Source organism: Dyella sp. CR10 (genome assembly GCF_055814425.1).
In genome coordinates, this window is record NZ_CP185986.1 from 901567 (window position 1) to 959237 (window position 57671).

The 57671-nt window shown below is 66.9% G+C and carries 45 protein-coding genes (2 of these 45 only partly in view); 21 read left to right on the forward strand and 24 right to left on the reverse strand.

What is annotated here, in order from left to right; all coding sequences use genetic code 11:
- The 6 genes from ACNR9O_RS04220 to ACNR9O_RS04245 all read left to right on the forward strand — a co-directional run.
- A protein-coding gene (locus ACNR9O_RS04220; protein WP_473682558.1) for a nitrilase-related carbon-nitrogen hydrolase crosses the window boundary here: on the forward strand, positions 1–762 show its 3' portion. Its footprint begins 639 nt before the window's first position; 762 of the gene's 1401 nt are visible here — the last part of the coding sequence; its start codon lies beyond the left edge, outside the window; it ends in the stop codon at positions 760–762.
- Between the two features lie 156 nt (positions 763–918).
- Entirely contained in the window at positions 919–1287 is a 369-nt protein-coding gene (locus ACNR9O_RS04225; protein WP_473682556.1) for a PadR family transcriptional regulator, read from the forward strand.
- Positions 1284–2186 carry a sensor domain-containing protein gene (locus ACNR9O_RS04230; RefSeq protein ID WP_473682554.1) on the forward strand — a complete coding sequence of 301 codons (903 nt, stop codon included), beginning with the start codon at positions 1284–1286 and terminating at the stop codon, positions 2184–2186. The genes ACNR9O_RS04225 and ACNR9O_RS04230 overlap by 4 nt, the downstream gene beginning before the upstream one ends.
- Positions 2187–2222: 36 nt before the next feature.
- A complete protein-coding gene (locus ACNR9O_RS04235) occupies positions 2223–3560 on the forward strand; it encodes a hypothetical protein (protein WP_473682552.1) in 1338 nt (445 codons plus the stop codon).
- 24 nt (positions 3561–3584) lie between these two features.
- A complete protein-coding gene (locus tag ACNR9O_RS04240; RefSeq protein ID WP_473682550.1) occupies positions 3585–4025 on the forward strand; it encodes a DUF1579 family protein in 441 nt (146 codons plus the stop codon).
- 77 nt (positions 4026–4102) lie between these two features.
- Complete coding sequence (locus ACNR9O_RS04245) at positions 4103–4870, forward strand: hypothetical protein (RefSeq protein WP_473682548.1); 768 nt, start codon at positions 4103–4105, stop codon at positions 4868–4870.
- 43 nt (positions 4871–4913) lie between these two features.
- Here ACNR9O_RS04245 and ACNR9O_RS04250 read toward each other — a convergent pair whose 3' ends face one another.
- The 3 genes from ACNR9O_RS04250 to ACNR9O_RS04260 form a co-directional block, all read right to left on the reverse strand.
- Positions 4914–6116: a DUF1501 domain-containing protein gene (locus ACNR9O_RS04250; protein ID WP_473682546.1), complete on the reverse strand. Its 1203-nt coding sequence runs from the start codon at positions 6114–6116 to the stop codon at positions 4914–4916.
- Between the two features lie 9 nt (positions 6117–6125).
- Positions 6126–7670 carry a DUF1800 domain-containing protein gene (locus ACNR9O_RS04255; protein ID WP_473682544.1) on the reverse strand — a complete coding sequence of 515 codons (1545 nt, stop codon included), beginning with the start codon at positions 7668–7670 and terminating at the stop codon, positions 6126–6128.
- A gap of 158 nt (positions 7671–7828) precedes the next feature.
- Positions 7829–8116 (reverse strand): hypothetical protein, encoded by a 288-nt coding sequence (locus tag ACNR9O_RS04260; protein ID WP_473682542.1) that lies wholly within the window; start codon positions 8114–8116, stop codon positions 7829–7831.
- Between the two features lie 157 nt (positions 8117–8273).
- On the opposite strand from ACNR9O_RS04260, the gene ACNR9O_RS04265 reads away from it, so the two are divergent.
- Positions 8274–8879 carry a class I SAM-dependent DNA methyltransferase gene (locus tag ACNR9O_RS04265; protein ID WP_473682540.1) on the forward strand — a complete coding sequence of 202 codons (606 nt, stop codon included), beginning with the start codon at positions 8274–8276 and terminating at the stop codon, positions 8877–8879.
- Positions 8880–9005: 126 nt separating this feature from the next.
- Positions 9006–9803 carry a hypothetical protein gene (locus tag ACNR9O_RS04270; RefSeq protein WP_473682538.1) on the forward strand — a complete coding sequence of 266 codons (798 nt, stop codon included), beginning with the start codon at positions 9006–9008 and terminating at the stop codon, positions 9801–9803.
- Between the two features lie 269 nt (positions 9804–10072).
- Here the strand turns inward: ACNR9O_RS04270 and ACNR9O_RS04275 are convergent, their stop codons facing one another.
- The 5 genes from ACNR9O_RS04275 to ACNR9O_RS04295 form a co-directional block, all read right to left on the reverse strand.
- Positions 10073–11365 carry a DUF3472 domain-containing protein gene (locus tag ACNR9O_RS04275; RefSeq protein ID WP_473682536.1) on the reverse strand — a complete coding sequence of 431 codons (1293 nt, stop codon included), beginning with the start codon at positions 11363–11365 and terminating at the stop codon, positions 10073–10075.
- A gap of 76 nt (positions 11366–11441) precedes the next feature.
- The gene (locus ACNR9O_RS04280) at positions 11442–12701 is read right to left on the reverse strand and encodes a DUF3472 domain-containing protein (protein WP_473682534.1); all 1260 of its coding nucleotides are present in this window, start codon (positions 12699–12701) and stop codon (positions 11442–11444) included.
- A 476-nt stretch (positions 12702–13177) separates the two neighbouring features.
- The gene (agaR, locus tag ACNR9O_RS04285) at positions 13178–13984 is read right to left on the reverse strand and encodes a transcriptional repressor AgaR (RefSeq protein WP_473682532.1); all 807 of its coding nucleotides are present in this window, start codon (positions 13982–13984) and stop codon (positions 13178–13180) included.
- On the reverse strand, positions 13981–15183 hold the full coding sequence (locus tag ACNR9O_RS04290; protein ID WP_473682530.1) for an amidohydrolase family protein: 1203 nt from the start codon (positions 15181–15183) through the stop codon (positions 13981–13983). The genes agaR and ACNR9O_RS04290 overlap by 4 nt, the downstream gene beginning before the upstream one ends.
- A 205-nt stretch (positions 15184–15388) precedes the next feature.
- Positions 15389–16255 (reverse strand): class I fructose-bisphosphate aldolase, encoded by an 867-nt coding sequence (locus ACNR9O_RS04295; protein WP_473682528.1) that lies wholly within the window; start codon positions 16253–16255, stop codon positions 15389–15391.
- A 108-nt stretch (positions 16256–16363) separates the two neighbouring features.
- Here ACNR9O_RS04295 and ACNR9O_RS04300 point away from each other — a divergent pair, with 108 nt between their 5' ends.
- The 9 genes from ACNR9O_RS04300 (at position 16364) to ACNR9O_RS04340 (ending at position 31635) form a co-directional block, all read left to right on the forward strand.
- Positions 16364–17566, forward strand: coding sequence for an SIS domain-containing protein (locus ACNR9O_RS04300; protein ID WP_473682526.1), 1203 nt, complete (start codon positions 16364–16366; stop codon positions 17564–17566).
- A 2-nt stretch (positions 17567–17568) separates the two neighbouring features.
- Positions 17569–18501, forward strand: coding sequence for a carbohydrate kinase family protein (locus tag ACNR9O_RS04305; protein ID WP_473688409.1), 933 nt, complete (start codon positions 17569–17571; stop codon positions 18499–18501).
- On the forward strand, positions 18498–19430 hold the full coding sequence (locus ACNR9O_RS04310) for a 1-phosphofructokinase family hexose kinase (protein WP_473682524.1): 933 nt from the start codon (positions 18498–18500) through the stop codon (positions 19428–19430). The genes ACNR9O_RS04305 and ACNR9O_RS04310 overlap by 4 nt, the downstream gene beginning before the upstream one ends.
- A gap of 110 nt (positions 19431–19540) precedes the next feature.
- Positions 19541–21553, forward strand: a complete 2013-nt coding sequence (locus ACNR9O_RS04315) for an alpha-galactosidase (protein ID WP_473682522.1) — start codon at positions 19541–19543, stop codon at positions 21551–21553.
- 64 nt (positions 21554–21617) lie between these two features.
- Complete coding sequence (locus ACNR9O_RS04320) at positions 21618–23102, forward strand: glycosyl hydrolase family 79 C-terminal domain-containing protein (protein ID WP_473682520.1); 1485 nt, start codon at positions 21618–21620, stop codon at positions 23100–23102.
- 94 nt (positions 23103–23196) lie between these two features.
- On the forward strand, positions 23197–26205 hold the full coding sequence (locus tag ACNR9O_RS04325; RefSeq protein ID WP_473682518.1) for a TonB-dependent receptor: 3009 nt from the start codon (positions 23197–23199) through the stop codon (positions 26203–26205).
- A gap of 61 nt (positions 26206–26266) precedes the next feature.
- The gene (locus ACNR9O_RS04330) at positions 26267–27475 is read left to right on the forward strand and encodes a purple acid phosphatase family protein (RefSeq protein ID WP_473682516.1); all 1209 of its coding nucleotides are present in this window, start codon (positions 26267–26269) and stop codon (positions 27473–27475) included.
- A 47-nt stretch (positions 27476–27522) separates the two neighbouring features.
- Positions 27523–29733: an alpha-N-acetylglucosaminidase gene (locus ACNR9O_RS04335; protein ID WP_473682514.1), complete on the forward strand. Its 2211-nt coding sequence runs from the start codon at positions 27523–27525 to the stop codon at positions 29731–29733.
- A 36-nt stretch (positions 29734–29769) separates the two neighbouring features.
- On the forward strand, positions 29770–31635 hold the full coding sequence (locus ACNR9O_RS04340) for a beta-galactosidase (RefSeq protein WP_473682512.1): 1866 nt from the start codon (positions 29770–29772) through the stop codon (positions 31633–31635).
- Between the two features lie 51 nt (positions 31636–31686).
- Here the strand turns inward: ACNR9O_RS04340 and ACNR9O_RS04345 are convergent, their stop codons facing one another.
- The 10 genes from ACNR9O_RS04345 to ACNR9O_RS04390 all read right to left on the reverse strand — a co-directional run bounded on the left by ACNR9O_RS04345 (position 31687) and on the right by ACNR9O_RS04390 (position 44267).
- Entirely contained in the window at positions 31687–32097 is a 411-nt protein-coding gene (locus tag ACNR9O_RS04345; RefSeq protein ID WP_473682510.1) for an Imm70 family immunity protein, read from the reverse strand.
- A gap of 141 nt (positions 32098–32238) precedes the next feature.
- Positions 32239–33564, reverse strand: coding sequence for a carbohydrate porin (locus ACNR9O_RS04350; protein ID WP_473682508.1), 1326 nt, complete (start codon positions 33562–33564; stop codon positions 32239–32241).
- Between the two features lie 266 nt (positions 33565–33830).
- Complete coding sequence (gene typA / locus ACNR9O_RS04355) at positions 33831–35663, reverse strand: translational GTPase TypA (RefSeq protein ID WP_473682506.1); 1833 nt, start codon at positions 35661–35663, stop codon at positions 33831–33833.
- A gap of 220 nt (positions 35664–35883) precedes the next feature.
- Positions 35884–38082, reverse strand: a complete 2199-nt coding sequence (locus ACNR9O_RS04360; RefSeq protein WP_473682504.1) for a pilin — start codon at positions 38080–38082, stop codon at positions 35884–35886.
- A 122-nt stretch (positions 38083–38204) separates the two neighbouring features.
- The gene (locus tag ACNR9O_RS04365; RefSeq protein ID WP_473682502.1) at positions 38205–39104 is read right to left on the reverse strand and encodes a hydroxymethylglutaryl-CoA lyase; all 900 of its coding nucleotides are present in this window, start codon (positions 39102–39104) and stop codon (positions 38205–38207) included.
- A gap of 87 nt (positions 39105–39191) precedes the next feature.
- Positions 39192–40160: an OmpA family protein gene (locus tag ACNR9O_RS04370; protein ID WP_473682500.1), complete on the reverse strand. Its 969-nt coding sequence runs from the start codon at positions 40158–40160 to the stop codon at positions 39192–39194.
- An 80-nt stretch (positions 40161–40240) separates the two neighbouring features.
- Complete coding sequence (locus ACNR9O_RS04375) at positions 40241–42238, reverse strand: acetyl/propionyl/methylcrotonyl-CoA carboxylase subunit alpha (RefSeq protein WP_473682498.1); 1998 nt, start codon at positions 42236–42238, stop codon at positions 40241–40243.
- A gap of 251 nt (positions 42239–42489) precedes the next feature.
- Positions 42490–43008, reverse strand: coding sequence for a cupin domain-containing protein (locus tag ACNR9O_RS04380; protein ID WP_473682496.1), 519 nt, complete (start codon positions 43006–43008; stop codon positions 42490–42492).
- A gap of 21 nt (positions 43009–43029) precedes the next feature.
- The gene (locus ACNR9O_RS04385) at positions 43030–43416 is read right to left on the reverse strand and encodes a VOC family protein (protein WP_473682494.1); all 387 of its coding nucleotides are present in this window, start codon (positions 43414–43416) and stop codon (positions 43030–43032) included.
- A 56-nt stretch (positions 43417–43472) separates the two neighbouring features.
- Positions 43473–44267, reverse strand: a complete 795-nt coding sequence (locus tag ACNR9O_RS04390; protein ID WP_473682492.1) for an enoyl-CoA hydratase-related protein — start codon at positions 44265–44267, stop codon at positions 43473–43475.
- Between the two features lie 168 nt (positions 44268–44435).
- Here ACNR9O_RS04390 and ACNR9O_RS04395 point away from each other — a divergent pair, with 168 nt between their 5' ends.
- From ACNR9O_RS04395 to ACNR9O_RS04405, 3 genes are read left to right on the forward strand one after another with little or no spacing between them, the layout of a single operon-like run.
- The gene (locus ACNR9O_RS04395; protein WP_473682490.1) at positions 44436–44696 is read left to right on the forward strand and encodes a FeoA family protein; all 261 of its coding nucleotides are present in this window, start codon (positions 44436–44438) and stop codon (positions 44694–44696) included.
- On the forward strand, positions 44693–46543 hold the full coding sequence (gene feoB / locus ACNR9O_RS04400) for a ferrous iron transporter B (RefSeq protein ID WP_473682488.1): 1851 nt from the start codon (positions 44693–44695) through the stop codon (positions 46541–46543). The genes ACNR9O_RS04395 and feoB overlap by 4 nt, the downstream gene beginning before the upstream one ends.
- Positions 46540–46842 (forward strand): DUF6587 family protein, encoded by a 303-nt coding sequence (locus ACNR9O_RS04405; RefSeq protein ID WP_473682486.1) that lies wholly within the window; start codon positions 46540–46542, stop codon positions 46840–46842. Before feoB ends, ACNR9O_RS04405 begins: the two co-directional genes overlap by 4 nt.
- A gap of 8 nt (positions 46843–46850) precedes the next feature.
- Here the strand turns inward: ACNR9O_RS04405 and ACNR9O_RS04410 are convergent, their stop codons facing one another.
- The 6 genes from ACNR9O_RS04410 to ACNR9O_RS04435 form a co-directional block, all read right to left on the reverse strand.
- Positions 46851–48608 (reverse strand): hypothetical protein, encoded by a 1758-nt coding sequence (locus ACNR9O_RS04410; protein WP_473682484.1) that lies wholly within the window; start codon positions 48606–48608, stop codon positions 46851–46853.
- Positions 48605–50296 (reverse strand): Hsp70 family protein, encoded by a 1692-nt coding sequence (locus ACNR9O_RS04415; protein ID WP_473682482.1) that lies wholly within the window; start codon positions 50294–50296, stop codon positions 48605–48607. Before ACNR9O_RS04415 ends, ACNR9O_RS04410 begins: the two co-directional genes overlap by 4 nt.
- 26 nt (positions 50297–50322) lie before the next feature.
- A complete protein-coding gene (locus ACNR9O_RS04420; RefSeq protein WP_473682480.1) occupies positions 50323–52080 on the reverse strand; it encodes a J domain-containing protein in 1758 nt (585 codons plus the stop codon).
- Positions 52081–52209: 129 nt separating this feature from the next.
- Complete coding sequence (locus ACNR9O_RS04425; protein ID WP_473682479.1) at positions 52210–53817, reverse strand: carboxyl transferase domain-containing protein; 1608 nt, start codon at positions 53815–53817, stop codon at positions 52210–52212.
- 163 nt (positions 53818–53980) lie between these two features.
- Complete coding sequence (locus ACNR9O_RS04430; protein WP_473682478.1) at positions 53981–54364, reverse strand: hypothetical protein; 384 nt, start codon at positions 54362–54364, stop codon at positions 53981–53983.
- A 167-nt stretch (positions 54365–54531) separates the two neighbouring features.
- Complete coding sequence (locus ACNR9O_RS04435) at positions 54532–55716, reverse strand: acetyl-CoA C-acyltransferase (protein ID WP_473682477.1); 1185 nt, start codon at positions 55714–55716, stop codon at positions 54532–54534.
- Positions 55717–55982: 266 nt separating this feature from the next.
- Here ACNR9O_RS04435 and ACNR9O_RS04440 point away from each other — a divergent pair, with 266 nt between their 5' ends.
- Positions 55983–57671: the 5' portion of a S8 family serine peptidase gene (locus tag ACNR9O_RS04440; RefSeq protein ID WP_473682476.1), read on the forward strand. The gene runs 1113 nt beyond the window's last position; 1689 of the gene's 2802 nt are visible here — the first part of the coding sequence; its start codon is at positions 55983–55985; its stop codon lies beyond the right edge, outside the window.

Sequence of the window (57671 nt, forward strand, 5' to 3'; positions counted from 1 at the left end):
ACCGCCGTAGGGGATTCCTGGCGGGCGAAGACCGTGCCCGCTGCTGTCGCGGTCACCGAAACCTATGCGCGCGAGATCCGTGCAGCCGCCCGCGACGGCGCCAGATTCGTGGTGACGCCGGAAGGCGGCATGACATCGATCGCTGTCGGACAGGAAGCGATCGTTGCGCCACTGGTTGCCGCCGCCAGGGAGGCGGGTGTGCAGATCATTGCCGGCTTCCATGCCGAGACGCCGGCCGCCGACTTCGCGCTTGCGATCGCGCCCGATGGCAGGATGCAGCGCTACGACAAGCGCCATCCGGTGCCCGGTCTCGAGAACAACCTGACGCCAGGGCGTGTCTCGGGCCGGTTGAGTGATGGCCGTGCCATGGCGATCTGCAAGGACATGGATTTTCCCGACACCATTCGCGCCGACGCCGCCAAGGGCGTCCGTCTGATGGGCGTGCCCGCGGGCGACATGGGCATCGATGGCTGGCAGCACGGCATCATGTCGGTGATGCGTGGCGTCGAAGGCGGATTTTCGATCGTGCGGGCAGCCCATCGGGGGTTGGTGTTCGCCAGCGATGCGCAGGGGCGTCTGCTCGCTCTCGGAAAGGATGCACCGACGGGCCCGACGATGATCGTCGCCGACCTGCCGCTGGGCCCCGGGCCAACGCTCTATACGCGTATCGGCAACGTCTTCCCGTGGCTCTGCGGGATCTTCGCGCTCGTGGTTGGCACGTGGCTGTCGGTGAGGCGGCGACCGCGACGCATTGCGCTGTAGCCGAGCGTGTCGCATCGAGCTAACCCATCGCGCGCCCCGGGGTCCTGAGGTTCCACCCACAAGTCATGCCCACCCGCCATGACTTCCAGCGCATGGACTATTCATAACTTCGACCTATGCTTCACTCAAGGCTAAGTAGCCCCAAGGGTGAGCCAGATGGACGACGACATCGCCGGGCTGTTGAAGAAATTCCAGAAAGAGCTGTCGGCGGGCACCGTGTCGCTGGTGCTGCTGGCGGTGCTGGGGCAATCGCGGCAGCCGCTGTACGGCTACCAGATCGCCAAGCGGCTGGAAGAAGTGGGCGAGGGCGTGCTGGCGGGGAAGCAGAGCGCGCTCTATCCGGTACTGCGCAACCTGGAGGCCTATGGCCTGCTGGGCAGCGAAGTCGAGCCGTCTGTCAGCGGACCACCGCGCCGCTATTACCGCATTACCAAGCTGGGGCGCGAAGTATTGCGCGAGTGGGTCGCCGCCTGGAGCGCGACTCGCGATTCGGTCGATCACGTGCTGCAAGGAGGGGTGACATGAACACGCCGCGCACCATCGCGGAATACCTGGAGCAGCTGCGCGCCGCTCTGCGCGGTGCGGATCCCGCACTGATCCAGGATGCGCTTTATGACGCCGAGGAACACCTGCGCGCCGAGCTGCAGGAACATCCCGGCATGTCGCAGGAAGAGATGCTTGCGAAGGTCGTGGGCAGCTACGGCTCGCCGGAGGAAGTGGCGGAGATCTACCGCGACCAGGAGATCAAGATCCAGCGCGCGCTGCGTCCGCCGATACCGCCGAAGCGCCGCACGCTCATCGGCCGCTTCTTCGGCGTGGCGGCCGATCCGCGCACCTGGGGCGCACTGTTCTACATGCTGCTCGCGCTGGCGACGGGCATCTTCTACTTCACTTGGGTGGTGACCGGCGTCTCGCTGTCGGCGGGCCTGTCGGTGCTGATCATCGGCATTCCCTTCATCGTGCTGTTCTTCGGCACGGTAAGAGCCTTGTCGCTGGTAGAGGGGCGCCTGGTCGAGACCATGCTCGGCGTGCGCATGCCACGCCGCCCGCCATATGCCCCGGCTGGCCGTTCGCTGATGAGCCGCATCGGCGCGATGTTCTCTGACGCCCGCACCTGGACGACCATGCTGTACATGGTGCTGATGCTGCCGCTGGGCGTTACCTATTTCGCCGTGACGGTGGCCTTGCTGGCGACCTCGATCGGCTTGGCCGGTGCGCCGCTGGCGTGGACCTTTGGTGACTTCAACCACGACACGGTCACCGTCAACTGGGGTTTTGGCGAACACGTGCCCACCCTTGGCGATGCGTTGGCGATGTTCGTCATCGGCGTGCTGCTACTGTTCGCCACGCTGCACCTGGTGCGGGCGCTGGGCCGTATGCACGGCATGATCGCCAAGCATCTGCTGGTTTCGCGCGATTCCTGATTGATCCCGATCCCGCTTTTTCCCGCCGGAGGCCTTATGCGTCGTACACGCTCGTGTCTGGTGCTTGCGCTGTCCTTGTCGGTTGCCGCCGCCGCGCATGCGGCGGAGCCCGTTCCTTTCGAGCCCCGTCAGGCCAAGGCCTGGTTCGATGAGGCGCATCGCCAGTGCGAAGCCGACGGCGGCAAGCTGTGGGGCAAGAGCTTGTGCGGGCCGTCGATGTTCGTCGACCCGGCCACCCGCCGGGTGATCGCCAATCAGGCGGACACGCAGGGCTTGCTCAAGGCCGAGCAGGGTGTGTTCGTCGGGCGCCTGCCCGACAACATTTCTTTCGCCAATACCGCCCTGGACTGGGCTGGCGTGCGCTGGTCCCAGCTGGTCTGGCCGATGCCGGAGGATGCCGGCCAGCGCCGTGTGGTGATGGCGCACGAAGCGTTCCACCGCGTCCAGGCGCAAGTGGGGCTGGCACCGGCGCCCGACGCGCCGGTCGACGCGCTCGACACTTTGCAGGGTCGTTATCTCGTGCAACTGGAATGGCGTGCGCTGGCCAAGGCTGTGGCGGCCGCTGACGACCAGGAGCGCCGCCGCCGCGTTGACGACGCGCTGCTGTTCCGCGCCGCGCGCTACCGCCAGTTCCCCGAGGCCGCCGCCGCCGAACGCGCGCTGGAGCGCAACGAAGGCGTGGCCGAGTACACCGGTGTGGCCGTCGGCGCAGTATCGCCCGAGGAACGCAAGGCGCTGACCGAGGCGGATCTCACTTCGCATGTGTCCGCGCCGAGCTACATTCGGTCGTTCGAGTATGCGACCGGCCCCGCGTATGGCTGGCTGCTCGACCACTACGCGCCGTCGTGGCGGCAGCGGATTCGGGAGCAGCCCGACGCCACGCTCTCCGATCTGCTGGCCGCCGCGTTGCATACCAAGCCCGGCGACGCCACGGAGGCCGGGGTCGAACGTCGTGCCGCCGACTACGACGGCGCGACGCTGCTTGCCGCGGAGAATGCGCGCGAACAGCGGCGCCAGCAGGAGATCGCACACTACCGTGCGCAGCTGGTGGATGGGGCGCGTCTCGTGTTGCCGCTGCGCAAGCCGCAGATCATGTTCAATCCCAGCACGCTGGTATCGCTGGGGGATGTCGGCACGGTCTATCCGACCATGAAGGTCATCGCAGAGTGGGGCTCGATCGAGGTGACCGAAGGCGCCTTGCTCGCGCCGGATTGGAAGAACTTGTATGTCGCCGTTCCTGGCAAGGACGCGGCGCGGACGGGGACGGTCGCCGGCCCCGGCTGGACGCTGAAGCTCGCCGATGGCTGGCGCTTGAAGGACGGCGAGCGGCAGGGCGACCTGCGCTTGAACCACGACAACCCGGGCACACCCTGACGCCCGACACGCGAGGTGCTTTCGATGCGGGATACGCTGAAATTTCTGATCGGCCGTTGGACGGGCGAGGAGCAGATCGCCACCACGCGCTGGGGGCAGGGTGGGCCGGCCACGGCCGACGTGGAGGCGCGCCTCGACCTGGGCGGCAAGGCCGTGGTGATCGATTATCGCGAACAGCGCGATGGCCAGCCGGCGTTGCTGGCGCATGCGGTGATCGCGCCAGGGCCGGAGCACGACCAGTTCCAGCTGTTCTGGTTCGACAGCTACGGCTTCGTGCCTTCCGCGCCGGCGCCGGGGCATTGGGATGGCCAGCGGCTGACCTTCCTGCGCAGTTCGCCGCGCGGACAGACGCGGCACGTCTACACGCCCGGCGACGATGGCACGTATGGGTTGGCGTTGGAAAGTTCGTTCGATGGCGGCGTGACCTGGGAGCCGGTAATGCAGGGACGCTATCGCCGACGTTAACGGCCTGTGCCGGGACCGTTGCCCTGGACGCCGCGCTTTGCTGAGATGCGCGCCTTTCTCCCCACTGAAGAAGTCGCATGGAACGCCAGACACTATCCGCCTCGCTCCGCCGCCTGTCCCTGCTCGCCCTTTTCGCGCTGCCGCTATCCGCGCATGCGGGCCTGTGCGAAGCCCCATGGATGCACGATGGCGGTGAGGTGCGTTTGGCCATGTCGGGCAAGGCAGGCGTGCAGGCCAGCCTGCGCCTGGACGGAGTGAAGAAGGAGACCGCCGGCCGCTGCCAGGCCAATGTCACCGTCGACGCCAGCGCCACCGCCATCGGTGTGCCGAACCAGACGCAGACCACCTATCGCGTGGTGGTGAAGGACGATCACGCCGGTGTCGCGCTGGACGACAAGGCAAAGATGGCAGGGCACGGCGGCGGCACCGCCTTTCAGGGCACGCTCGGCGTGAAAGGGCTGGAGTCGCTGGCTTACGCCGGCGTGGTGACTCACGATGGCCAGCGCCTGCCGGGCGACAGCTACGACATGGACATGCATATGCAGGTGCGCGGCGTACCGCAGGCCATGATGAACGTGCCTTCGGTGAAGGTGACTTCTACCGAGAAAGTCGTAGGCGCACTTACCCAGCTGGACACGCGCCTGGGCCGCCTTTCCTGCTGGCCTGTGCGCTACACGCGAACCACGCGCATGGGGGCCGTCACGGCCGGCGGACGCACCATGACGCCGCCGGCGATGGTGGCGCAGGTGACGGACTGGTACTGCCCCGACTACGCGCTGGTGATGAAGCAGGAGACCGTGCAGAGCGGGCAGACGGGCATCGTCGAGGTCGTCTCGGCCAAGTAATGCATGGGCCGCGGGCGCGCCGAAGACGCGCCCGCGGCTTGGATTACACCAGTTGCAAGTCTCGCGGCTTCGCGCCGGGGAACACGGACTGCAGCTGGCTCGGTGACAGCCCCCAGGTCCGCGCGAACAATCCGCCCAGCATGTCGCGATAGTTGTTGAGCACCGGATAGTCGCGATTCTGCAGCAGGCTCTGCGCATTCACCGCCACCTGCTCGCCGGCGATGCGACCGCCGCGCACGCGACCGCCCAGCACCCAGTAGACCGTGCCGTGGCCGTGGTCGGTGCCCTTGTTGCCGTTCTCGCGGAAGGTGCGGCCAAACTCCGACACCACCACCACCACGGTGTTGTTCCACTCGTCGCCCAGCGCATCGGCATAGGCGGCCAGGCCCTGGCCGAGATTGGTGAGATTGTTGGCAAGCGCACCGGAGGCGCCACCCTGGTTGACGTGCGTGTCCCAGCCACCGACGTCGACGAATCCCACGCGGTACTGGTCGCGCATCATGGTGGCGATGCGTTGTGTTTCCGCGGCGAAGTTCTTGGCGGTGGACGCGCCGCGGTTGGCTTTCATCATTTCGTCTTCCAGGTCCTTGGAGACCTTCTGGCGCAGCTCCAGGCCGTCGGCCGCGGCGGCGGCCAGCGAGGTGCCCTTGTACATCTCGGCGAGGATGGCGGATTGGCGCTCGTCGAACGCCGGCTTGGCCACGCCGCGCAGCGAGATGTTGGGAATGTCCTTGCCGCCGCCCTGGAAGCTCAACGGCAACGCATCGGTGAAGGCGATGGAGGGCACGTTGGCGAGCGAGCCGGACAGTCGCGCGAGGAAGCCCGAGCGATAGTCCGTGCGCTGGCCGGTAGGCTCGCCGGATTCGATGTTGTCCTGCGTTTCGAAGTGGCTGCGCGACATGTCGTCGGTGCCGGCGAACGGTACGAAGGCGAGCTGCTTGCGCTGCCATAACGGATAGAGCGTGTCGCGCAGCACGGGGTTGAGGCCCCATTGGCTGTCGAGCGCGATGGCGCTGTTGGCATCGGCCGCATTGGGCCGCGCGATGGCGATGGTCGGGCGCGATTCGTAATAGAAGTCGCTGCCGCACGGCACCAGCAAATTGTTGCAGTCGTAGCCGCCGCGCAGGAACACCAGCAGGAAACGCGGCGCGGAGGCCGGCGCCGCGAACAGGCGGCCGGAGTAGGAGAACATCGGCGCGGCGGCTGCGGCGGTCGCGGCGGCGAGCAGGAACTGGCGGCGGTTCATGGCGCTACCTCAGCGGTAATTGAAGTCGGGGGACGACAGCAGGAAGGTGTTCCACTCCTGCTGCGACGCGGCCTTGGCCAGCGCATCGCGCGTGGCGGCCGAGAGATACGGATCGATCGCGTCGTAATACAGCCGCGTGGTCAGCATCGGGAAGCCCGGCGCCACGCCGTTGCTGCCCTCGGGCACGAACAGGCGGTTGTTGCCGGTGCCGATGGCGCGTGCGATCTCGAAGCGCTTGGCCATCTGGCCGGAGCTGGCCCAGCCGGCGGCGTCGAGCGGCCAGCCGTCCGGGGTGAGGCGGCCGTAGATCGGCTCGCCCAACTGGTTGAGCCAGTTCAGCAGCGGCCGTGCATTCACCACCGGGCGCCCGGCGTAGGCCAGGCGCACCGAGGACACCACGAACTGCATCGGGTCCTTGAATTTCTTGCCGCTGTCGGCGGTGAAGTCCTTGGATTCCAGCATGGTGCGCAACACCTTGGCGATATCGCCATCGCTGCGCTGGAAGGTGCGCGCCATCTTCTCCACCAATGCCGGCGGCGGCTCGTCGGCGACGAAATAGCGCGCCAGCTTGGTAGCGACGAACTTCGCGCAGGCCGGCTGGCGCGTGATCAGGTCCACCGCCTGTTCCACTTCGTCGAAGCCGCTGCCCTTGATGTGCTGGCCCAGTAGCACCTTGTCGCCGAAGTCGTGGCGCATCGGGTTGAACTCGAACATGCCGTCGCGCACGTAGAGCGAGGCCATCTTCGGATTAGTGCGCTGCTTGTCGGCGGGCGGCGCGATGCCGACGCCGGTGAGCACCAGTGCCAGCTGCTGCACGTCCTGCTGGGTGTAGCCCGAACCCACGCCCAGCGTGTGCAATTCCATCAGCTCGCGCGCGTAGTTCTCGTTGACGTGGCCCTTGGCGTTCTGCGCGTTGTCCAGGTATTCGAGCATGGCCGGGCTCTTCAGCGTGGCCATCACCAGGTCCTTGAACTTGCCCAGCGCGTGCGGGCGAATGCTTTCGTCGGCGAAGCGCGCGGCGACCCAGCGTACGCGGCCCTTGGCCCCGTACACGCTGAAGTGGTTGAGCCAGAACCACACCATCTGTTCCTTCAGCTGGTTGGAACCGTAGGCCGCGCGCAGCAGCGCGGCCTGCTGGGCTTCCTGCAGCAGGTCGTTGCCGTGCTGCTGCAACGCCTTGCGCGCATCCACCTTGGCGTCGCCCTCGGGCATGTCCTTGATGCGCTCCTGCTCCGCCTGGTACGCGGCGATCAGCTGATCGGGCGGCGTGTTCACCACCTCGTAGCCGTGGATCAGCTGGGCGATAGCCGGCGGCAGGTCATCGCCGCCGCGGTCGTCCAGCTGTTCGTCCAGATAGCGGCCGCGGCCGAGTTCGCGGTAGCGGGCCACGCTGGCGTCGTCCAGGCCGAAGCCGTCACGGCGCAGCCAGGCGACGTCGTCGGCGCTGAGCGTGTCGCGCGTGCGTGCCTCGACGGGCGGTGCGCCCAGCGCGCAGACGGTGGCGAGGGCGAAAAGAAGCGTGGTGATGGGGCGGAGCGGAGTCGGGCGGCGCATGCGTCGGGGCTTCCTGGCGGTTGACGTCGGCGAGGGTTGCGTGGACTGACAACGCGTCACCTTGCCATGCGTCGACACGCCGCGTCAGTACAGGCGGCCGCATTCGTCGGGCATTCATGCGGCAGCGTCGTCGCATGAAATTGCGGTGGAAAAAGCATTCAGAACTCGTCGACGAATTCCACCGCGATATCCAGCTCGCGCGTGCCAAGCGCGGCGACGTTATGCACCAGATCCACTTTTTTCTGCGGCGCCTCGATTTCGACGCGCACGACGTCGCCCTGATTGTCGTCGATCAGGTCGCTGGAACTGGAGTCGTCGCGCATCTCGTCCATCGACTCTTCATCCACGTCCTCTACGTGCTCGATGCCTTCGATGCCGCGGATGGCGCTGATCAATGTGTCGATATGGTCGCGGGCGCCGGAGATGCGCATTCGGATCATGGCCATGGCGGGCGCTCCAGGTAGTGCGGGTTCGCGTACATGCTGGCGCGGGTCGCGTATGCGGCGGGTGATGCGCCGGATAAGGATCAGTGGTGGCCCGCTGTAGTGAGGGAGCGAGCTTTCATGCTGCAATAGCCGGACTGCCCGTTGCCGTCCCCTCGCCATGCCCAAGACCTACGACCGCGCCTATTTCGACAAGTGGTACCGCGACCCGCGCCATTCGGTGGCATCGGCCGGTGAGCTGCGCCGCAAGGTGGCGATGGCGGTGGCGCAGGCGGAGTACTACCTGGGCCGGCCGATCCGCAACGTGCTGGACGTGGGCTGCGGCGAAGCGCCCTGGCGTGCGCCGTTGCGTGCGTTGCGGCCGGGCATCGCCTACCGCGGACTGGACGCCAGCGAGTACGTGGTGGCGCGCTACGGGCGCAGCCGCAACATCGGGCTGGCGCGCTTCGGCCAGCTGGCCGAGCTGCGCTTCGACGAGCGCTTCGACTTGATCGTGTGCACCGACGTGCTGCATTACCTGAAGCCGGCGGAGATCCGGGCCGGCCTCGGCGGCATCGTGGACATGCTCGAAGGCATCGCCTTCCTCGAGCTGTTTACCAGCAAGGACGACGTGGCCGGCGACCACGACGGCTTCGTGGCACGCGCGCCGTCCTGGTATCTGCGGGCCTTCCGCGAGGCGGGGTTGCTGCCGTGCGGCTCGCACTGCTACCTGGGGCCGCGGCTGGAGCGGCGCATCGCGGCGCTGGAGCGGGCCCAGCTGGCCTGAGCGGGCGCGCCATCGTGCGCCGCTTGGCGAACATGGCGGCCGCGGCGCGGTTATGATCGGCCGGCGCCCCCAGGAGTGGCGGGCGCCTTGGGGCCCGCGGCCTCGAGCCATCGACTAGGGACAGCCATGTCTGCCATCGGATCCGTCGTCAGCCGCCATCGCAACAACGCGGCGCTTTCCATCTTCATTCTTTTCTTCGCGGTCCTGCTGCTGGCCTGTGCCGCGCTGCTGTTCGCGGTGCGCGGCAAGGCGGCGCCGGAAGGGGCGGCCCTGATCAACGGCAGCATGATCGGTTGCGCGGTGATCGGCCTGGCGCTGATCGGCGGCGCCATGCTGATGCGCCGCACCTACTGGGTACTGGGCGAGCAGGGCGTGGAGCGCCATGCCGGCGGCGCGGTGCGGCAGTGGCGCTTCGACGAGATCGCCGAAACCTGCCAGTTCTACCGCGCCGGCCTGCCCGTGGGGCTGGCTTGGCGCCGCCAGGGCGAGGAGGAGTGGGGCGCAGTGAATGCGCATCTGAGCGGCTACCGCAAGTTCTATGACACGCTGGACCGCGCCTACGTGACCGCGCGCCTGCCCAAGCTCATCGATGAACTGGAGCGCGGCCGCACGCTGGACTTCAAGGTGCTCACCCAGGTCGGCCAGCTGCAGCGGGACTTCGCGCTGGGCATCCGTACTTACCTGCGCGCCGCCACCGCCAACGCGCTGCGCGTCAGCCTCACCGCGGTGACCCTGCAAGGTCGCGAGATCCCCTTCGCCGACATCGTCGAGATGGACGTCTCCGACTGGACCTCGCGCCTGCGTCTGCACCTGCGCGACGGCACGCGGGCGGAGATGAGCTACCAGATCCTGTTCGACGCGACCTTGGCGATGGCGCTGATCAGCGTGCTGATTCCGCAGCGGCAGGATAAGCGCGCTGCTTGAGGGGGGGGCTCTTTCCGGCGCGTCGCGAGGCACGCCACTTCTCCCTCCGCTCGCTGGGGAGAGTTGGCGCTGTTTCCTTCAACGCAGACGCGCTTCTTCTTCAAGGAAGTCGCGGACGTGGAACTGGAATTCGTGCCGGATGAGCAGGGCGCGTTCGACTATCTGGTGATGCACAAGGGTGGCCGCGATCTCAAGAGCGGCAAGAAGACGCCGTAGCGCGGGATCGAGCTTCCGGCCGCTGCATGCGGCCGGAAGCTTGCTGCATGCCATCAGGGCAGGTGCTCCAGGTCCACGTCCGGCGGCACGCCGTTCGCGGTGCGCGTGAAGGTCTGGCCGGATTTCACCGACGGGGTGAAAAAGCCGTCGTTGCGCAGATAGAACTGGTTGCCGCCGATCACGCCGCCGGCGAAATCCAGGCGCTGCTTGTTCAAGCCGGTCGGGTCGGCGTCGTAGTAAGCGGAGGTCACCTCCGTCCACGCGCCGCCGGCCGGCTTGACCCACTCGTTGCCGTAGGCCGCGCGGCGGCCGATGTAGCCGCGTTCGGGATCGAACGATTCGAGGAACGAGTACAGCCCGCGCAGATACGTGCTGACGCCGGGGTACTTCCAGGTGGCGATGAGGTGCCACTCGCAGTTGCCATTCGCGGTGTGCTGTTCGCACTGGCCCTGCGCGGCGGCGTCGGCGAACCATGAGGTGAACAGCGTGTTGCCTTCGTCGTCAGGCTGAGCACGGGTGAGGAAGCGATAGGTATGGCCAGCCACCCAGGCGTAGCGCAGGTGGCTCTGGCCGCCGGTGCCTTCGCCGCCGAAGCCGTTGGTGATCACGCCGGGGCCCTTGCGCACCAGCGTGGTGCTGCCGCCGCTCGGCGGATCCCACACCGAGAACAGCACGCGCCGCTCGGAAGGCGAGTTCACCTGGATGCCGAAGTAGCCCACGTTGAAGCCGTTGGCCATGTAGTAGGAACCGACCGGATCCTCACCGACCGGTACGTTGATCTCGCTGTAGAAGTACTCGGTGTTCGCCGGTGCCTTGAAGCCCAGGTGCACCGACGGACCGCGGCGTGACCAGTAGAAATTGCTCGGATCGTTGGCGAACACGGTGCCGGCGGCGGTGGCGCTGCCGCCGATCTGCAGGCCGCTGATATCGCCGTAATAGCCCCCGTCGGTGGAGATGCCTTGCAGGTCTACTTTCACGTAGCCCGGCTGATCGACGGTGAAACTGCCGGCGTCGAACGGCCCGCTCGACGCGCTGCCGAGGTTCACCAGATGTGACTGGCCGCCCACGCTGACTTTCACCGTGCTGTGACTGGCTCCGCTGAGCGTGCCGATCAGGGCGAGCTGCAGTTCGCCGGCCTGCTGCACGTCGAAGTACACGCTGACCACGGTTTTGGACGAATCCCAGTTGTGCAGGCCGTCGTCGGCGATGGTTTCGTTGGCGGTGGGCGACGGCTGAGTGATGAAGGCATTGCCGCCCAGCGGCACGGTGACGGCAGCTTGCTGCGCGGCGGCCGTGCCGGATGCCGCGAGCAGCAGGCCAAGACTCAAGTAAGCAATCGATCGCATGATTCCCTCCCAGGTGATGGTGCAGCGACGGAGGCCGAGGCCGGCCTCCGGAAAAGCAGATGAATGCGCGCTCGGCTCAGGGCAGGGCGTTGAGGTCGATGTCCGGTGGGGTGCCGTTCGCGGTGCGTGTAAAGTTCTGGCCCGACGCCACCGAGGGGGTGAAGAAGCCGTCGTTGCGCAGATAGAACGCATTGGCGCCGCTGAGGCCGCCGGCGAAATCCAGGCGCTGTTTGTTCAAGCCTGTGGGATCGACGTCGTAGTACGCCGTGGTCAACTCCGTCCACGCACCGCCCGCGGGCTTCGCCCACTCGTTGCCGTAGGTGGCGCGGCGGCCGATATAGCCGCGTTCCGGATCGAAGCATTCGAGGAACGAGTACAGGCCGGTGAGATAGGCGCTGGTACCGGGATACTGCCAGGTGGCGATGAGGTTCCAGGTGCCTGGCGTGGCGGCGTCGGAGAACCACGAGGTGTACTGCGTGTTGCCGCTGCCATCGGGCTGTGCGCGCGTGAGGAAGCGGTAGGTGTGGCCGGCTACCCAGTTGTAGACGAGATAACTCTGCCCGCCGGTGCCTTCGCCGCCGAAGCCGTTGGTGGTGACATTGGCGCCTTTGCGCACGAGCGTGGTGCTGCCGCCGCTCGGCGGATCCCACACCGAGAACAGCACGCGGCGTTCGGTGGCGGAGTTCACCTGCATGCCGAAGTAGCCGACGTTGAAACCGTTGGCCATGAAGTACGAACCGATCGCGTCCTGGCCGGTCGGGACATTGATCTCGCTGTAGAAGTATTCGGTATTCGTCGGCGCGGTGAAGCCCAGATGCACCGACGGGCCGCGCCGCGACCAGTAGTAGTTGGCGGCGTCGTTCGCGTACACGGTGCCGGCAGCCGTGGCGCTGCCGTCGATCTGCAGGCCGCTGATATCGCCGTAATAGCCGCCGTTGGTCGACACGCCTTGCAGATCCACCTTGACGTAGCCCGCCTGCGACACGGTGAAGTTGCCGGCACTGAACGGTCCTGGCGAGGTGCTGCTCAGATTCACGGTATGCGATTGGCCGGCGACGGTGACTTTCACCGTGCTGCTGCTGGCGCCGTTGAGCGAACCGGCCAGCGCCAGTGTCAGAGTGCCGGCCTGCTGCACGTCGAAGTACACGCTGATCACCGCCTGGCTGGAGTTCCAGTTGTGCAGGCCGGTGTCGTTGATCAGCTCGTTCGCGCTGGACGACGGCTGGGTAATGAATGCATTGCCGCCCAGCGGCACGGTGCTCGTCGCGGCTTGCGCGGCGGTTGCGCCGGACATCGCCAGCAGCAGGACAAGGCTTCGGTGGACTATCGATCGCATGACTCCCTCCCAGGTAAATGACGTTCGGTTCGTCGGACGGGCCGCTCCCCCGAGCGGTCCGGTTGCGGGTCAGGCAGGTGTTGCGTCGCGCCGAATAGTTCTGCTTTCATTTTCGTTTTGAGCGAAAATGAAAGTTTCCGATATAAAATAGAAGCAATTCGACGAGAAATGGAGAATAACGAAAGGTATTGGCGATGCAAGTGCTTTGGGCATTTGGATGTCCAAACCGAGAAGGCGCTGATGTATAGCGATGCGCCTGCACTCACCTCTCCCCTCCGGGAGAGGGCCGGAGTGAGGGGGCTGCGGAGCGGAGACTTTCTTTCGCTATGACCTGACGGCCTTGCGGCGTTTCGCCTTGAAATGCAGCGAAGGACTTGGCTCTAGATACGCTTTCTCTAGCACCCGCCCCTCACCCCGCCCTCTCCCCGGAGGGGAGAGGGCGAAGTGCTGTACTGAGGCAAGAGAGCGCGTGGCGCTCAGACCAGCATTACATCCACGCCGGCGGCGCGCAGCGCTTCGACCATCTTCGGCTCGGCGCTGTTGTCGGTAATCACGCGATGCAGTTGCTGCACGGGCGTGATCACCGAGAGGCTGCGCTGGCCGAGCTTGCTCGCATCGAATACCGCGATGGTCTCGCGCGAGACGCGGATCATCAGCGCGTTGAGTGATGCTTCCAGCGGATCGGGCGTGGTCACGCCGACCACCGGGTCCAGGCCGTCCACACCGAGGAACAGCTTGTCGGCCGACAGCTTGGCCAGCGCCTGCTCCGCGTCGGGGCCGACCAGCGAATACGAGGTCTCGCGCAGCAGTCCACCGAGCATCATCACGCGGATGTGCGCCAGGCCGGACAGCTCCAGCGCGATGTTGAGCGCGTTGGTGATCACCGTGAGCGACTCGAACTTCATCTGGCGGATCTGCCGTGCGATTTCCACGGTGGTGGAGCCGGAGTCCAGGATCACCGTTTCGCCGTCCGCGATCAGGCGCGCCGCGGCCTGGCCGATGCGCAGCTTCTGCGGATGGTGGCGCGTCTCCTTGATGTTCAGCGGTGTGTCGTGCGCGCTGGGCGCGGTGGCCGGCAGCGCGCCGCCGTGCGAGCGCGTGATGGCCGAGCTGCGCGCGAGAGCTTCCAGATCGTTGCGGATGGTGACCGTGGAGGTGCTGAACTGCCGGGACAGCTCTTCCACCGTGGCCCGGCCCTGCTTATCGACGTATTCGACGATGAGGCGGCGACGCTCTTCCACCAGCAGGCGGCGCGTCGGGGCAGGGGTTCGGTCTCGGGTCATGGAAGGCCTAGAAGTCGTGCGGCGTTGTCATGGTATACCTTGCGCAGGATAGCGTCTGGCAGGTCCAGTCCATAGATGGACCAGCGCCCTTGCGGCGGAGTCTCCGCCGGCGCGTAGTCGAAGTACTCGTCGTCGGTTTCCAGGAAGCGGTAGTAGATCTCGTACAGCGCGTCGCCGAACAGTTGCTGCGGCACGTCGTCGCCGTACGGAGAGGGCACCGCGTCGGTGCCGAACAGGATGCGGTCCTGGTAGCGCTCGAAGAAGCGCCGCGCGGTGCGCGGCTGGCGGCCCAGCTCGCCGATGCGCGCACTGATGTCCACCACGGTGTTGGGAAAACGGTCCAGGCAGGCTGCCACGGCTTCCAGGTTTTCCGCGCCGTTGCCCACGTGCATCAGCGCGAAGGTCGTCTTGGGGTGGCGCGCGATCAGGCGGTCGCGCGCGGCGAGCAGCTCGGCGTTGCTGGGAAACTCCGGCCCGTAGAACGACCAGTCCGGGTGGCGCGCCAATTCCTCGTAGCGCTCGTTGCCCGCATCGGTGGGCAGGAAGAACGCCTCCGGGTCGGAGACGTGCATGAATACCGGCAGTTTCAACGCGGCGCAGGTTTCCCACATGGGATCGAAGCGGCGGTCGTCGATCGCCACCAGCGGGCCGTCGTCGATGCGCTCGCGCAGGTACAGGCCCAGCGTCTTCAGCAGCTTCAGCCCGCGTGCGCCGACGCGTTGCGCATGCGCGATGGCATCGGCCTGGCGGTTCGGGTAATCGGCGTCGGCGAACAGGCCGAACGACGGTTCGGTCAGCGTGAGAAAACGGCCGGGCGCGGCCTGGTCGAACGTGCGGATCGCCTGCTCCAGTCCCGCACCGGTGCCGCCGGTCAGATTGACCAGGGTGCGGATGCCCTTGCGGTCCATCACCGGCAGCAGGTCTTCCGGCTGCGCGAACACAATGATCTCCTCGCCCACGGACACGCCGTTGCGCACGTTGGCGGTCCAGGTGAGGTGGGTGTGCATGTCGATCACCGGGAAGCGTGGATGCTCCACCCGGGTCTGTTTCACATGCAGCATGCTGCGCGGCTTGAAGTCGAACAGGCGCAGGCTGCTCTTGCTCTCGTCGGGCGCGGTGGCGAGCTGGTTCTTGCCGCTGTCGATGCGGACGGTACCGGCGCCGGTGGGTGGTGAGCAGCAGAGGCAGGGTTTGGGCATGAGGATGCGTGTTTCGTCTCGTCGTGCGCCGGAGAGGAATTCCTTCTCCCCTCCGGGGAGAAGGTGCCGGCAAGCGGATGAGGGGCGGGTGCTCGCGGGAAAGGCGCGACGGAGCGGGGCCTGCGTTGTCGTTCCTGCTTCTGCGCTCCGTAGGTGCCCCTCACCCCAGCCCTCTCCCCGGAGGGGAGAGGGAGTGACTGCGCGCTTATCTCGGGTACTTCGCCATGATCTTGTGCACTTCCTTGACCAGCGCCACCGCCTGGTCGAGCGGACGCAGCCACATGTTGCGGCCGAACATCACGCCCTGCGCGCCGGAAGCCATGTAGAACTCGACCTTGCGCAGCACCGCTGCATCGTCGTCGTTCTTTTCGCCGCCGGAGAACAGCACCATGGTGCGGCCGGCGGAGCGCACCACGCGCTCGGAACGCGCGGATGCGTCTTCCTGCAGCTTGTCGTACGGCGCCGGCGCATTCGTGCGCTGGTCATTGGGTTCATGGAGCTTGACGATGTCGGCACCCATTTCCAGTGCGACGCGTGCGGCGTAGTCCTGCGCGAACAGGCTGTTCTTGCCGCCCTTCGCCTCGATCGCCTCGCCGCGCGGATACGACCACATCACCAGCGGCATGCCGAAGCGCTCGCAGTCCTGGCGCACCTTTTCGAACTGGCGGATCTCATCGGCCTGGCGCGGCGAACCTACATACATGGTGTAGCCGACTGCATCCGCGCCCAGGCGCACGGCGTCTTCCACCGAGGCGAACAGCGGCGAGGTGGCTTCCGCGTCGCTAGGGATGTTGGTCTTGCCGTTGAGCTTGAGGATCAGCGGGATCTGCCCGCAGTACTCGCCCATGTACTTTTCGGCGAGGCCCACGCCCAGCGCGATGGCGGAGAAGTTGCCTTCGACGGCGAGACGGAATTGGTAGTCCGGATCGATCGCGGGCGGATTGGGAAAGAAATCGGTAGGGCCGTGCTCGAGACCCTGGTCCAGCGGCAGCACCAGCAGGCTGCCGTTGCGCGGGCCGTGACCGTACAGCAGACGCCACAGGCGGGTGCGCTTGCCGTGTGAAAGCGCCAACTTCGAAAACTTGTCGGAAGTTTTCGAAAGGGCTTGTGTGCTCTGAATCATTTCGAATACCCTGGGTTTCGTGATCGAACGGTTTCACATTCGAGCGAAACGGGCGAAATGTCAATAGTTAATAAGAAAACGAAAGAAAACGGAGGTCTTGCCGCCCTGCGCGCGAAGTCCGCGGCGGAGCAGCAGGCGGCCGGCTACGCCGACACCTTGCGCGAGGTGCTGCAGCAGCCAGCGACCTGGCGCGCCACGGCCGCGCTGTTGCGCGAGCCGGCGGTGCGCGAGCGACTGGCGCGCACGCTGTCGCCGCGTCCGTCGCATATCGTGCTCACCGGTTCGGGCAGCTCCATGTATATCGGCGAGTGTCTCGCTCCCTCGCTGCAGGAAGGGCTGGGCATCCCCGCGCAGGCCATCGCCGCCGGCACGCTGCTGACGCATTGGCGCGGCGTGCTGCCGCCGGGCGAAGGCCTGCTGGTGTCGTTGGCGCGTTCGGGCGACAGCCCCGAGAGCTGCGGCGTGGTGGATCGCGTGCTGGCCGACGCACCGGCGTGGCGGCACCTGGTCATCACCTGCAATGCCAAGGGCAAGCTCGCCACGCGCTACAACGATGACCCGCGCGTCACCGTGGTGGTGCTGGATGAGCGCACCAACGACCGCAGCCTGGTCATGACCAGCAGCTTCACCAATCTGCTGGTGGCCGGTTCCGGCCTGCTGCTGGACAGCGCCGACGTGCTCTCCGAAGCGGCCATCGCCGCGCTTTCCGCGGTGGTGGAGCATCTGTTCGACACACGGGCCGATGCGCTGGCGGAGCTTGCTTCGCGCCAGATCGACGCGGCGGTCTACCTGGGCAGCGGCGGCGGCATCGGCGCCGCGCACGAAGCCGCGCTGAAGATGGTGGAGATGACCGGCGGCAAGGTCATCACCATGGCCGAGACGTTCCTTGGCCTGCGTCACGGCCCGATGTCGAGCATTCGCCCGACCACGCTCATCGTGGGCCTGCTGTCGCCGGATCCGGCGGTGCGCGGCTACGAGCTGGATCTGCTGCGCGAACTCGACCGCAAGCAGCTGGGCCTGGCCAAGCTGGTGGTGGGCGAGGGTATTCCCGCCGATGTGCTGCGGCCGGGCGACGTGGCGATCGAATTGGCCGGCCTGGGCCATCACGGTGAATTGCCGGCGTTGCTGGCCGGCGTCGCGGTGGGTCAGCTGCTGGCGTTCTTCCGTTGCCTGCAACTGGGCGACCGTCCGGATACGCCGTCGCAAGGCGTGCTGACGCGCGTGGTGCAGGACTTCACCATCCACGGAGCCGGCGCGTGACCATGGCGCAGGCCGGACGCGTGCTGGTGGCAGGCGAGATCAACGTCGATCTCGTGCTCAAAGGCCTGCATGCGGCGCCTGCGCCGGGGCAGGAAGTGCTGGCCGACGATTTCCTGATGACGCCGGGCAGCTCCTCGATGATTTGCGCGATGGGGCTGGCGCGGCTGGGCGATGCGGTGGCCTTCCACGGCAAGCTGGGCGCGGATGCGTGGGGTGATTACTGCGTTGGCGCATTGCGCGAGGCCGGTATCGATGTCGCTTCGCTGCGGCCCGATCCGGCGCTGCGCACGGGCGTCACCGTGTCGTTGTCCACGCCGCGCGATCGCTCGCTGGTGACCTTCCCTGGCGCGATCGCCGCATTGCGCGCGGACGAGGTGAGCGATGCCTTGCTTGCCGGTGCGGGGCACCTGCATGTTTCCTCGTTCTATCTGCAGCAGGCCTTGCGCCCTGGTTGTCGCGAGTTGTTCGCGCGCGCCCGCGCCGCGGGCCTCACCACCTCGCTCGATCCGGGTTTCGATCCCGCACAGCGCTGGGGCGAGGATCTGCGCGACGTGCTGGCCGAGGTGGACCTGTTCCTGCCCAACGAGGAAGAGCTGCGCGCGCTGGCCGGTACTGACGATGTGCATGCCGGCCTGGAGCGGCTGGACAACGGCCACACGCGCATCGTGGTGAAGCGCGGCCGCCAGGGTTGCGCCACGCTGCATGAGGGCACGTTGCTGGAAGTGCCGGCCTTCGCCGTCGAGGCGGTGGACAGCACGGGGGCGGGCGATTCCTTCGATGCGGGTTTCCTGCACGCCTGGCTGCGCGGCATGGCGCTGCACGACTGCCTGCGCTGGGGCAGCGCCTGCGGCAGCCTCTCCACGCGCGGCATCGGCGGCACCACGCGCCAGGCCACGGCGGCGGAGGTCGAGGCTCTGCTGGCGGCAGCGACATGATCACGGTCGCCGGCTTCAACACCGCGATCGACCGGCTCTACACGCTGGACGCGCTGGAGCCGGGCATCGTGCAGCGCGCACTCGCCGCGCAGGCCTACCCCGGCGGCAAGGGCGTGCACGTGGCGCAGACCGTCGCCGCGCTGGGCGAGCCGGTGCAGCTGGTCGGCCTGACCGACGCCGCCCATCGCAATCTGATCGCGCGCCGCATGAGCGAACGCGGCGTGCTGTTCCATGGCGTAGAAATCGCCGGCGAACTGCGCAATTGCCTGGCGCTGCGCGAGCGCGATGGCCGCATGACCGAAGTACTCGACCCCGGCCCGTTGCTGTCACCACGCGCTCGCGAGCAATTGCTGGACACCTTGTGGCGCTGCGTGGAAGACACCGACACCATGGTGCTTTCCGGCAGCCTGCCACGCGGTTTCGAGGCGGATACGTACGCCACGCTGGTACGCCAGATCGCGCCGCGTGGCATGCGCTGCCTGGTGGATGCCAGCGGCGAAGCGCTGCGCCTCGCGGCGGATGCCGGGGCGTTCCTGCTCAAGCCCAATCGCGACGAAGCCGCGCACCTGGCCGGCCGCGCGGTGGACACCTTGGAAGACGCCGCGGCGGTGGCGCGCGCGCTGCATGCGCGCGGCACGCCGTTGCCGGTGATCACGCTCGGCGCGCAGGGCGCGCTGGGTTTCGACGGCCACGCCTGCTGGCATGCCTCGCTGGCGATCGCGCACAGCGCCAACGCGGTGGGGTCGGGCGACTGTTTTCTTGCCGGCATGGCGGTGGAACTCAAGCGCAGCGGCGAGCTGTCGCGCGCACTGCGGCTGGCCGTCGCCTGCGGCGCGGCCAACGCGCTCCACGAGGAGACCGGCTATGTGCAGCGCACGCAGGTGGAAGCGCTATTGCCGGAGGTACGGCTGATCCGCTTCGACGGATAGCAAGGCCGCCGGGGCGTCGTGGGAGCGACGCGCCGGCGGGGCAAGTGCATCGAGGCCACGGGGAGGAACGCGTCCGTGGTGTTTTTCCAAAACCTGGAGAGAACTGCGGCATGTCACCTGTTTCCGTATCCGATCTTCCCCCCTCGCTGCGGCCCCGCCCGCGTGGTCTGCGCCGCAAGCTGATCGCCGCCCTGATCGCGGCGCTCGGCATCGGTTCCGCCGCGGCGGCGGATGACACGTCGTTCGGCAACGGCGCCATCGCGGCACGCTGGTCGTTTGCGGACGGCAAGGTCGACCACGTCATGGTGGACGACAAGATCAACCAGCGACCGCTGGAGATCACTGCGCCATTCGTGCTGACCCTGGCCGACGGCAGCAAGCTCTCCACCGCAGACATGCACGCCGCTGCGGCGCCCAGGACGGTGGCGCTGAAGGCGAACGCCAAGGCCTCGCGCCTGGCCGAGCGACTGAAAGGGCAGGCGATGCAGGCCAGCTTCACCGACGCCGGCGGCCGCTTCCGCGTCGACTGGCAGCTGGTGCAGCGCGAGGGCTCGGATTATCTGCGCGAGATCGTCACCGTCACCGCGCTCAAGCAGGACGAATCGATCAAGCGCATCGATCTGTTGCAGGCGAAGATCCCCGACGCGGAAGTGATCGGCACGGTGGCCGGCTCGCCGGTGGTGTCCGGGCGCGACTACCTTGGCTTCGAGCATCCGCTGTCCAGCAGCCAGGTGCACGGCAGCAGGGTCAATCTCTGGATAGACCGCGAGCTGCCGCTGCGCAAAGGGCAGTCGGTGACTTATTCGGCGGTCATCGGCGCCACGCATGACGATCAGCTTCGCCGCGATTTCGCCGCTTACGTGGAGCGCGAGCGCGCGCGTCCGTATGCGCCGTTCTTGCACTACAACTCCTGGTACGACATCGGGTACTTCACACCCTATACCGAGGCGCAGGCACTGGACCGCATCCATGCCTTCGGCGAGGCGCTGACCGTGAAGCGCCACGTCAAGCTCGATTCGTTCCTGTTCGACGACGGCTGGGACGACCGCAGCGGCAGCTGGCATTTCAGCAAGGACTTCCCGCACGACTTCCTGCCGCTGCGCGATGCCGCGGCCAAGTACGGCGCCGCGCCCGGCATGTGGCTGTCGCCGTGGGGCGGTTATGGTCCGCCGAAGAAGGAGCGCGCCGAGCGTGGCGCGCAGGCCGGTTACGAAATCATCGATGGCGGTCTGGCCCTGTCCGGTCCGAAGTACTACCAGCGCTTCCACGACGCGGTGATGGAGCTGGTGACCAAGGATGGCGTCAACCAGTTCAAGTTCGACGGCACCGGCAATGCCGACAAGGTGTTCCCGGGCAGCGTGTTCGACAGCGACTTCGGCGCGGCGATCCAGCTGATCGAAGACATCCGCGCGGCCAAGCCGGCCACGTACATCAACCTCACCACCGGCACCACCGCCTCGCCGTTCTGGCTGCGCTACGCCGACTCCATCTGGCGCGACGGCGAAGACGACGACCTTACCGGCGTGGGCAGCAAGCGCGAACGCTGGATCACCTACCGCGATCGCGAGACCTATCGCAACATCGTGGTGAAGGGGCCGCTGTTCCCGCTCAACTCGCTGATGCTCCACGGCATCATCTATGCGAAGGAAAACCGCAATCTCGGCACCGATCCGGGCCACGATTTCGCCAATGAAGTGCGCTCGTACTTCGCCACCGGCACGCAGCTGCAGGAGCTGTACATCACGCCCACGCTGTTGACCGAAGCCGACTGGGATCTGCTCGCCGAAGCGGCGCGCTGGGCGCGCGACAACGCGGGCGTGCTGCGCGATTCGCACTGGATCGGTGGCGATCCGGGACGCCTGGACGTGTATGGCTGGGGCGCCTGGTCGCTGCAGAAGTCGATCGTCACGCTGCGCAATCCCGATGCGAGGCCGCAGGTCGCCGTGCTCGACCTGGCCCGCCAGCTCGAACTGCCGGCCGACGCCGCGCGCCGTTTCAGCGTGCGCGACGTGTGGAAGACCGGCGGCGACAAGGTACCGGCCTCTGTGGATGCCGACCGTACGACGACGGTGCAGCTGGCGCCGTTCGAAGTGCTGACGCTGGAACTGACACCGACGCGCTGAGCGGATGCCGCCGTCCGCACGCGGGAGGCGTGCGGACGGCATGGCGATCCCAAGGGAGGCATGCATGACCACGTTCGAGCGCACGAGGCGCGGTCTTCTCAAAGCGGCGGCCTTGCTGCCGGTGGCGGGCGCGCTGGGCGGCATGGCGCGCGCGGCGGCATCGTCGCCGTCCGTTGCCGATGCGGCGGCGAGCTTCGCCATCAAGCCGGAAGGCAAGGGACGTCTCGTCGCCGATTCGCTGGCGAGCCTGAGCTACGAGACCGGGCAGCTGGCCGATCCGGCGTTCTTCTCGGCGGGCAACCGTTCGCTGGTTGCCTTGCTGCGCCAGATGAATCCGCGTGGCGTGCTGCGCATCGGCGGCAACACCAGCGACTTCACCGTGTGGAGCGAATACCGCGGCGCACTGCCTGAGCAGAAGCCGCACAGGGGCGGGCCGCAGCATCCGGTGGTGCTGCGCCCGGATGCCTTGCGCGAACTGGCCGGCTTCCTGCGTGCGACGGGATGGAGGCTGATCTTCGGCGTCAACCTGAAGATCGGCGTACCGGCGATGGCGGTGGAGCTGGCCAAGGCGGTGCGCGAGGCCGTCGGCGATGATCTGCTGGCGATCCAGATCGGCAACGAGGCGAACAATTACGCCAAGGACTACGCGTCGTTCGATGCGATGTGGACGCCGTACGCCGAAGCGCTGCGTGCGGCCGGCCTGCCGATCGGCGGGCCCGATACGGGCGCCAATTCGGACTGGGTGGCCGAGTATGCGCGGCGGCACGGCAAGGACAACGTGTTCCTCAGCCGGCACTACTACCGCGATGCGGCGCCACGCGGTTCGATCGGGAATCTGCTTGGTGGCGATCCAGGCTGCATCGAGGACTTAGAGCGGCTAGTGGCAGTGGCCGACGCGGCCGGGCTGCCGCTGCGCCTGACCGAAGCCAATTCCTATTACTTCGGCGGACGCGATGGCGTCAGCAACGTGTTCGCCTCGGCGCTATGGGGTGCGGACTTCATGTTGTCGCTGGCCGAGCTTGGCGTGGCGGCGATCCACTTCCACGGCGGCACGCTGGCATCGGTGGAAGCGTCGCTCGGACGCGAAGCCAACGCCACCGCCAGCGCAAGCGATCTGGCGGCGCGGCGCGATGCGGTCAGTTCCCGCTATTCGGCGATCGCCGGCGACGTAGCGCTGGGTTTCCAGCCGCGTCCGCTGTTTCACGGCATCGCTCTGGCGCAGCGTTTCGCCGGTGCGCACATGGTACCGGGTCGCCTGGACACGGGCGGCGCCAATCTCGGTGCCTATGCGGCACAGCGCGATGGCGCGCTGCGGGTCGCGTTGATCAACAAAGACACGCTGCGCGATGCGCAGGTCACCCTGAGCGGACTGGCCGGCTACGGCAAGGCGAGCGTGATGCGGCTGCGCGCGCCCGCGCTGGACAGCCGCACGGAAGCAAGTTTTGCCGAGGTGCCGGGCGAAAGCCCGCGGCCGGACGGACAGGGCGAAACACGCATCGCGCTGCCGCGCGGCAGCGCGGCGTACCTGAGTTTCGAACGAGTGGTTTGAAAGGGCGGCACGGATGCCGAAGTCGGCCTTGCGCCGGCGATGGGGAAGGACGGTGGTGAGCTTATTGGCCATAAAACGATTGGGGAGTGCCGAAATGAACAAGCATCCGTGGTTGTGTCGAAGCAGGCTGAGCCTGCTGATTGCTTTGAGCCTGACCGGTGGCGCTGCCTATGCGCAGTCCACCACCGGCAGCATCGTCGGACAGGTACCGGCAGGCATGGGCGATACCGTCACCGTGCAGAGCGCCAACGGCCTGCAGCGCGATGTACCGGTAGACGAACGCGGCCGCTACGCCGCCAGCCAGCTGCCGCTGGGAAGCTATACGGTGACGCTGAAGCGCGCCGGCCAGCCGGTGCAGACGCGCGACAACGTCTCCCTGCGCGTCGGCGCGGCGACGGACGTGTCCTTCGCCACCGATACGGCGGCCAAGAGCCTGGAAGGCGTGAGCGTGACGGCTAACGCGCTGCCGGCGATCGACGTCACCAGCGTGGATTCGCGCACGGTGATCACCGCCGAGCAGATGGCGAAGCTGCCGTTAGGCTTTTCGGCCGAAGCCGTAGCGCGGCTGGCGCCTGGGGCGGTGAACAATGGCGGCGGCTTCGCCAGTCCCACGGGGGGCTCGCTGGTGAGCTTTGGCGGCTCGGGTGCCAACGAGAACGCGTATTACATCAATGGATTCAACACCACCGATCCGCTGAAGTCCGAAGGCGGCATGACCTTGCCCTACGGCTCGATCGACCAGGAAGAAGCCTACACCGGCGGCTACAGCGCCCAGTACGGACGTTCGGATGGCGGCGTGCTCAACATGGTGGGCAAGCGCGGTACCAATGAATGGCACTTCGGCGGTATGGCGAGCTGGGAACCGGCCGCGCTGCGCTCCTCCGCCAAGAACTTCTACTACGAGAACGGTCAGCCCAATCCGCCATTGCCAACGGGTACCCTGTACTCGCCGCGCGAGAAGAACACATCCTGGGTGACCACCTACGATGCGTACGTCGGCGGTCCGCTGATCAAGGACAAGCTGTTCGTGTTCGCCTCGGCGGAGATGGCCAAGCAGCAGGGCGCCTCAGTGGGCGCGGTCACCAGCAGTTCGCCGTATCAGACCTACAAGTACCAGATGCCCAAGTGGTACGCGAAGCTCGACTGGAACATCAACGACAGCAACATCATCGAACTGACCGGTGCGTCGAACAAGCGCTCGACTCAGGCCGATCTGTACCGCTACAACTTCCAGCAGATGGTACCTGGCCGTTACGTGGGGCATGCGGACAGCACCAAGAATGGCGGCGATCTGTGGACTGGCAAGTACACCGGCTATCTGACCGACAGCCTCACGGTGACCGCGCAATACGGCAAGATGAAGACGCGCGCCTTCCAGCAGCCGGTGGGCTACGACCCGAACCTCACCTACGTTTCCAGCATCACGTCGCAGAACCCCGACATCGTCGGCAGCCAGCCGCGCTTCAATAACCAGACCACCTCGTCGCTGTACGACCCTAATCGCGGCAATACGGTGACCAATCTGCGTCTGAGCCTGGAGTACAAACTGGGCGATCACACGCTGGCCGCGGGTATCGACAACCTCACCGCGGAGGCGCTGAGCCAGGGCAAGGTGACTTCCGGCCCGGGCTACAGCTGGTCCTACGGCCATTCGGATCATCCGACGGCGCCGCTCGACCCGGGTCTGGGCGTCGGGCCTACCGCCGACTTCGCGAACGGCGCGACGGGCTACTACGTGATGAAGAACGTCAACAGCCAGCTGGCCAACGTGAAAACGGTCCAGCACGCGCAGTACATCGAAGACAAGTGGCAGTTCAACGACCGGTTGCTGCTTTCGCTGGGCATCCGCAACGACCAGTTCACCAACTACAACGCCGACGCGCAGCCCTATATCAAGCAGACCGCGCAGTGGGCGCCGCGCCTCGGCTTCGCCTGGGATGTCAATGGCGATTCCAGTTTCAAGGTGTTCGGCAACGTGGGCCGCTACTACCTGGCCTCGCCGCTGGAGCCAGCGTTGAGCGCGGCCGGCGCACAGACCAGCACGACACAGTACTTCACCTATAGCGGCATCAACCCCGATGGCACGCCGACCGGGCTGACGCAGATGTCGCCGCCGGTATCGGCCAACAACAACTTCGGCATCCTGCCCGATCCGAAGACGGTGACCGCCAAGGATCTGAAGTCCATGTACCAGGACGAGTACATCCTCGGCTTCACCAAGACCTGGGGCAATGATTGGGTCTATGGCGCGAAGGCCACCCGCCGCGTGCTGCGCAGCGCGATCGACGATTTCTGCGACGTCGACCTGATCACCGCCAAGGCGCAGGCGCTGGGCTACAACGTCAGTTCGCTCAACAGCTGCTATCTGATCAACGCCGGCCGCGCCAACACCTTCGTGGTGGTGGATGATGCCGGGCAGCACCATGACGTGAAGCTAAGCCGCGAGGAGCTCGGCTTTCCGCCGATGAAGCGCAAGTACTACGAGCTCGATCTGTTCCTGGAGCATCCGTTCGACGGCAAGTGGTACGGCAAACTCGACTATGTGTTCTCGCGCAGTTACGGCAACACCGAGGGCTGGACGCAGACCAACGTGCAATCCGATGGCCCCAGCGAATCGGCCGACTGGGACAATGCGCCGATCATGGTCTACAGCAACGGCGACCAGGGTAACGATCATCGCCATCAGCTGAAGATGTGGGGTTACTACCAGATCACGCCCGAGTGGCTGGTATCGGGGAACCTCTCGTTGATATCCGGCGCGCCGAACGTCTGCCTCGGTCTCTTCCCGGGCGACAATCCTGACCCGTCTTCGTATGGCTCCGCGTATCACTTCTGCAATGGCGTGCCGGTGACGCCCGGCAGCATCGGGCGCCTGCCGTGGCAACGGCAGCTGGACCTGGGCGTGAAGTACACACCGGACTTCGCCGCGCATCGGCTTGGGCTGCATCTGGATGTGTTCAACGTCTTCAACGGTCAGGCGGTGGTCAACATCACGCCCAACCTGTACTCGAAGGCCGACGGCACGCTCAATCCGCTTTACCGGACGCCTCGCGTCATGCAGGCGCCGCGATATGTGCGTTTCTCGGTGACGTACGACTATTGATCGGTCCGGTCGCCGCTCCGCGACCTGCGGAGCGGCGGTCCGGTGGACGCGGGAGAGACGCATGAAGCATGGACTGACAGGGGCCGTGCTGGCCCTGGGGCTGGCATTGCCGTTCGCGGTGGCGCTGGCGGGGAACGCGCCGGCACCATCGAAGCCATCGGTGGACGACGATGACGCCAATGCCCCCTACAAGGTCTACGACGCCACGCCGGCCATCACCATGGGCCCGCTGCTGCTGGACATGGCGGACGATTCGGTGGTGGTGGAGTGGATGACCGATGCGCCCAGCGACGCCAAGGTGATCTATGGCGAAGAGGCGCTGGATCGTGAGGCCGTGCCGCAGGTGGATGGCCTGGTGCCGGTAGGTACGCAGCATCGCGTAGTGCTGCGCGGGCTCAAGGCGGGGCATGCCTATCAATACCGCGTGGCTTCGCGCCGCGTGGTGGCGCTGAAGCCGTACTGGCCGGAGCGCGGCAATACGGCGCAGAGCGAGATCTATCGGTTTACGACGTTCGATCCGTCGAAGACGACCGCGAGCTTCGTGTCGATGACTGACACACACGAGAACGTGGCGCGTGTCGATGCACTGATGGCGATGGCGCGTGACCGTCCGGTGGATTTCGTGGTGCATACCGGCGACGGCGTGCATTACGCGGTCAACGAGAATCAGGTGAAAGACAAATTCCTCGGTCCGGTGGCCGCCGGTCTGCAAAGCCATATTCCGTTGATCTACGCGCGCGGCAACCACGAGTACCGCGGCGAGTTCGCGCGTTCGCTCGGCTCTTACCTGCATGCGCAGGAAGGCCGCTACTACTACACGCGCGATCAGGGGCCGTTGCACTTGGTAGTGGTCGACACCGGCGAGGACAAGCCAGACGCCACCAATGTGTATGCCGGCCTCAACGATCTGCGCGCCTATCGCCAGGAAGAGTTCGCCTGGTTTGAACAGGCATTGGACGAGCCGCGGACGCGCACGGCGCCGTTCACGGTCGTGCTCGGTCACGATCCCGAATGGGGCTGGCTGGACGGCGCCAATGCCGAGTGGACGAAGCGGGCGAACGCGGCGAAGGTCGATCTGTTCATCGCGGGGCATCTGCATGTCTACGAGCGGGTAAAGCCTGGCACCCGAGGCAATGAGTTCACGATTCTTGCGCTCGGGCAGGATCAGCTCGCGCGGGTCGACGCGGGCGAGCGGCAGTTGAAGGTCACCGTGGTGGACCGGGCGGGAAAGACCGTGGACGCGTTCACGCTGGAGCGGCGAAGCAAGTAGGCTGACGCGAACTCGTGCGGGGAGGTGGCAAGGTGGAACCCATCGGCATGCATTTGCGTCGGCACGGCTGGCTTGGCCTGGTGTTGATCCTGGGCACGCTGCTGGCAACCTCCTGCGCCGCGGAGACCCTCGCTGCCTTCGATGTCGCTCCCGCGCGCGATGCCCTGAAACGGCTGCTGCCCCATCACGAAGCACAGATCACGCTGGTCGCCTTGCCCCAGGAAAGTGGTGATCGCTACGAAGTGCGCGGCAGCGCTGGCCATATCGAAGTGGCCGGCACCACGCCGGCGGTGCTGCTGACCGGCGTGGAGGCTTATCTCGAACGCGTGCCCAAGGTGAGTATCGGCTGGCCGGGCGACAGCCTCGCGCGCCTGCCGGCGACCTTGCCGGCACCGTCGCGGCCGATCGAAAGCCGCGCGGTCGTGCCCGACCGCTTCGCGCTCAACGACGTGGACGACGGCTATTCCGATGCGTATCTCGACTGGCCGGGCTGGGAGCGCAAGCTGGATTTGCTGGCCCTGCGCGGCATCAACGAGGTGTTCGTGCCGATCGGCGCGGAAGAGGTATACCGGCGCACCTTCCGCGAGTTCGGCTATGACGACGACGCTGTGCGTGCATGGATCCCCGCGCCGGCTCATCAGCCGTGGTGGCTGCTGCAGAACATGTCGGCATTCGGCGGGCCGGTGTCGCCGCAGCTGTTCGAGCGGCGCGCCGAACTTGGCCGCCGCATCGCTGCGCGTCTGCGCGAGCTGGGCATGCAGCCGGTGTTTCCCGGCTATTTCGGCACCGTGCCGCCTGGTTTTGCGGCGAAGCAGCCCGGGGCGTCGCTGGTGCCGCAAGGGGAATGGGTGGGTTTCCAGCGGCCGGATTGGCTGGACCCGCGCGATCCGCGTTTCGCCAAAGTCGCGGCGACGTTCTATCGCCACCAGCGCGAACTGTTCGGCGACGCGGCGCTGTACAAGATGGATCTCCTGCATGAGGGCGGCCGCGCCGGTGACGTGCCGGTGGGCGAGGCGGCGAAGCAGGTATTCGCCGCGCTCGACGCCGCGCATCCGGCGGCACGCTGGGTATTGCTCGGCTGGCAGCACAATCCGCCGCGCGCCGTGGTGGAGCATGTGCCGCATGAGCGCTTGTTGATCGTCGACGGCCTGTCCGATCGCTACGACGGCATGGACCGCGAACGCGACTGGGGCGGCGCGCCGTATGCCTTCGGCACTATTCCGAACTTCGGCGGGCACACCACTCTGGGCGCGAACACAGGCGTGTGGATCACGCGCTCCGCGTCGTGGCGGCAACGCGAAGGCAGCGCGTTGCGCGGCATCGCCTATATGCCCGAAGGCAGTGGTACCGACCCGGCCGCCTATGCGTTGTTCACCGCGCTGGCCTGGACGCCAGTGCCGGACGACGCGCCGCGCTGGTTCGCCGATTACGCGGCTTATCGGTACGGTGGCAACGATCCACATGCCGTCGCGGCATGGCGCATCCTGGCTGACACGGCGTATGGCATGCCTTCCAAGGAATGGTCGGAGCCGCACGACAGTCTCTTCGCCGCGCGCCCGAGCCTGGACGCGCGCAGCGCGGCGACTTGGTCGCCGACCGAGGCGCGCTACGATCTCGCGCGTTTCGACGGTGCCGTATGCGAACTGCTGGAGGTGGCGCCCGCGCTGCGTACGACTTCCGCGTATCGGCACGATCTGGTCGACGTGACGCGGCAAGCCATCAGCAACCGGTCGCGCCTGCTGTTGCCACGGATCAAGGCGGCCTATGAGGCCCGCAATGCGCAGGCCTTCCATGGCTTGACCGCCGAATGGCTGGACGATATGGCCTTGCTCGATCGTCTGCTTGCGAGCGATCCCGATTTCCTGCTGGGCCGCTGGCTGATGCACGCAAAGGAGGCGGGTAAGGACGCGGAAGCCGCGCGGCTGGAGTACGACCAGCGTTCGATCCTCGTCAGCTGGGGCGATCGCTCCGGCGCTGACCGCGGCGGGCTGCACGATTACGCCAACCGCGAGCTGGCGGGGCTGGTCGATGGCCTCTACGCGCGACGCTGGCGCCAATACTTTGAAGCCTTGAAGGCCGGACTGGCCGGCGGCGCGGTACCATCGATCGACTGGTTCGCGCTGGAACAGGACTGGGCTCGCTCGCGCGAGGCCTATCCCACGAAACCCGCGGGCGATGCCTGGCGGCTCGCCGACGAGGCGGTGCGACGGTTGCGGCTCTGCCGCGGCCGCGCTGCGGAGGCAGCGGCCGGCAAATAAGCATTGCCCCCGTTTCGTAGCCCGAGGAGTCCGCGCATGCGGCGAAGAGAGTTCCTGCGCCTGAGTGCGCTTGTGCCGCTGGGCGCGCTGAGCGCACGCGTGGAAGCGGCCCTGCCGCCGCTGGCCGCCGAGCCCCTGCCGGACGGACATGCGCACCGTTTCGAACTGGCCCGACGCGCCTTCCTGCTCGATGGCCACGCCTTCCAGATCCGCAGCGGCGAGATGCACCCGATCCGCGTTCCGGCCGAGTACTGGACGCAGCGCATCCGCATGCTCAAGGCGATGGGGCTGAACACGGTGGCCATCTACCTCATGTGGAACGCGCTGGAGAGCGAGCCGGGCGTGTTCGATCTGGAAAGCGGCAATCGCGACTTCGTGCGCTTCATCAAGCTGTGCCAGCAGGAAGGCATGTGGGTGTACCTGCGGCCGGGTCCGTACGTATGCGCGGAGTGGGATTTCGGCGGCTTGCCGCCGTATTTGCTGCGCTATCCGGACATCCGCGTGCGCGACAAGGACGACCCGCGTTACATGCAGGCGGTGGCGCGCTACATGGACGCCATCGCGCCGCGCGTCGCGCCGTTGATGGTGGCCAACGGCGGGCCGATCCTGATGGTGCAAGTGGAGAACGAGTACGCCTCGTTCGGCGGCGACCTGGCGTATCTGGAGAAGATCCAGGCGATGTGGCGCGAGCGAGGCATCGATGGGCCGTTCTCGATCTCCGACGGCCTGGGCACGATCCAGAAGCAGAAGACCTATCTGCCCGGGAGCGCACTGGGGCTGGACGGCGATACCGATTTCGCCGCCGCGCAGGCCATCGCCGGCGAGATGCCGGTGTGGGTGGGCGAAGGCTACCCGGGCTGGCTGACGCACTGGGGCGACAAGGAGTTCCAGCGCGGGGACTATGCGGCGACGCTGACGAAGCTGATGGCCGAAGGGCGCTCATTCAATCTTTACGTGGCGCACGGCGGCACCAATTTCGGCTTCGGCGCGGGCGCGAACGCCGATGCCGACTACGGCAAGTTCGAGCCGACGATCACCAGCTACGACTATGGCGCGCCGGTCGACGAGCGCGGCGAAGCGACGGCGGACTATCGCGCGTTCCGCCGCATCATCGGCGCGCACCTGCCGCAGCCGCTGCCGGCGATGCCTGCCGCGCCGCCGGCGATGCGCTTCGCCAGGACGATGCTCCAGCCCCATGCCTCGCTATGGGACAACCTGACGCCGGCATCGAAGAGCACCGAGGTGCCGCAGGCGAAAGAACTGCTGCTCGGCCAGGACTACGGCATGGTGCTGTACCGCACGATGAGCAAGGCCGGCGGTACCCTCGCCATCGACGGCGTGCGCGACTACGCGACCGTGTTCGGCGCCGAACGCTATCTCGGCTATGTCTCACGCGTACGCGCTGCCGGATTGCGCGAGGCGCAACAGGTGGAGCTTCCCCCGCCGCAGGCGCAGGACGGCGATGCGATCGAGATCCTCGTCGATAGCTTCGGCCATGTCGGCTATGGGCAAGCGATGGCCGATCGCAAGGGCATCGTGGGCGAGGTGCGCGTCAATGGCGTCGCGCAGCGCGGATGGACGGTGCACGGGTTTCCGCTCGATGCGGCGTTCCTCGCCGGTCTGCGTCCGCTGACGAAAGCGCCGGCCAGGCCCGGCGTGTTCTTCAAAGGCGCATTGCGGCTGGAACGCACGGCCGACACGTACATCGACATGAGCGCGTGGGACAAAGGCTACGTTTGGGTCAACGGCCATCTGCTCGGCCGCTACTGGCGCATCGGCCCCCAGCAGCGATTGTTTTGTCCGGCATCGTGGCTGAAGGCGGGCGAGAACGAAGTGCTGGTGTTCGATATGCATCGTGTCGAAGCCGGACCTATCGAAGGTTTCGAGCGACTGCATGATTGAGCGAACCGGCGTACGACCTCCAGTCGCGCCGTTCACGGCGCGCCGACGGTCTCATTCAATAGTGACGTCGGCGTGGTTCCGTCTGGCGTCGTCGAACGCTTCCAGCAGCAGCTCGAACAGGCCCCGGCCGGTGCTCGACACGAAATAGTTCGCCATGGAGGTAATGTCCGGGCTTATGCGGTCGCCCCACGGAGGGGACGCGTCGGGATCGTCGATGTCCCAGATCACCGCAGTCGGCGGGAACTGCGCGAGTTCTTCGCGGATTCTTATCAGCTCGTCTATCGCTTCGTCGACTTTGTCGGCAGGCACGTGCCCGCTGTAGAAGTTGACCGAAACGATCGGAAATCGTGTGCCGGCGCCGGCTGGCTCAAGACGTCCCGCGATCGTGGAAAAGAAGGCGTTGAAGAAATCGGGCGAACCCACTTCATCGACGACGGAACCCACTCGGACACCGACGGACATGCACGATCCCTGTATCAGCCTGTGGCGGAAAGTCGTTTCTATCCCATGAGAGGAGAGGGCGCCACTCCCGCTGGGCGTGATGGCCCCGTAGCGGCGCAGGTCGGGGTGAGCGAAGCGAACCCCGACACCTGCGCCAAGTCGTCACAGCTCCACGTGCGCGCGCAGCGCGACGAACCTTGCCGGTCCACGGTCGCGGTTGTAGCCCGGATGCCGGACCCATTGGACATCCGGGCTGAGGGTCAGATGCTCGAACGGCACGAAGCTGTAGTAAGCCTCGACGATCTGCTCGTGCCCGTAGTTCAAGGCGCCATCGCCCAGCACGAAGCCGCTGCCGCCGCGTTCGAGATACTCGCGATGCGGCGAGGAAAGCGCGTTGACGACCAGACCTAAGCTCAAATGATCCTGCTGGCGTCCCCAGTGCGCGCCGGACAGCTGGACGCCGCCACTCACGGTGCGATCCACCTCGGTGAAAGCGAACGACTCGTTGCGTCCGTCGTTCCAGCCCGCGCGCATGAACAGGCCGGTGTCGCCGCCATCGGCCAGCGGCAGTTCGCCGTTGAGGCCGAAGCCGTATTTCTTGCGGCCGGGCCGGTCGTCGGCGCGGATGTCGGGCGTCGTGCCCTTGGCCAGCGCCTCGGCGATGACCTTGCGGTAGATGCCCATGCTGGCCTGGTTCTGGAATATCAGCGCGCGCAGCGCCCAGCCGTTCTTCTGCGGCTGGATGGTCAGTTCCATCTGCTGGCCGCGTGCCTTGTGCAGCGACTGCACTAGCCGCGAACCGTTCGCCTCGCGCGGCATGCGATAGATGCCGTAGCGCAGGCTCCAGCCCGACTCGACGAGGCCGACCATCAGCCCTTCGGTGTAGCCGCGCGTGTCGGCGGCGAAGTCCCAGGCGACGTTGTTGAACAGCGCCCAGTTCATGAACTGCGTGCGCGTGCCGTCGGCGTAGCGGTTCTTGTCGAAGTCGTCGTTGATCGCCATCTTGCCGATCTTCACTTCAATGCGGCGAGCGGCTTCCTTGCCGGGCAGCTGGTCCATGGCGCGCTCGGCGTCCTCGGTCTCGTCACCCAGCGGCAGCGTCCAGCGCAGGAAGCGGCGCGCGACATAGGGCGTCTTGCCGAGGCTGGCCGAACCGGAACGGATCACGTCGCCGTTGGTGAGGCCGCCCATGCCGGTGGCGCCGCTGACGCCTTCGCCCTTGAACATTTCCACGTCGAAGTAGAACTGGAAATGTGCGGGCAGGGCGACGCCGAAGTAGGCGCCGAAGGTGTGCGAGCGCGCGGTGTCGGTGCGTGCGGTGAGGCTCAGCGGCCCCGCATACGGCGAATGCACGCGGTACTGATGCTGGTCGACGAAGGTGTACTGCGCGCCCAGCCATTGCGGCACGAACACGGGCGCCTCATCGGCGCAGGCGGGCAGGGCGGTGGCCAGGAGTGCGCCGATCGCGAGAAAACGTATCGATCTCATCAACGATTCCGTACAGGGCGCGGCACGGGGAAGAACGGCCGATTTCCTCGTATCGCGCCATGAAGACAGGTTCGACGTGGCTTCGCTCCGACGCCGATCATGGAAAGAGCCACTGTCCATGCATGCCCGACTCGGCGCCGTGAATAATCCGTCGGCTTTGCGCATGGTCGCACGCGTGTATGGCACGTCAACGACGGATGGCTGCGGACGGGCCAAGCAAAAGGCCGCCTTGCGGCGGCCTTTGGCGGAGAACGAGGGCGAGCGGATCAACCGCCGCCGCGCGAAGCCTTCTTGCGGTCGTTCTCGGTGAGGTGCTTCTTGCGCAGGCGGATTTCCTTGGGTGTGATCTCCACCAGCTCGTCATCGTCGATGAAGTCCAGCGCCTGTTCCAGCGAGAACTTGATCGCCGGGGTGAGCTGGATCGCATCGTCCTTGCCGGAGGCGCGCATGTTGGTCAGCGGCTTGGGCTTGATGGCGTTGACGGTGAGGTCGTTGTCCTTAGAGTGGATGCCGACCAGCTGGCCTTCATACACCGAGTCGCCTTCGGCGGCGAACAGCTTGCCGCGCTCCTGCAGCGGCCCCAGCGAGTAGGCGGGGGTGGTGCCGGCGGCGTTGGCGATCATCACGCCGTTGAGGCGCTTGGCGATCTGGCCTTCTTCCTTCGGGCCGTAGTGGTCGAACACGTGGAACAGCAAGCCCGAACCCTGGGTGAGGGTCTTGAACTGGTTCTGGAAGCCGATCAGGCCACGCGCCGGGATCATGTACTCCAGGCGCACGCGGCCCTTGCCGTCCGGCTCCATGTTCTTGAGCGCGCCCTTGCGCACGCCCAGGCGCTCCATCACGGGGCCCTGGTGGATCTCTTCGACGTCGACCACCAGCTGCTCGATCGGCTCCATCTTCTGGCCGTCGATCTCCTTGATGATCACTTCCGGACGCGACACGGCCAGCTCATAGCCTTCGCGGCGCATGTTCTCGATCAGCACGGACAGGTGCAGCTCGCCGCGGCCGGAGACCAGGAACTTGTCCGCGTCCGAGCCCTGCTCGACGCGCAGCGCCACGTTGTGGACCTGCTCGCGCTCCAGGCGCTCCTTGATCTGGCGGCTGGTGAGGAACTTGCCGCCGGAGAGATCCTTGTTGCCGGCGAACGGCGAATTGTTCACCTGGAAGGTCATGCTGATGGTGGGCTCGTCCACGGTCAGCGCGGGCAGCGCCTCGGGCGTGTCCAGCGCGCAGACGGTATCGGAGATGGTCAGCTCCTGGATGCCGGAGATGGCCACGATGTCGCCGGCCTCGGCCGAATCCTGCTCGATGCGCTCCAGGCCCATGAAGCCCAGCACCTGCAGCACTTTGCCCTGGCGCTTCTTGCCGTGACGGTCGATCACCGCCACCGGCATGTTCTTCTTCAGCGTGCCGCGCTGGATGCGGCCAATGCCGATGACGCCGACGAAGTTGTTGTAGTCGAGCTGGCTGATGCGCATCTGGAACGGGCCTTCCGGATCCACGTCCGGCTTGGGCGCGTGCTTCATGATGGCTTCGTACAGCGGGGTCATGTCGCCTTCGCGGGCTTCCGGGTCCAGCGAGGCGTAACCGTTCAGCGCCGACGCGTAGACGATCGGGAAGTCCATCTGCTCCGGCGTCGCGCCGAGGCGGTCGAACAGATCCCACACCTGTTCCACGACCCACTCCGGACGAGCGCCCGGGCGGTCGATCTTGTTGACCACCACGATCGGCTTGAAGCCCATCGCGAAGGCCTTCTGGGTGACGAAGCGAGTCTGCGGCATCGGGCCGTCCATCGCGTCGACCAGGATCAGCACGGTGTCCACCATCGACAGCACGCGCTCCACCTCGCCGCCGAAGTCGGCGTGTCCGGGGGTGTCGACGATGTTGATGCGGTTGCCCTGCCAGGTGATGGCGGTGTTCTTGGCCAGGATGGTGATGCCGCGTTCCTTTTCCTGGTCGTTGCTGTCCATGACGCGCTCGGCCAGCACGGTGCGCTCGGAGAGCGTGCCGGACTGCTTCAGCAGCTGGTCGACGAGCGTGGTCTTGCCGTGGTCGACGTGGGCGACGATGGCGATATTGCGCAGATTTTCGATGGACATGGGATCGGCTCGGGCGGCCGGGAGGCCGTCGCGTAGGTTTCTCAAGGGCGAATCGGCCGATTATACGGAGTTATGTGACAACTTGCTTGAACAAGGGGCGGCAGGTTGGGGTGAGCATTCGGCGAACCTCAACGGGCGGTGTCACGAGCCTCCTCTCGGACGCCGCCCAGTGGCACGAGAACCGTTGGGGTTCGCCAATGGCTAACCCCAGCCGTCGCCGTCATCTAGCGGGCTCGGCGTCTTCCGCCTGGGCCTCGTCGCTGTGCCGGCAATCGGCCGGCAGGTACTTGTCCTCGACGCCTTCGGCTTCGCAGCGCCAGGTCCAGGTCTGGCCCGCCTTCTCGGGCGTCAGCACCAGCGTGCCGCCTGCCAGCTTGGGCTTGCCCGTTCCGTCGAGGCTGAGCTCGATCCGGCCTTCGCCGATGGCCAGCGCGCCGGAGGCGTCGTCGTCCAGCCCAGCCTCCCTGGCGCTCTTCGGCCAGCGGCCTTTGGCCTGGCGGAACTCGATCATGGCCGTCTTGGCCGGGCTGGCCGTGGTCAGGACCTGGGTCACCTGGCTGCGCAGGCTGTACTCCTGATAGGCGGGAATCGCCACCGCGGCCAGCACGCCCGCGGCGGCGACGGCAACCATGCCGTTGGAGCCGCTGGTCACCGTTTCCAGCGGATTCTGCTCGTAGGTCATGCCGAGCGAGAGGTCGTCGCCGGTGGCATCGAGGCTCAGGCCGATCACGCCTTCGCGCGGCAGGTCCAGCGTGTGCGCCGCCGGCAGCGTGGATAGGTCCACCGTGCCTCCGCTGGCATCGTCGACGTACTGCAGGATCTGCAGGTAACCGTAGTAAGCCTTGCGCTGCGCATCGCGAGAGGTGGAGGAGAAGCCCAGCAGCGTCTGCGCGCCGGGGTGGGCCTGGGCCTTCAGCCAGCCGTCCATGGGCGTGTCGAGCTTGGCCGCGGCGCGATCGGCGAGGGCCTGGGGCAGCTTGCCGAAGATCAGGTAGTCGCCGTCCTCGACCCAGTACAGGTGCGAACCGAGGCGGCCGAGCAGTTCGACCAGGGCGCGTTCGCGCGGGGCGACGCCGTCGGCGTTTCCTTCCAGGCGGTCGCCGAAGCGGTTGGGGATCCACAGCGAGTGCACCTGCGCGCCTTCCACCTTGAGCACCTGGTACGACCAGCGCTTGCTCTTGGTGAGTTCCTGCAGGCGGTCGTACAGCGCCTTGCGGTCGCGTACGCGCACGGCGGTATAAGTGCCGGCATCGTCTTCGTAGCCGACCAGCTCGGGGCCGATCCACTGGCTGAACTCGGCCAGGTCGAAGCCCGCGTTCTGCTTGAACTCGGCCATGGCCCGGCGATAGGCGGCGGCGCGCTCGGCGCCGAAATTCAGGCTGAGTCCGTCCTCGAAGGCCTTGACCTGGTCGGCGCCGGGCAAGGCCAGGCTCACTGCCCAGGCCGGCTTGCCGGCGACCTTGAAGTCGGGCGCGAACTGCTTGGGCGCCAGATAGCCCAGTATGCGTGCCTGCGGTGCATGCAGGCGCAGCTGCAGGCGGCCGTGGCCGTCGACGGTACCCCAGCCGAAGGCGACGCTCTCGGTCTTGGTGGTGAAGTCGCCGGGCAGGGCGCCGACGTCGTCGGCGGGAATCGCGCCGGCGGCGACGCCGCCGATGCCGCGCGTGCTGAACCAGCCGAACAGGCCCTGGCCCGAGACGTCGATTTGCTTTTCCTGCTCGGCCACCCGGCCGACCACGTCGGCGGCCTTCGGGTTCTTCGTTTCTTCGAGCAATGCGTCCAACCCGCCGCGGTCGAGCGTGCCGAGCTGGCTGTCGCGCGCGGCGAGCGCGAACAGGCGGCCGCTCGCCGCGTCGAAATGCAGCAGCTCGCCGGAAGCGACCTCGCCGTTGCCCTTGGCATCCAGCGGTGCCTTCAGGTGGAACGCAGGGCCAAGCTGGGCGAGACGGGCGCTGAGTTTGGCCACGTCGCGCTGCTCCAGCGGCGCGCTGACCAGCAGCATGCTGTTGGGCGAGGGCATGCCCAGCGGATCGACCACGGCGACTTCCAGCGGCCCGCGCAGATCCGACAGCAGCGCCAGCATGAAGGGCTGGACGCCGGCCTCGGCCAGCTGTTTGTCCTTGGCAATGGCGTCGCGCAGCGCGGCCACGGCCTTGAGGTGCTGTTCGCCGGCGAGCGCGGCATCGAGCGGGCGTCCGTTCGGCACGGCGCCGAGCAGGCTCCATGGCGAGGGAATGCGTACATAGCCCACCGTGCGCGCGGGCAGGTGCTGGCGCAGCCAGGCCGGTTGCGAAAGCTGCTCCTGCGCACGCTGTACCGCGCCGGCATCGGCGGCGGGGGCGTGGTCGCGGTGGCAGGCGCCCAGCAGGGCGCAGGCGGTGAGGATGGCGGCGGGCAGCAGGCGGCGCGGCAGGTTCATTCCCTTGAACTCCTGGGTGTTGGGTTCGCCGTTGGCGAAGCGGGTGATTTGCTCTTTGGAAGAGTTGGCCTTGGATGGCCGGTTCTTGATCTGGCTTTTCGCGAAAGAGGCGTCGCGTGAAATTACATCGTACGCGCCTTGGTGACGCGGCTGGAGGTTTCCTTGTGCAACTGGGCGGCGAGCCAGGCGCCGGTGGCGATGAGCAGATCCAGGTTGACGCCGGTGTGCATGCCCATGCCGTGCAGCATATACACCACGTCTTCGCTGGCCACATTGCCGGTGGCGCCCTTGGCGTAAGGGCAGCCGCCGGTGCCGGAGACTGCGCTGTCGACCACGCGGACACCTTCTTCCAGGCAGGCCAGGATATTGGCCAGGGCCTGGCCGTACGTGTCGTGGAAATGCACGGCGAGCGCGGCCATCGGTACGTCCGCGGCCACTGCCTTAAGCATCGCGCGCGCCTTGACCGGCGTGCCGACGCCGATGGTGTCGCCGAGGGAAATCTCGTGACAGCCCAGCTGATGCAGGCGGGCCGCCACGCGCACGACATCAGCCACCGGCACCTCGCCCTGGTAGGGGCAGCCGAGCACGGTGGAGACATAGCCGCGCACTTTCACGCCATCGGCCTTCGCCTGTTCCAGCACGGGGCGGAAGCGCTCGATCGATTCGTCGATCGAAGCATTGATGTTCTTGCGGTTGAACGCCTCGGATGCGGCGGTGAACACCGCCACTTCGGTGGCGCCCACCTCGCGGGCGCGCAGGTAACCCTGTTCATTGGGCACCAGTACCGGATAGCTGACGCCCGGCACCTTGCGGATGCCCTTGAACACCTCGGCGGCGTCCGCCAGCTGCGGCACCCACTTGGGACTGACGAAGCTGGTGGCTTCGATGGTCGTGAGGCCGGTGGAGGAGAGGCGGTCGATCAGCGCGATCTTGACGTCGGCGGGAAGCAGGGCCTTTTCGTTCTGCAGGCCGTCGCGGGGGCCGACTTCGACGATGCGCACGTGAGTGTCAGAGGTAGTCATGGTGCGGAGGATACTCCGGTCCAGCAAAGGGCCTTTTTCTACAGGCCGGGGCGCGCTACAGGCGAACCCCGACCTGCGCTGCGTTTTTTATTGCACGACCAGTTCGACGCGGCGGTTCTTGGCGCGGCCGGTCTCGTCGGCATTGCTCGCCAGCGGCGCCAGCGAAGCGACGCTCTTGGCGGTCAGACGCGTGGCGGGGATCTTGTAGTCGGTGGACAGCGCTTTGACCACGGCTTCGGCGCGACGCTGTGACAGCTCCAAGTTGTGCGCGAACTGGCCCTGGTTGTCGGTATGGCCGACCACGTAGACGCGCAGCTTCGGGTCGCTGCCGAGCAGCTTGGCCATTTCCGCCAGCTCGGCTTTGGATTCGGGCTTGATCTCGGCTTTGTCCGTGTCGAAGTAGATGCCGTACAGCGCCACCTTGCCCTCGGCGTTCAATGCGTTCTGCATGCTCTTGGCGTCCAGTACCTGCACCTGGCCGGTCTGCATCGTCTTGGGCTCGACGACCTGCTCGAACACGTAGGTCTCGGACCTCTCCGCGCCATTGCCGTGGCTGCCGGTCATGACGTAGACGAACACCCAGGTGTCGCCGCCCTGGCCGGTACGCTTGGCCAGGTAGGCGCGCTGTTCGTCCGCGCCGAAGCCCACCTTGAAGCGCGGCTTGTCGGGAATGACCTTGCCGCTGTTCATCAGGGCCGAGTCGAAGTTGTCGCCGCATTCGCGGCCTTTGCAACTGAACACCATCTGGAACTTGCCGGCGGCCAGTGCCTGTTCGTAGTTGCGGCCGACTTCGACCGTGGAACGTCCGCCGGGAATGGTGTAACCGATGCGGGTGATGCGGCCTTCGACGGTCAACATGTCGTCGTAGTTGTAGGCGATCGGCTTGTTCGGCAGCCGCGCCTCGTCGTAGTCGGTCTCTTTGTACGCGTTGATGCTGGCGCCGGTGAAGCGAGTGAGCAGGGGATGGTCCTTGCTGCCCTTCACGTCGTCGGCGTGCGCGGCGAAGACCGGCACGAGCGCGAGCAGGAGGGCGGACAGGCGGAGGAAACGGCTCATGGTGGATCTTCCTTGGGTGTGCGCCATGAATGGCGGGCGGCATTCTGCCCGCCCGCCCTGCGATGTGTCTTAACGGCAGCTCAGGAGGCGAAGCGCACGAGTACGGCGTCGGCTTCCACGAAGTCGCCTTGGGCGGCGCCGATGCTGTCGATGGTGCCGGCGCGCGGAGCCTTGAGCGCCAACTCCATTTTCATCGCCTCCATTACCAGCAATTCCTGGCCTTCTTCCACTTGGTCGCCGGGCTTGGCCTTCACCAGCACGATACGGCCCGGCATGGGGGCGATGATTTGATTGCCGCCGGCACCTTCCTTGGCCGCCCACGCAAACGCGGCGGCGCGGGCGAAGGCGTGGCGGCGGCCGTCGGCGTCGTGCACCAGCACGCGCTGCGCGTCGGCGCGCACGGGCAGGCGCAGCGACTCGTCGTCGAAGCGCGCGCTGAGCGCGCTGCCGTCGTGGCGCGCGCCTTGCACGCGGCAAACGGTTTCGCCATGACACAGGCGGTAGTCGCCGCCATGGCCATGGGCTTCGACCTCGTAGCGCTCTTCGCGCAGCGACAGCGCCACGATGCGCTTGCCGGCATGGCCGATGCGCCAGGCGTCGGCGCTGGCCCACGGCGAATGCGGATCGGCGCCATGGCGCGCGTCCGCCGCCACGGCGCGTTCGTCGTGCAGCAACGCGGCCACCGCGGCGGCGAACAACATGCGCGGCGCGGGCGCGGCGTCGCCGGCCAGGAACTCGTCCAGGTGGCGATCGAGATAGCCCGTATCGATACGCCCTTCCACCACCACGGGGTGACGCGCCAGACGTTCGAGGAAGGCGATGTTCGACTTCGGACCGGCGATCTCGCACGTCATCAGCGCCTCGCGCAGGCGCTCCAGCGCCTGCGGCCGGTCGCGGTCGTGCACGATCAGCTTGGCGATCATCGGGTCGTAGAAGATGGTTACCGTGTCGCCTTCGATCACGCCGCCATCGAGGCGCACATGGCGTGAGGGTTCGGGCAGGCGCAGGCGCAGCAGCTTGCCGGAGCCGGGCAGGAAGTTCTGCTCGGGGTCTTCGGCGTACAGGCGCACTTCGATCGCGTGGCCCTGTGCATGGACGTCTTCCTGGCGCAGCGGCAGCGGCTCGCCCGCGGCGATGCGCAGCTGCCACTCCACCAGGTCCAGGCCCAGGGTTTCTTCGGTGACCGGATGCTCCACCTGCAGGCGCGTATTCATCTCCATGAAGAAGAATTCGCCGTTCTGGCCGACGATGAATTCCACCGTGCCGGCGCCCACGTAGTCGACCGCACGTGCGGCGGCCACGGCGGCGGCGCCCATCGCGGCGCGGCGTTCGGGCGTGAGGAAGGGCGAGGGCGTCTCCTCCAGCACCTTCTGGTAGCGGCGCTGCGCGGAGCACTCGCGCTCGTTGAGGTGGATGACGTTGCCCTGCGTGTCGCCGAACACCTGGAATTCGATGTGGCGCGGATGCTCCACATAGCGCTCGAGGATCACGCGCGTGTCGCCGAACGCGTTGGCTGCCTCGCGCTGCGCCGAAGCGAGCGCGTCGGCGAACTCCTGCTCCGCGCGCACGATGCGCATGCCCTTGCCGCCGCCGCCCGCGGCGGCCTTGATCATCAGCGGGAAACCGGTGCGGCGCGCCTGCTCGGCGAGGAAGGCCGCATCCTGGTTGTCGCCGTGATAGCCGGGTACCAGCGGCACGTCGTGTTTTTCCATCAGCGCCTTCGCGGCGGCCTTGGAGCCCATCGCGTCGATGCTGGACGGGCGCGGGCCGATGAAGGCGATGCCAGCCTCGGTGCAGGCGCGCGCGAAGGCGGTGTTCTCCGACAGGAAGCCGTAGCCGGGATGGATCGCCTGCGCGCCGCTGCGCCGGGCCACGTCGAGGATGGCCTCGCCGCGCAGATAGGAATCGGCCGGACGCGGGCCGCCGATCGGCCAGGCTTCATCGGCCAGGCGCACGTGCTGCGCGTCGGCATCGGCCTCGGAGTAGACGGCGATGGTGTGGATGCCGAGACGGCGGCAGGTGCGGATCACGCGGCAGGCGATTTCGCCGCGGTTGGCAATGAGTACGCGCTCGAACATGCACGGGTCCGTAAGATGGGGCGCAAAGTCCGTAAAGCTAGCAGAACGGGCGTTTCAGGCCGATGCGCGGCGCAGCATGCGCTTGCTCCCTCTCCCCGCCGGGGAGAGGGTTGGGGTGAGGGGTCGGGCGGAGCGTAGAAGCGGGAGCCTCAAAGCAGGCGTCGCTTCGTAGAGCATGTCCGGCGAGCCCCGTTCCCTCATCCGGCTGCCGCCACCTTCTCCCCCGAAGGAAGAAGGATTTCGGGCTGGAGTTATTCGCCTTCCCAGTAATCCACCGATTCGCCCTGCCGCCCGATCACGCGGAAGAATTGCGGTGTGCCATCCGCGGCCAGGCCGTAGTCGGCCATCACGCCGTACTTTCCGCTGTCGGGGTATTCGCACACCTCCGGATATTCCCTGGTGCTAATGCTGAGATAGCGCAGGTCGGAGTTGCCGGTGTTGATGATCTGGTGCGCGCTTTCGGGCCCGCCCGGCGGGGAGGCGATGATGTCGCCGGCGCGGATGGCATGGCGCTCGGCGCCGATGCGCACTTCGCCTTCGCCCTCCAGCACGAAGAACATTTCTTCGTTCACGCGATGGTTGTGGAACGGATAGCCGCGCTTGCCCGGCGGCAGCACGGTGAGGTTATAGCCGAGCTTCTGCGCGCCAAGCATCGGCGCGATGCGCGCGACGCGCGGATCGTAGCGTTCGGCGGCGTCGCCGGTGGGTGCGAAGGCAAGCGGGACGCCCTGCGGCTGGACGTCCGCGATATTGATGATGTGGCGGGGCATGGCGGGTCCTCGTGGCTCGGGTCACGCGGGCTGGTGGCAGACGGCTTCTACGTTGTGGCCATCCAGGTCCAGCACGAAGGCGGCGTAATAGTTGGCGTGGTAATGCGGGCGCAGGCCGGGCTCGCCATTGCTGGTGCCGCCCGCCGCGATGGCCTCGCGATAGAAGGCATCCACCGCGGCGCGGTTCTCGGCGACGAAGGCGACATGGATGGTGGAGAGCGCGGCATTGGGGCTGGCGCTGATCCAGAAGCAGGGCTTGCCGTCCGTGCCGAAGCCGCCGTGCGGCCGGCCGGCCAGTTCGGCGGGAACCTCCATCACCAGGCCGCCGCCCAGCGGGGTGAGCACGCGTTCGTAGAAGGCTTTGCTGCGCGCGTAGTGGGATACGGGCACGCCGATATGGTCGAGCATGGTGGACTCCTTTCGAATGCGTGGATGACGGGAGCTGCGGATCTGCCGACGAAAGTTTATGCCTGCGCCGCCCAGGCCGGCGTGCGCTTGTCGAGGAACGCGCCCAGCCCCTCCTGGCCTTCGGCGGACACGCGCAGGCGGGCGATCAGTTCGGCGTTTTCGCGGTCGGCGCGTTCGGCGGAGGCCTCGTCCAGCCCGGCCACGCGCAAGGCCAGGCGCTTGGCTTCGGCCTGCGCCACGGGGCCGGCCTTGCCTAGCGCGGCGAGCACGCCGGCGACGGTGTCGTCCAGTGCCTCGGCCGGCACGCACTGATGCAGCAGACCGATGCGCTGTGCAACGGTGGCATCGAACAGTTCGCCGGTGAGGAACAGCCGCCGCGCCTGGCGCAGGCCGATCGCGGCGATCACATACGGCGAGATCACCGCCGGCACCAGGCCGAGCTTCACTTCGGTCAGGCCGAACTTCGCGCCTTCCACGCCGATAGCGATGTCGCAGCAGGCCACCAGGCCCACGCCGCCGCCGTAGGCTGCACCGTTGACGCGCGCCACGGTGGGTTTGGGCAGGAACTGCAGGGTGCGCATGAGGCGCGCCAGGCGCTGCGAATCCTCGCGGTTCTCCGCCTCGCTGGCCTTGGCCATGCCGCGCATCCAGTGAAGGTCCGCGCCGGCGGAGAAGCTGGCGCCTTCGCCGGTAAGCACCACGGCGCTCACTGCCGCGTCGCGACCGGCCTCGACCAGGGCGTCGGTCAGCTCGGCGATCAGGGTGTCGTCGAAGGCGTTGTGCAGTTGCGGACGGTTCAGCGCGATGGTGCGGACGGCGTGTCGGTCGGCGATCTGGAGCGTGGCGGGCATGGGGGAATCCGGAAGAGCGGGAGGCGCTAGGTTAAGTGAACGGCGGGCGTCGCCAAGGGGGCCGGTTCCGGCGGTCGCCTGGACGTCGCCGCGGCGTGTTGTCCCCCTTGTCCCCGTTCCCGGTCGTTCCTATGTACAATGCGAACCATTCTTATTTGAGTGGTAGCCGTGCGACTGTCCGACCTGCCGAAAGGGGCGCCTGCCGTGGTGGACCGAGTGGACGATGCTCATGCCGATGATCCGATCGCGCAGCGCCTGCGCGACCTGGGCTTCGTCGCGGGCGAGCCGGTCCGGGTGGTGGCGCGCGGGCCGCTGGGCGCCGATCCGCTGCTGGTCCAGATCGGTTCCACGCGTTTCGCCCTGCGCCGCACCGAGGCGGCGCGCGTGACTGTGCGCACCGAGGCAAACACCCGAGGAGAGCCGGCATGAGCGCGGGCACCCTGCGCATCGCCCTGGTGGGCAATCCCAATTGCGGCAAGACGGCGCTGTTCAACCAGCTCACCGGCGGCCGCCAGAAAGTGGCCAACTACGCCGGCGTCACCGTGGAGCGCAAGGAAGGCCGCTTCACCGCACCCAGCGGCCGCGTGCTGCAGCTGCTGGACCTGCCTGGCACCTACAGTTTCGACGCCACCAGTCCGGACGAGCAGATCACCCGCGATGTGTGCGAAGGCGTCTATCCGGGCGAGGCGGCTCCCGATCTGATCGTGTGCGTGGCCGATGCCACGAACCTGCGACTGCATCTGCGCTTCGTGCTCGAGGTGAAGCGCCTCGGACGCCCGGTGGTGCTGGCGCTGAACATGATGGATGCGGCGCGCCGCCGCGGCATCCGGATCGATGTGCCCGAACTGCAGCGGCGCCTCGGCATCCCGGTGGTGGAAACGGTGGCGGTGAAGCGTGGCGGCGCCAAAGCGCTGGTCGAGCGCGTGGATGGCGAAATCCCCGCGGCGCCGCCGGCGCTGCCGGACGATCCGGCCAGCCGGGCCGACCTGCACGCGCAAGTGCGCGAGCTGCTGGCCGCCACCGTGGTCATGCCGCGCAGCACCGACGCCATCGACGACGCGCTCGACCGCTGGGCGCTGCATCCGGTGTTCGGGCTGGCCATCCTGGCGGTGTTGATGTTCCTGATCTTCCAGGCGGTGTTCTCCTGGGCGCAGCCGCTGATGGACGCGATCCAGGCAGGCGTGGTCGCATTCGGCGCCTGGGTCACCGGGTTCCTGCCGCAGGAAAGCGCGCTGCACAGCCTGCTCAACGACGGCGTCTTCGCCGGCCTGGGCGCCGTGCTGGTGTTCCTGCCACAGATTCTGATCCTGTTCCTGTTCATTCTGGTGCTGGAGGAGTCCGGCTACCTGCCGCGCGCGGCGTTCCTGCTGGACAAGCTGATGTTCAAGGCGGGCCTGACCGGTCGCGCCTTCATCCCGCTGCTGTCGAGCTTCGCCTGCGCCATCCCCGGCATCATGGCCACGCGCAGCATCACCGATCCGCGCGACCGCCTCACCACCATCCTGGTGGCGCCGCTGATGACCTGCTCGGCGCGATTGCCGGTGTACACGCTGCTGATCGCCGCGTTCATTCCACATCGCACGGTGTGGGGCGTGTTCAACCTGCAGGGCATCGTGCTGTTCACGCTTTACGTGACGGGCATTGTCAGCGCGCTCACGGTGGCGTTCGTGATCAAGCGCTTCCGCAAGGACAAGAGCGAGCACGCGCTGCTGATGGAGCTGCCGTCGTACCGCTTGCCGAACCCGCGCGACATCGCGCTGGGCCTGTGGGAGCGCGCGCTGATCTTCCTCAAGCGCGTGGGCGGCATCATCCTCGCGCTCACCGTGCTGCTGTGGTTCCTGTCCAGCTTCCCGGCGCCGCCGGAAGGCGCCACCCAGCCGGCCATCGACTACAGCCTGGCCGGGCGCATCGGTCATGCGCTGCACTACGTGTTCGCGCCGATCGGCTTCAACTGGCAGATCTGCATCGCGCTGATTCCCGGTCTGGCCGCGCGCGAGGTGGCGGTGTCCGCGCTGGGCACGGTGTATGCGATGTCCGGCGCCGACGATGCCGTGGCCACCCAGCTCGGCCCGGTGATCGCGCAGCAGTGGTCGCTGGCCACCGCGCTGTCGCTGCTTGCGTGGTACGTGTTCGCGCCACAGTGCATGTCGACGATGGCGGTAATCCGCCGCGAGACCAACTCGTGGCGCAACGTGGCGATCACCGCTGGTTATCTGTTCGGCCTGGCCTACCTGGCCTCGCTGATCACCTACCAGGTGGCGAGGGCGCTGACATGAGCACGTTCGCCATCGTGCAGGCGGCGATCATCGGCGCGTTGGTCGCGTTCAGTGCGGTCTACGCCTTCCGCAAGCTGCTGCCTGGCTTGAGCACGCGATGGCTGGCTGCCGCTTCCGCTTCGCTCAACAAGCCATGGCGCAAACCGTGGCTGCGTGCCGTGGGGCGCTGGCTGCAGCCGGCCCAGGCCACCGGGAACTGCGGCGACGGTTGCGGTACCTGCGGCAGTTGCGGGCCGAAGCCGCCGGCGTCGGCGCGGCCCGACGTGCAGCCGCTGGAGTTCCGTCCGCGACAGCGCTGACGGCATTCCTAGCGCAGGCGCAGCTGCTTGCGCTGCTTGAACAGATCCATCGCCCAGAACATCAGCGCGCCTGTCACCGGCAGCAAAGGCTGACTCAGCAGTGCGCCTGCCATGCCGATGACCAGCAGGCCGACCAGGGTATCCGGCAGCTTGGAAAGGAAAGAAGCCCTGCCCGGATTGCGTGCACGCCAGCGCAGGTAGCCGAGCGCGATGGCCGGCATCGCCAGCAATTGCGTCGGAAAGAGCAGAGGGCGGGCATCGGTGCGGCTGCTCAGCAGATAGACGGCCAGCGCGCCGAGGGCCAGCATCGGCACGAAGGCCAGGCGCAGCAGCGGACGTGGCGTGACCGGTTCCTCCGGTTGCTGTTGCCAGCGCCAGGCGATGAGAAAGCCCAGGTAGTACAGCCACGCGGCGGTGGCCAGTCCGGCCATGTCAAGGAAACCGCGGTTCGGCGGCGGTGCGACGACACTCATGAGCACACCGGCCAGTAGCAGCGCCAAACAGCGCAGCCCGCCCACGATCACGCGTGGCCGGGTCACTACGAAGCGTTCCGCCGATGCGACGCAGAAGCGGAGCAGGCGCGGATCGAAGAGGCCTTCCAGCAGCGACATGTTGCCGCCGCACAGGCGCTGCGCAAAGCGGCCCATCGAACTGAGCAGTCCTGGCACTAGTGCAGCGCAGATGATCCACCACCAGCGGAACGGCTGGCACAGCCGATACAGCTCGCGCCGTGCGCGGCCAGGCGTGGGATGGGGCAGCTTGGGAGCCTTGGTTACGATCGCGAGCGCGTTCTTGTTCTGCTCCAGCATCAGCCAGGCGATTTCAAGGCGCGCGACGAAGTCCTGCGGCGTCTGCCGCATGCCCGCGAGTAGCGGGCGCAGGCCGAAGAACTGGATCAGCAGCCAGCCGCTGGTCGCGCGCATCGGCGGGCGTTCCAGCCACAGGCGCTCGAACAGCGGGCGTGCGGCGGCCTGGCGCACACCAAGATTGCGCAGCGCCGGCTGCACGCACAGCGTCGCCTCCAGCATCTGGGAGTCGTCTTCCAGCGTCTGCGCGCGCAGCCAGATGAAGAACGCGTCCAGGTCGAGCCGTTCGGGGTCTGCGCCCCAGGGATGCACGTCTGGGGCGAGGCGCCTGACCAGGGCATGGCGCTGCTGTGCGGTCACGCGCAGCTGTTCAAGCTGCAGCGGGTCGATGCCGCTCTGGGTGTGCTCGAGATCGAAGAAGCGCAGCGTGGCGCCCATGCTCGCCGTATCGATCGGAGGCGCCTCGAGCAACAGGCGCTGGATCAACGCGCGCCCCGCCTGCAGCTTGATCTGCAGCGACCAAAGCGCAGGCTGCTCGTGCAACCACGCATTCAGCTGCTCGGCGTTGCCGGCGGTAGCGAGCCGCATGTAGGTATCGATGAAGGCGGGCAGTTCGAAGCGGGGTGGTGCCGCGGGCGCCGGTGCCGGGGCAGGTGGCGGTGTGAAACGTACGGGATGCCAGGCGCGTGGCGGCGCAGGCGTGGCCGCCGGTGTGCGGGCCTCGGTCGACATGACCTCCGCCTCGAAAGACTCGGCTTCGGTCGCTGCCTCCTCGTCATCCGGCGCCGGCGCAGCCTGTGCACACCACGCGAGGGCGTGGCGGTACATCTCATGCAGCTCCTGGAAACCGACCGGATCGGTATCCGGCCGCACGCTCTTCAAGCGCTTCGCATAGGCGCGCTTGATGTCTCGCTCGTCCGCTTCCGGCGGCAGGCCGAACCAGTCGAGCGGAGAACTCATACGCTTGCCTCGAGCGAATCGAGCGCTTCGGCGAAATGGCGGCGATGTTCGCGGATCAGTTGTTCGTCCTGGCTTTCGAGCACGGAGCGGAAGCGGGCGATCCAGTGCTGCAGCTGCTCGCGTGCCTGCACGTACTCTTCGTACAGGCGCTCGGCGCGCGCAAGCATGGCGATGTTCTCCTGCTTGTCGCGCGGATGGACCTTGATGTCCTCCAGCGCCTGCAGGCGCGCGCGGATCTCTTCGGGGCTGAGTACGCCGGGATTCTGCTCCAGCACAAGCTCATGTCGCTCACGCGTAGCAATGACCTCGGCCTCCACTTGCAGCACGCCGTTGACGTCATAGGTGAAGCGCACGGACACCGCGTTCTCCTGTGCGCTGCGCTGGGGCGGCAGGGGGATGTCCAGCTCGCCAAGGCGGATGTTGCGTTCAACCATCGGATTCTCGCCCTGATAGACGCGCAGCTTGATCTCGGCCTGATGGTCGCGAGTGGGGTGGAACACTTCCTGGCGGCTGACCGGCACCGTGCTGTTGCGATGGATGATCGGCGAGAAGAAGCCGCCTTGCTCCATGCCATTCTCGTCGCGCCGCGATACCGCGATACCGAGCGTGTAGGGGCAGACGTCAGTGAGGATGACTTCCTCAAGGCGCTGGTCGCGCGCCTTCATGCCGGCCGCGGCGCAGGCGCCCAGGGCGATGGCCTGGTCCGGGTTGATGTGGCGTAGCGGCAACCGCCCGAACATGCGCGAGACGAGGCGTGCCGCAAGCGGCATGCGGCTGGCGCCCCCGACCAGGATGATCTCGTCGAGCTGGTTCGGTTGCAGGCGTGCGTCGCGCATCGCGCGTTCCAGCGGCGCGCGCATGCGCTGTACCAGGCCTTCGCTGAGGCGGGCGAAGCGTTCCTCGTCGATGCTCCAATTCAGCGTTTCGTCGCCGCGCTTCCAGGTCACGCTGGCCGGGCCGGTGCCGCCGAGCTCGCGCTTGGCCTGTTCCAGCCGGCGGCGCAGCTGACCGCGTTCCTGTGGCGAGAGGTCTTCGGGCGCGAACTTGTGGTCGGCATGGAAGGCGGCTTCCAGCACGTCGAGGAAATCTTCCCCGCCCAGGTAGTTGTCGCCCGCGCTGGCATGTACCTCCACCACGCCGTCGAACATCTCCAGGATGGATACGTCGAACGTGCCGCCGCCCAGATCGAATACCAGGAAACGCGTGCCGTCGCGCTGCTCTTGCAGACCGTAGGCGAGGGCGGCCGCGGTAGGCTCGTTGATTAGCCGCTCGACGCGGATGCCGGCCAGCTCGCCGGCGGCGCGGGTGGCCTTGCGCTGTGCATCGGAGAAATAAGCCGGCACGCTGATGACCGCTTCGGTGACCTTCTCTCCCATGGCCGCCTCGGCATCGGCGAGCAGCGCGCGCAGGATCAGTGCCGAGAGTTCCTCGGGCCGGAAGCCGCGCGTGCCCAGCCGTGTTTCCCGCGGCGTACCCATCCAGCGCTTGAACGCGGCGACGCTGTCGCCCGGATGGCTGATCATGCGGTCGCGCGCAGCCTGACCGACGATCACATGGCCATCCTGGTCGACGCTCACCACGGACGGGGTGAGCAGTTCACCGAGCGCATTGGGGAATAATTGCGGACCGTTATCGCCGAAGCGGCCGATGAGTGAATGGGTGGTGCCTAAGTCGATGCCGACGATCATCCTTGCCAGTTCCTCGTGCGAAATCTTTAACGGTGCTGCCCGGTATCACTTGCAGAGCGAGCCATTTTGAACGGACCGTGGGTCGCGTCCATGTCCAGAGTCCAGAACAGCAGCGCGAAACCCACCATCCAGCCGGGTGGCAATGTTCCCGCGCCAATGCAGGCTTCCGTGAAGATGATGCCGCTGACCAGCAGCACCGGGTTGGCGTACTTCGGACGGGCGCGGTCCCGCCGGATGTAGGTCAGCAGAGCGAGCAGCAGCGCCGTGATCGCGATGCCGATCGCAAGGTAGTGCGAAGGCCGAAACATATTGGCACTCAAGGCGATCGCGCATAGCAGCGGGACGAACCCTGCCTGGCTCAGCGTCGCGAGGCGGGAGTGCGGGCCGGGCAATATCTGCCAGAACAGGAGCAGATGAAAGACCACGGCGTAGAGCGCGAGCCCGAAGGTCGCCACGACCAGCATGCCTACGTAGCGTTCGCCGAAGGCGGCCGGGCCCATCCACCATCCGACGAGCGTACCGATCAGCGCTTCTATGGCGAGCACGGCCACGGTGCGCGTGCCCCATACCGCGAGTTTGGGCATGGTCAGCCGGTCGGGCGCGGCGGCGTCGCTCCAGAAGCGCAACGAGCGGGCATCCAGGTGGCGTTCGAGCAGGCGGACTTGCTTCCCCTTGAGACCGGCGGCGGCGCGAAGCCTGGAAATGAAACCGGCCAGTTCGCGTGGCAAGGATGGCGACAACGCGCGCAGCAAGGCGCCCGGCCAGCTGAAGGGACGGGATAGCAGGTCTCGTATCCGCTGCGTCCTGGGTATGTCGGGATAGCGATCGCCCGGATGCTGCACCACGCGCGCGAGCTGACGGGTATGCGCAGGCAACAGCAACCAGGTGAGGTGGCGGTCGGCGAGCGCGGACTGGGTCGCCTGCGCATCGCCGAGCGCATCGGCTGGCCAGGCAAAGCATCCGGCCAGTGGCTCGTAGCATTCGCTTGGCATGGGCAGCGCCTCCGCGCGCAGCCACGCCAGGGCGGTGGCGCCGGCCCGTTGCCGTTCCGGCGAGGACCATCCGGTCACCTGCAGCTGAAGCCATGCCCAGAGATGGCCGGCATCGCCTGCCATGCACAGATCGCGCAGTTGCGCCAGGAAGCGCTCAGACTCGAAAGTCTGCTCAATCGTGTGGCCCAGAGGCAACTGCGTGAGATAGCGTCCGATGGGTGCGTAGCGGTGGTGGCAGGCTTCGCGCAGGCGCGCAAGCAGAAAACCGTCCGCGCCACGCGCTACCTGATCCAGTTCGAAGTACGCCAGCAGCGTGTCGAAGCAGGTGGCCGGCATGGGGATCGGTTGTTGGGCCAGGTTCCGCAGCAGCGTGGTCCCGAGTTGCTGCTTCAGTTGCAGCGACCATAGATCGGGATGGTTCTCCAGCCAGGCGCGCAACGCGCCGGCGTCGCCCCTGACGGCGAGCGACGCGAGTTGGCGCAGGAAGGTCTCTGTGCTGCTGCGGGTCGGTATCCCTTGCGCCGGCGGCGGAACGTGCACGCGAAGTGCCTGCGCTGCGATTTCCGGGACGGGCGACGCGTCATGCGCGGCCGAGATGCTGACCGTTGCCGCTGCCGGCGCATGGCTATGGCACCACTGCAGCGCTCGTTGGTACGCATCGTTCAGTCGTTGGAATCCGGCAGGGTCGTCGTCTGGCCGGCACGTCTTCAGCCGCTGCGCGTAGGCGCGCTTGATGGCCTTCTCGTCGGCATCGAGCGCGAGTCCGAGCTGTTCAAACGCATCCTGGATCATGGCGCTTCCTGCGCGGTGGGTGTTCCTGTCCCTGATACCGGATCATCGCGCCCCGAGGCGGCGCGGTGACCGTCAACCCATGAATGCACACGTGTCTTCCCCCTGTCGAAAGATCATGCACGATGGTGGTTACATGCGGAATACGCCATACCGCTGCGGCTCGATCGGTGCATTGAGCGAGGCGGAGATGGCCAGCCCCAGCACGCGGCGCGTGTCGGCCGGATCGATGATGCCGTCGTCCCACAGGCGGGCGCTGGCGTAGTAGGGGTGGCCCTGGCGTTCGTACTGGTCGCGAATGGGCGCCTTGAAGGCTTCTTCGTCCTCCGCGCTCCAGTTCTTGCCCGAAGCTTCGAGGCCGTCACGGCGCACGGTGGCGAGCACCGAGGCGGCCTGCTCGCCGCCCATGACGCTGATGCGCGCGTTCGGCCACATCCACAGGAAGCGCGCGCCGTAGGCGCGTCCGCACATCGCGTAGTTGCCGGCGCCGAAGCTGCCGCCGATCACCACGGTGAACTTCGGCACATGCGAGCAGGCCACGGCGGTGACCATCTTGGCGCCGTCCTTTGCGATGCCGGCGTTCTCGTACTTCTTGCCGACCATGAAACCGGTGATGTTCTGCAGGAATACCAGCGGCACGTTGCGCTGATTGCACAGCTCGATGAAGTGCGCGCCCTTGAGCGCGCTTTCAGAGAAAAGGATGCCATTGTTGGCGACGATGCCCACCGGATAGCCGTGGATGTGCGCGAAGCCGCAGACGAGGGTCTTGCCGTAGCGCGCCTTGAACTCGTGGAACTCCGAACCGTCGACGATGCGCGCGATCACCTCGCGGATATCGAACGGGCGGCGCGTATCCTGCGGGATCAGGCCGTACAGTTCCTCGGCCGGATAGCGCGGCTCGGCCGGCGCACGCAAGGCCAGCGGCATGTCCTTCCTGCGGTTGAGGCTGGCGACGATGTCTCGCGCGATGGACAGCGCGTGCGCGTCGTTCTCCGCAAAGTGGTCGGCCACGCCTGAAACGGACGTATGGACGTCCGCTCCGCCCAGTGCCTCCGCGTCCACCACTTCGCCCGTGGCAGCCTTCACCAGCGGCGGGCCGCCGAGGAAGATGGTGCCTTGCTCGCGCACGATGATGGTTTCGTCGCTCATGGCCGGTACGTAGGCGCCGCCGGCGGTGCACGAGCCCATCACCACGGCGATCTGCGGGATGCCCAGGCCGGACATGCGCGCCTGGTTATAGAAGATGCGGCCGAAGTGCTCCTTGTCCGGGAACACCTCGTCCTGCAGCGGCAGGAAGGCGCCGCCGGAATCGACCAGGTAGACGCAGGGCAGGCGATTCTCCAGCGCGACTTCCTGCGCGCGCAGGTGCTTCTTCACAGTCATCGGGAAATAGGTGCCGCCCTTGACCGTAGCGTCGTTGGCGACGATGACCACTTCGATGCCGTGCACGCGACCGATGCCGGTGATGATGCCGGCCGCCGGCGCGGCGTCGTCGTACATGCCATGCGCGGCGAGCGGCGAGAGTTCGAGGAACGGCGAGCCGGGATCGAGCAGGGCGCGGATGCGCTCGCGCGGCAGCAGCTTGCCGCGTGCGGTGTGCTTTTCGCGGGCCTTGTCGCCGCCGCCTTCCGCGGCGCGGGCGAGCTGACCGTGCAGATCGTCGACGAGTCCGCGCAGGTGCGCGCTGCTGGCCTGGAATTCGGGCGAACGGGTATCGATCTGCGAGGCGATGACACTCATGGCTTGACGCGGCGCTCGAGGGGAAAAGCCGGATGATAGCGGTCGCTGGCCGAAGCCCGAAACGCACCGCCGCATTTGCAGCGCGATGTCTTTGGCGACTTTTCACGAGACGAAAAAAAACCGGCCGCTTGCGCGGCCGGTTTTCTGAAGCATCGCGAAGGGATTACTTACCCTTGGCGGCGTCCTTCGCCTTGTCAGCGGCGTCCTTGGCGGCGCCGGCAGCGTCCTTGGCGGCGTCGGCAGCCTTACCGGCGGCGTCAGCGGCGTTGGTCGCGGCGTCCTTGGCCTGCTCCATGGCGTTGGCCGGAGCAGCGGCGGCGGTGCCGGCGGCAGCCGGGGCAGCGGCGGTGGAAGCCGGAGCAGCAGCCGGGGCGGCGGCGGTCGCAGCCGGGGCAGCCTGCTCGGCAGCCTTCTGAGCCTGATCAGCCGACTGCTGAGCCTGGTCAGCCGACTTCTGGGCGTCCTGCGCGGAATCCTGCGCGCCGTTGCTGCAAGCCGCCAGCAGCGCGACGAGCGCGGAGGCGAGTAGGGTACGCGTGAACTTCATTGTTGAATCTCCTTTGCCGTGGAATGCCGTTTGGCGGGCGTATTAATAGCGCTTTCGTGGAATTTGCGCCACATCTTTATTTAACAAGCCCCGTGCCGGTTATCCCCCTTTCATGGGGCGGGACGACCGCTTGGGGGCCTTCTTAGTTGTCCGTCCGAAACGGCCGTTCAGTCGAGGCATTCCACCGCGACGGCCGTCGCTTCGCCGCCGCCGATGCACAGCGAGGCGATGCCGCGCTTGAGGCCCCGGGTCTTCAGCGCATTGAGCAGGGTGACCACCAGACGGGTGCCGCTGGCGCCGATCGGGTGACCCAGCGCGCAGGCGCCGCCGTTGACGTTGAGCTTCTCGTGCGGGATGCCCAGCTCGCGCATCGGCGCCATGGCGACCACGGCGAACGCTTCGTTGATCTCGAACAGGTCCACGTCCTCGACCTTCCAGCCGGCCTTGTCCAGCACCTTGCGCAGGGCACCGATCGGGGCGGTGGTGAACCACTCCGGTTCCTGCGACTGGGTGGCATGGGCCACGATGCGGGCCAGCGGCTTGATGCCGCGGGCCTTGGCGTCGTCGGCCGAGAGCAGCACCACGGCGGCGGCGCCATCGGAGATGCTGGAAGAACTGGCGGCGGTGATGGTGCCGTTCTCCTTGCGGAAGGCCGGCTTCAGGGTCGGCACCTTGGCGATGTCGGAACGGCCCGGCTGCTCATCGGTGTCGACCTTGACCTCGCCCTTGCGGCCGGCCACGGTCACCGGAACGATCTCGCCGGCGAAGGCGCCGTTCTGCTGCGCAGCCTGGGCGCGCTTGACCGACTCGATGGCGAAGGCGTCCTGCTCTTCGCGGGTGAAGTGGTACTTGTCGGCGCACAGCTCGCCGAACACGCCCATCGCCTTGCCGTCGTACGGATTGGTCAGGCCGTCCCAGGCCATGTGGTCGACCAGCTGGCCGTCGCCGTAGCGGATACCGGTGCGGGCATTGACCATGTGCGGTGCATTGGTCATTGACTCCATGCCGCCGGCTACCACGACCGCGGCCGAGCCGGCCTTGATCAGGTCGTGGCCGAGCATGATGGTCTTCATGCCCGAACCGCAGACCTTGTTGACCGTGGTGCAGCCGACGGCGGTGGGCAGGCCGGCCTTCAGCGCCGCCTGGCGGGCCGGAGCCTGGCCGAGGTTGGCGGGCAGCACGCAGCCCATCAGCACTTCGTTGACGTCCTGCGGGGCGATGCCGGCCTGTTCGAGCGCCGCGGTGATCGCGGTGGCGCCCAGGGCGGGAGAGGGCACGCCGGTGAACTGGCCGAGGAAGGAGCCGATGGCGGTGCGCTTGGCGCCCGCGATGACAACACTGACGTCCGACATGGGGATCTCCGCAAAGGACTGGGGTGGGGCGATTGCCCGGTAGTGATCGGCCGATTATCGCAGCCGCCTACCACTGCCGGCAAACCGCTGGCAAGGCAGGAGTTTGCGCGGAACCTCCGGACGCCTTCGCAATTCATTGCCATGGCTTTGTGAGACCATTCTGCGCGGGAGCTTCTTGTGCCAGCCAAACCGTTGCGGTGTGCCGGCCAGGAGCATCGGCCGGCGATCCGCCGGTCGGCAATGGAACCAGCATCGGGGATCGAATCATGGATACGCGTTTTCCGCGCCACCGCGAGGTGTGCCTCGCCGTCGTCGTCGCCTTGGGCTTGAGCGCTTGCGGAGGAGGTGGCGGCGGCAACGGCAACGTACGCGTCTCGCCTTCCACGCCGACACCCCCGGTTACGCCCACGCCGCCGACCACTCCCGATCCGCCGCTGGATGCGCAGCTCGCGCTCACCGATACCTACGCCGCGCACAACCAGGGTTTCACCGGCAAGGGCGTCACCATCGGCGTGGTCGATTCCGGTGTCATGCGCAACCATCCGACGCTGACCGGGCGCGTGCTCGCGGATCTGATCTACGTCGATCCGACCGCCAACAACACCAGCATCGACGACGTGGTCGGCCACGGCACCTGGGTGTCGGAAGTGGCGGCGGGCACTTCCTTCGCCAAATACCCGGGCGGCATCGCGCCGGGCGCCAACATCGTGTCGGCGCGCATCATCGCCGACCAGGCACCCAAGGATGACGGCTCCGGCCAGGGCAATCGCGTCACGTCCGCCGATCCGCTGGGCGCGATCAACGACGACCTGATCGCCAACGGCGCGAAAGTGATGAACAACTCCTGGGGCGGCCTCTACTGGGACGCCACCGCCACCTCGACCACGCAGAGTTTCCACGACGCCTACAACCGCTTCATCAACAGCTGGGGCGGGCTGGTGGTATTCGCCGCCGGCAACGATGCCAAGGCCAACCCCAGTGACGTCGCAGCGCTACCTTATCGCGCGCCGGACCTCACCCGCGGCTGGCTCACCGTGGTGGCGGTGGACAGCAACAATCCGACCAAGCTGGCCAGCTATTCCAACGCTTGCGGCGTGGCGATGAGCTACTGCCTGGCCGCGCCAGGCAACCTGATCGTCAGCGGCAAGGACGACACCGCCAGCAGCGCCAGCTACTACGTCATCACCGGCACCTCGTTCGCCGCGCCGCAGGTATCCGGTGCAGCGGCCCTGGTATGGCAGGCCTACCCGTATTTCAACAACGACCTGGTGCGGCAGACCCTGCTCGGCACCGCGACCGATCTCGGTACGCCGGGGCCGGACAGCGTGTTCGGCTACGGCATGCTGGACGTCGGCAAGGCGGTGAACGGACCGGCCAAGTTCGACTGGGGCGACGTCACGGTGAACTTCAGCGGCACCTCCAGCTGGAACAACCCGATCTCCGGCGCCGGCGGCCTGATCAAGCAGGGCACCGGCACGCTGCGGCTGACTCAGCCATCGACCTACACCGGCCTGACCTGGGTGCAGGGCGGCGTGCTGTCGGCGAAGTCGCTGGCTTCCGGCGTGGCGATCGGCGCGCAGGGCACGCTGTTGGATACGCATACCATCGGCGGCAATCTCGCCAACGCGGGCGTGCTGACCGTGAGTAGCGGCGACGTCAACGTCGCTGGCAGCTACCAGCAGAGCGGCGCGGGACGGCTCGCGCTGGAGCTCGGTTCGGCCTTGCGCGTCGGCGGCAGCGCCACGCTCACCGGCGGCGATCTTTACGTGATCGGCGCCGGTGCCGGCTACCAGGCCAATTCGCATACCAATGTGCTGGTAGCCAGTGGCGGATTGACCGGTACGTTCTCCGCGCTCAACACGGCGTCCAACGTGTTCCTCACCGCCTCGCTCAACTACGACGCCACCAGCGCCTGGCTCAACGTGCAGCAGGTGCAGGCCACCGCTGTGCAAGGC

Excerpts from the sequence above, each read along its gene's own strand:
- ACNR9O_RS04225 (WP_473682556.1), top strand. The coding sequence starts at position 919 with ATGGACGACGACATCGCCGGGCTGTTGAAGAAATTCCAGAAAGAGCTG.
- ACNR9O_RS04230 (WP_473682554.1), top strand. The coding sequence starts at position 1,284 with ATGAACACGCCGCGCACCATCGCGGAATACCTGGAGCAGCTGCGCGCC.
- ACNR9O_RS04235 (WP_473682552.1), top strand. The coding sequence starts at position 2,223 with ATGCGTCGTACACGCTCGTGTCTGGTGCTTGCGCTGTCCTTGTCGGTT.
- ACNR9O_RS04240 (WP_473682550.1), top strand. The coding sequence starts at position 3,585 with ATGCGGGATACGCTGAAATTTCTGATCGGCCGTTGGACGGGCGAGGAG.
- ACNR9O_RS04245 (WP_473682548.1), top strand. The coding sequence starts at position 4,103 with ATGGAACGCCAGACACTATCCGCCTCGCTCCGCCGCCTGTCCCTGCTC.
- ACNR9O_RS04250 (WP_473682546.1), bottom strand. The coding sequence starts at position 6,116 with ATGAACCGCCGCCAGTTCCTGCTCGCCGCCGCGACCGCCGCAGCCGCC.
- ACNR9O_RS04255 (WP_473682544.1), bottom strand. The coding sequence starts at position 7,670 with ATGCGCCGCCCGACTCCGCTCCGCCCCATCACCACGCTTCTTTTCGCC.
- ACNR9O_RS04260 (WP_473682542.1), bottom strand. The coding sequence starts at position 8,116 with ATGGCCATGATCCGAATGCGCATCTCCGGCGCCCGCGACCATATCGAC.
- ACNR9O_RS04265 (WP_473682540.1), top strand. The coding sequence starts at position 8,274 with ATGCCCAAGACCTACGACCGCGCCTATTTCGACAAGTGGTACCGCGAC.
- ACNR9O_RS04270 (WP_473682538.1), top strand. The coding sequence starts at position 9,006 with ATGTCTGCCATCGGATCCGTCGTCAGCCGCCATCGCAACAACGCGGCG.
- ACNR9O_RS04275 (WP_473682536.1), bottom strand. The coding sequence starts at position 11,365 with ATGCGATCGATTGCTTACTTGAGTCTTGGCCTGCTGCTCGCGGCATCC.
- ACNR9O_RS04280 (WP_473682534.1), bottom strand. The coding sequence starts at position 12,701 with ATGCGATCGATAGTCCACCGAAGCCTTGTCCTGCTGCTGGCGATGTCC.
- agaR (WP_473682532.1), bottom strand. The coding sequence starts at position 13,984 with ATGACCCGAGACCGAACCCCTGCCCCGACGCGCCGCCTGCTGGTGGAA.
- ACNR9O_RS04290 (WP_473682530.1), bottom strand. The coding sequence starts at position 15,183 with ATGCCCAAACCCTGCCTCTGCTGCTCACCACCCACCGGCGCCGGTACC.
- ACNR9O_RS04300 (WP_473682526.1), top strand. The coding sequence starts at position 16,364 with ATGTCAATAGTTAATAAGAAAACGAAAGAAAACGGAGGTCTTGCCGCC.
- ACNR9O_RS04305 (WP_473688409.1), top strand. The coding sequence starts at position 17,569 with ATGGCGCAGGCCGGACGCGTGCTGGTGGCAGGCGAGATCAACGTCGAT.
- ACNR9O_RS04310 (WP_473682524.1), top strand. The coding sequence starts at position 18,498 with ATGATCACGGTCGCCGGCTTCAACACCGCGATCGACCGGCTCTACACG.
- ACNR9O_RS04315 (WP_473682522.1), top strand. The coding sequence starts at position 19,541 with ATGTCACCTGTTTCCGTATCCGATCTTCCCCCCTCGCTGCGGCCCCGC.
- ACNR9O_RS04320 (WP_473682520.1), top strand. The coding sequence starts at position 21,618 with ATGACCACGTTCGAGCGCACGAGGCGCGGTCTTCTCAAAGCGGCGGCC.
- ACNR9O_RS04325 (WP_473682518.1), top strand. The coding sequence starts at position 23,197 with ATGAACAAGCATCCGTGGTTGTGTCGAAGCAGGCTGAGCCTGCTGATT.
- ACNR9O_RS04330 (WP_473682516.1), top strand. The coding sequence starts at position 26,267 with ATGAAGCATGGACTGACAGGGGCCGTGCTGGCCCTGGGGCTGGCATTG.
- ACNR9O_RS04335 (WP_473682514.1), top strand. The coding sequence starts at position 27,523 with ATGCATTTGCGTCGGCACGGCTGGCTTGGCCTGGTGTTGATCCTGGGC.
- ACNR9O_RS04340 (WP_473682512.1), top strand. The coding sequence starts at position 29,770 with ATGCGGCGAAGAGAGTTCCTGCGCCTGAGTGCGCTTGTGCCGCTGGGC.
- ACNR9O_RS04345 (WP_473682510.1), bottom strand. The coding sequence starts at position 32,097 with ATGTCCGTCGGTGTCCGAGTGGGTTCCGTCGTCGATGAAGTGGGTTCG.
- ACNR9O_RS04350 (WP_473682508.1), bottom strand. The coding sequence starts at position 33,564 with ATGAGATCGATACGTTTTCTCGCGATCGGCGCACTCCTGGCCACCGCC.
- typA (WP_473682506.1), bottom strand. The coding sequence starts at position 35,663 with ATGTCCATCGAAAATCTGCGCAATATCGCCATCGTCGCCCACGTCGAC.
- ACNR9O_RS04360 (WP_473682504.1), bottom strand. The coding sequence starts at position 38,082 with ATGAACCTGCCGCGCCGCCTGCTGCCCGCCGCCATCCTCACCGCCTGC.
- ACNR9O_RS04365 (WP_473682502.1), bottom strand. The coding sequence starts at position 39,104 with ATGACTACCTCTGACACTCACGTGCGCATCGTCGAAGTCGGCCCCCGC.
- ACNR9O_RS04370 (WP_473682500.1), bottom strand. The coding sequence starts at position 40,160 with ATGAGCCGTTTCCTCCGCCTGTCCGCCCTCCTGCTCGCGCTCGTGCCG.
- ACNR9O_RS04375 (WP_473682498.1), bottom strand. The coding sequence starts at position 42,238 with ATGTTCGAGCGCGTACTCATTGCCAACCGCGGCGAAATCGCCTGCCGC.
- ACNR9O_RS04380 (WP_473682496.1), bottom strand. The coding sequence starts at position 43,008 with ATGCCCCGCCACATCATCAATATCGCGGACGTCCAGCCGCAGGGCGTC.
- ACNR9O_RS04385 (WP_473682494.1), bottom strand. The coding sequence starts at position 43,416 with ATGCTCGACCATATCGGCGTGCCCGTATCCCACTACGCGCGCAGCAAA.
- ACNR9O_RS04390 (WP_473682492.1), bottom strand. The coding sequence starts at position 44,267 with ATGCCCGCCACGCTCCAGATCGCCGACCGACACGCCGTCCGCACCATC.
- feoB (WP_473682488.1), top strand. The coding sequence starts at position 44,693 with ATGAGCGCGGGCACCCTGCGCATCGCCCTGGTGGGCAATCCCAATTGC.
- ACNR9O_RS04405 (WP_473682486.1), top strand. The coding sequence starts at position 46,540 with ATGAGCACGTTCGCCATCGTGCAGGCGGCGATCATCGGCGCGTTGGTC.
- ACNR9O_RS04410 (WP_473682484.1), bottom strand. The coding sequence starts at position 48,608 with ATGAGTTCTCCGCTCGACTGGTTCGGCCTGCCGCCGGAAGCGGACGAG.
- ACNR9O_RS04415 (WP_473682482.1), bottom strand. The coding sequence starts at position 50,296 with ATGATCGTCGGCATCGACTTAGGCACCACCCATTCACTCATCGGCCGC.
- ACNR9O_RS04420 (WP_473682480.1), bottom strand. The coding sequence starts at position 52,080 with ATGATCCAGGATGCGTTTGAACAGCTCGGACTCGCGCTCGATGCCGAC.
- ACNR9O_RS04425 (WP_473682479.1), bottom strand. The coding sequence starts at position 53,817 with ATGAGTGTCATCGCCTCGCAGATCGATACCCGTTCGCCCGAATTCCAG.
- ACNR9O_RS04430 (WP_473682478.1), bottom strand. The coding sequence starts at position 54,364 with ATGAAGTTCACGCGTACCCTACTCGCCTCCGCGCTCGTCGCGCTGCTG.
- ACNR9O_RS04435 (WP_473682477.1), bottom strand. The coding sequence starts at position 55,716 with ATGTCGGACGTCAGTGTTGTCATCGCGGGCGCCAAGCGCACCGCCATC.